56 protein-coding genes and 3 pseudogenes (1 of these 59 cut by a window edge) are annotated in these 53,811 nt (G+C 57.7%); 26 read left to right on the plus strand and 33 right to left on the minus strand.

Annotation, left to right across the window (positions count from 1 at the left end):
- Window positions 1-453 (plus strand): annotated as a pseudogene (locus G6N80_RS23600) (GGDEF domain-containing protein); its annotated part reaches 63 nt to the left of the window's first position; the annotation flags it as partial.
- A 186-nt stretch (window positions 454-639) separates the two neighbouring features.
- Window positions 640-1,193, plus strand: a pseudogene (locus tag G6N80_RS22710) (recombinase family protein).
- Window positions 1,194-1,265: 72 nt separating this feature from the next.
- Here G6N80_RS22710 and G6N80_RS22715 read toward each other — a convergent pair.
- Together G6N80_RS22715 and G6N80_RS22720 are read right to left on the minus strand one after the other, a co-directional pair.
- Window positions 1,266-2,534, minus strand: a complete 1,269-nt coding sequence (locus G6N80_RS22715) for an ATP-binding domain-containing protein (RefSeq protein ID WP_165137538.1) — start codon at window positions 2,532-2,534, stop codon at window positions 1,266-1,268.
- The gene (locus tag G6N80_RS22720; RefSeq protein WP_165137541.1) at window positions 2,531-4,345 is read right to left on the minus strand and encodes an ATP-dependent nuclease; all 1,815 of its coding nucleotides are present in this window, start codon (window positions 4,343-4,345) and stop codon (window positions 2,531-2,533) included. The genes G6N80_RS22715 and G6N80_RS22720 overlap by 4 nt, the downstream gene beginning before the upstream one ends.
- Before the next feature lie 352 nt (window positions 4,346-4,697).
- On the opposite strand from G6N80_RS22720, the gene G6N80_RS22725 reads away from it, so the two are divergent.
- Window positions 4,698-4,979, plus strand: a complete 282-nt coding sequence (locus G6N80_RS22725) for a hypothetical protein (RefSeq protein ID WP_165137544.1) — start codon at window positions 4,698-4,700, stop codon at window positions 4,977-4,979.
- A 26-nt stretch (window positions 4,980-5,005) separates the two neighbouring features.
- Here the strand turns inward: G6N80_RS22725 and G6N80_RS22730 are convergent, their stop codons facing one another.
- Genes G6N80_RS22730 through G6N80_RS22755 form a run of 6 tightly spaced genes read right to left on the minus strand, consistent with a single transcriptional unit; the run spans window position 5,006 to window position 8,274 of the window.
- A complete protein-coding gene (locus G6N80_RS22730) occupies window positions 5,006-5,428 on the minus strand; it encodes a hypothetical protein (protein ID WP_165137547.1) in 423 nt (140 codons plus the stop codon).
- 9 nt (window positions 5,429-5,437) lie between these two features.
- Complete coding sequence (locus G6N80_RS22735) at window positions 5,438-6,025, minus strand: hypothetical protein (protein WP_165137550.1); 588 nt, start codon at window positions 6,023-6,025, stop codon at window positions 5,438-5,440.
- Between the two features lies 1 nt (window position 6,026).
- Complete coding sequence (locus G6N80_RS22740; RefSeq protein WP_037093738.1) at window positions 6,027-6,431, minus strand: hypothetical protein; 405 nt, start codon at window positions 6,429-6,431, stop codon at window positions 6,027-6,029.
- On the minus strand, window positions 6,432-7,136 hold the full coding sequence (locus G6N80_RS22745; RefSeq protein ID WP_165137553.1) for a thermonuclease family protein: 705 nt from the start codon (window positions 7,134-7,136) through the stop codon (window positions 6,432-6,434).
- Entirely contained in the window at window positions 7,133-7,669 is a 537-nt protein-coding gene (locus G6N80_RS22750; RefSeq protein WP_102022194.1) for a thermonuclease family protein, read from the minus strand. Before G6N80_RS22750 ends, G6N80_RS22745 begins: the two co-directional genes overlap by 4 nt.
- Window positions 7,666-8,274 (minus strand): hypothetical protein, encoded by a 609-nt coding sequence (locus G6N80_RS22755; protein ID WP_107341978.1) that lies wholly within the window; start codon window positions 8,272-8,274, stop codon window positions 7,666-7,668. Before G6N80_RS22755 ends, G6N80_RS22750 begins: the two co-directional genes overlap by 4 nt.
- A gap of 159 nt (window positions 8,275-8,433) precedes the next feature.
- Between G6N80_RS22755 and G6N80_RS22760 the strand changes: the two genes are divergently transcribed.
- From G6N80_RS22760 to G6N80_RS22820, 13 genes are read left to right on the plus strand one after another with little or no spacing between them, the layout of a single operon-like run.
- The gene (locus G6N80_RS22760) at window positions 8,434-9,408 is read left to right on the plus strand and encodes a lytic transglycosylase domain-containing protein (protein ID WP_165137556.1); all 975 of its coding nucleotides are present in this window, start codon (window positions 8,434-8,436) and stop codon (window positions 9,406-9,408) included.
- Window positions 9,409-9,418: 10 nt separating this feature from the next.
- Window positions 9,419-9,766: a TrbC/VirB2 family type IV secretion system protein gene (locus tag G6N80_RS22765; protein ID WP_037093745.1), complete on the plus strand. Its 348-nt coding sequence runs from the start codon at window positions 9,419-9,421 to the stop codon at window positions 9,764-9,766.
- Window positions 9,766-10,065: a VirB3 family type IV secretion system protein gene (locus tag G6N80_RS22770; protein WP_081950740.1), complete on the plus strand. Its 300-nt coding sequence runs from the start codon at window positions 9,766-9,768 to the stop codon at window positions 10,063-10,065. Before G6N80_RS22765 ends, G6N80_RS22770 begins: the two co-directional genes overlap by 1 nt.
- Window positions 10,066-10,068: 3 nt before the next feature.
- Window positions 10,069-12,528 carry a VirB4 family type IV secretion/conjugal transfer ATPase gene (locus G6N80_RS22775; protein WP_165137559.1) on the plus strand — a complete coding sequence of 820 codons (2,460 nt, stop codon included), beginning with the start codon at window positions 10,069-10,071 and terminating at the stop codon, window positions 12,526-12,528.
- On the plus strand, window positions 12,525-13,616 hold the full coding sequence (locus G6N80_RS22780) for a lytic transglycosylase domain-containing protein (RefSeq protein ID WP_165137562.1): 1,092 nt from the start codon (window positions 12,525-12,527) through the stop codon (window positions 13,614-13,616). The genes G6N80_RS22775 and G6N80_RS22780 overlap by 4 nt, the downstream gene beginning before the upstream one ends.
- 14 nt (window positions 13,617-13,630) lie before the next feature.
- Window positions 13,631-14,329 (plus strand): type IV secretion system protein, encoded by a 699-nt coding sequence (locus G6N80_RS22785; RefSeq protein ID WP_165137565.1) that lies wholly within the window; start codon window positions 13,631-13,633, stop codon window positions 14,327-14,329.
- Window positions 14,330-14,339: 10 nt separating this feature from the next.
- On the plus strand, window positions 14,340-14,558 hold the full coding sequence (locus G6N80_RS22790) for a hypothetical protein (protein ID WP_246251533.1): 219 nt from the start codon (window positions 14,340-14,342) through the stop codon (window positions 14,556-14,558).
- Window positions 14,559-14,562: 4 nt separating this feature from the next.
- Window positions 14,563-15,591: a TrbL/VirB6 family protein gene (locus G6N80_RS22795; RefSeq protein WP_165137568.1), complete on the plus strand. Its 1,029-nt coding sequence runs from the start codon at window positions 14,563-14,565 to the stop codon at window positions 15,589-15,591.
- A 33-nt stretch (window positions 15,592-15,624) separates the two neighbouring features.
- Window positions 15,625-16,317 (plus strand): VirB8 family type IV secretion system protein, encoded by a 693-nt coding sequence (locus G6N80_RS22800; protein ID WP_165137571.1) that lies wholly within the window; start codon window positions 15,625-15,627, stop codon window positions 16,315-16,317.
- On the plus strand, window positions 16,314-17,126 hold the full coding sequence (gene virB9, locus G6N80_RS22805; RefSeq protein ID WP_165137574.1) for a P-type conjugative transfer protein VirB9: 813 nt from the start codon (window positions 16,314-16,316) through the stop codon (window positions 17,124-17,126). The genes G6N80_RS22800 and virB9 overlap by 4 nt, the downstream gene beginning before the upstream one ends.
- Window positions 17,126-18,337: a type IV secretion system protein VirB10 gene (virB10, locus tag G6N80_RS22810; protein WP_037093760.1), complete on the plus strand. Its 1,212-nt coding sequence runs from the start codon at window positions 17,126-17,128 to the stop codon at window positions 18,335-18,337. Before virB9 ends, virB10 begins: the two co-directional genes overlap by 1 nt.
- The gene (gene virB11 / locus G6N80_RS22815) at window positions 18,318-19,340 is read left to right on the plus strand and encodes a P-type DNA transfer ATPase VirB11 (RefSeq protein ID WP_165137577.1); all 1,023 of its coding nucleotides are present in this window, start codon (window positions 18,318-18,320) and stop codon (window positions 19,338-19,340) included. The genes virB10 and virB11 overlap by 20 nt, the downstream gene beginning before the upstream one ends.
- Window positions 19,337-21,424 (plus strand): type IV secretory system conjugative DNA transfer family protein, encoded by a 2,088-nt coding sequence (locus tag G6N80_RS22820; protein WP_165137580.1) that lies wholly within the window; start codon window positions 19,337-19,339, stop codon window positions 21,422-21,424. The genes virB11 and G6N80_RS22820 overlap by 4 nt, the downstream gene beginning before the upstream one ends.
- A gap of 7 nt (window positions 21,425-21,431) precedes the next feature.
- Here G6N80_RS22820 and G6N80_RS22825 read toward each other — a convergent pair whose 3' ends face one another.
- From G6N80_RS22825 to G6N80_RS22835, 3 genes are read right to left on the minus strand one after another with little or no spacing between them, the layout of a single operon-like run.
- Window positions 21,432-21,644, minus strand: coding sequence for a hypothetical protein (locus G6N80_RS22825; RefSeq protein WP_052642558.1), 213 nt, complete (start codon window positions 21,642-21,644; stop codon window positions 21,432-21,434).
- 6 nt (window positions 21,645-21,650) lie between these two features.
- Window positions 21,651-24,134, minus strand: a complete 2,484-nt coding sequence (locus G6N80_RS22830) for a relaxase/mobilization nuclease domain-containing protein (protein WP_165137583.1) — start codon at window positions 24,132-24,134, stop codon at window positions 21,651-21,653.
- Window positions 24,135-24,137: 3 nt separating this feature from the next.
- A complete protein-coding gene (locus tag G6N80_RS22835) occupies window positions 24,138-24,539 on the minus strand; it encodes a DUF6290 family protein (RefSeq protein ID WP_165137586.1) in 402 nt (133 codons plus the stop codon).
- A 547-nt stretch (window positions 24,540-25,086) separates the two neighbouring features.
- On the opposite strand from G6N80_RS22835, the gene G6N80_RS22840 reads away from it, so the two are divergent.
- The 4 genes from G6N80_RS22840 (at window position 25,087) to G6N80_RS22855 (ending at window position 27,432) form a co-directional block, all read left to right on the plus strand.
- Window positions 25,087-25,791, plus strand: coding sequence for a ParA family protein (locus G6N80_RS22840; protein ID WP_137137013.1), 705 nt, complete (start codon window positions 25,087-25,089; stop codon window positions 25,789-25,791).
- A 1-nt stretch (window position 25,792) separates the two neighbouring features.
- On the plus strand, window positions 25,793-26,239 hold the full coding sequence (locus G6N80_RS23420) for a hypothetical protein (RefSeq protein ID WP_246251534.1): 447 nt from the start codon (window positions 25,793-25,795) through the stop codon (window positions 26,237-26,239).
- Window positions 26,236-26,640: a hypothetical protein gene (locus G6N80_RS22850; protein ID WP_165137589.1), complete on the plus strand. Its 405-nt coding sequence runs from the start codon at window positions 26,236-26,238 to the stop codon at window positions 26,638-26,640. Before G6N80_RS23420 ends, G6N80_RS22850 begins: the two co-directional genes overlap by 4 nt.
- A 249-nt stretch (window positions 26,641-26,889) precedes the next feature.
- On the plus strand, window positions 26,890-27,432 hold the full coding sequence (locus G6N80_RS22855) for a helix-turn-helix domain-containing protein (RefSeq protein ID WP_245408071.1): 543 nt from the start codon (window positions 26,890-26,892) through the stop codon (window positions 27,430-27,432).
- Between the two features lie 49 nt (window positions 27,433-27,481).
- On the opposite strand, the gene repC (G6N80_RS22860) is transcribed toward G6N80_RS22855, so the two are convergent.
- The 11 genes from repC (G6N80_RS22860) to G6N80_RS22910 form a co-directional block, all read right to left on the minus strand.
- Window positions 27,482-28,720, minus strand: a complete 1,239-nt coding sequence (gene repC, locus G6N80_RS22860; RefSeq protein ID WP_165137592.1) for a plasmid replication protein RepC — start codon at window positions 28,718-28,720, stop codon at window positions 27,482-27,484.
- 191 nt (window positions 28,721-28,911) lie between these two features.
- Complete coding sequence (repB, locus tag G6N80_RS22865) at window positions 28,912-29,925, minus strand: plasmid partitioning protein RepB (RefSeq protein WP_165137595.1); 1,014 nt, start codon at window positions 29,923-29,925, stop codon at window positions 28,912-28,914.
- Complete coding sequence (repA, locus tag G6N80_RS22870) at window positions 29,922-31,136, minus strand: plasmid partitioning protein RepA (protein WP_165137598.1); 1,215 nt, start codon at window positions 31,134-31,136, stop codon at window positions 29,922-29,924. Before repA ends, repB begins: the two co-directional genes overlap by 4 nt.
- 180 nt (window positions 31,137-31,316) lie before the next feature.
- Entirely contained in the window at window positions 31,317-32,186 is an 870-nt protein-coding gene (locus G6N80_RS22875; protein WP_165137601.1) for an ArdC family protein, read from the minus strand.
- Window positions 32,187-32,406: 220 nt separating this feature from the next.
- A complete protein-coding gene (locus G6N80_RS22880; RefSeq protein WP_246251535.1) occupies window positions 32,407-33,471 on the minus strand; it encodes a Fic/DOC family protein in 1,065 nt (354 codons plus the stop codon).
- Window positions 33,472-33,536: 65 nt separating this feature from the next.
- Window positions 33,537-33,743, minus strand: a complete 207-nt coding sequence (locus G6N80_RS22885) for an antitoxin VbhA family protein (protein WP_037093580.1) — start codon at window positions 33,741-33,743, stop codon at window positions 33,537-33,539.
- A gap of 118 nt (window positions 33,744-33,861) precedes the next feature.
- On the minus strand, window positions 33,862-34,194 hold the full coding sequence (locus G6N80_RS22890) for a DUF736 family protein (protein WP_165137607.1): 333 nt from the start codon (window positions 34,192-34,194) through the stop codon (window positions 33,862-33,864).
- A gap of 395 nt (window positions 34,195-34,589) precedes the next feature.
- Window positions 34,590-35,093: a thermonuclease family protein gene (locus G6N80_RS22895; RefSeq protein WP_425503950.1), complete on the minus strand. Its 504-nt coding sequence runs from the start codon at window positions 35,091-35,093 to the stop codon at window positions 34,590-34,592.
- Entirely contained in the window at window positions 35,093-36,331 is a 1,239-nt protein-coding gene (gene repC / locus G6N80_RS22900) for a plasmid replication protein RepC (RefSeq protein WP_246251536.1), read from the minus strand. The genes G6N80_RS22895 and repC (G6N80_RS22900) overlap by 1 nt, the downstream gene beginning before the upstream one ends.
- A gap of 616 nt (window positions 36,332-36,947) precedes the next feature.
- Complete coding sequence (locus G6N80_RS22905; protein ID WP_165137613.1) at window positions 36,948-37,127, minus strand: hypothetical protein; 180 nt, start codon at window positions 37,125-37,127, stop codon at window positions 36,948-36,950.
- Window positions 37,128-37,195: 68 nt separating this feature from the next.
- Window positions 37,196-39,124: a ParB/RepB/Spo0J family partition protein gene (locus G6N80_RS22910; RefSeq protein WP_165137616.1), complete on the minus strand. Its 1,929-nt coding sequence runs from the start codon at window positions 39,122-39,124 to the stop codon at window positions 37,196-37,198.
- A 1,010-nt stretch (window positions 39,125-40,134) separates the two neighbouring features.
- Here G6N80_RS22910 and G6N80_RS22915 point away from each other — a divergent pair.
- Window positions 40,135-41,109, plus strand: a complete 975-nt coding sequence (locus G6N80_RS22915) for a DUF2971 domain-containing protein (protein ID WP_165137618.1) — start codon at window positions 40,135-40,137, stop codon at window positions 41,107-41,109.
- A gap of 246 nt (window positions 41,110-41,355) precedes the next feature.
- On the opposite strand, the gene G6N80_RS22920 is transcribed toward G6N80_RS22915, so the two are convergent.
- From G6N80_RS22920 to G6N80_RS22960, 9 genes are all read right to left on the minus strand, one after another.
- Complete coding sequence (locus tag G6N80_RS22920) at window positions 41,356-41,607, minus strand: hypothetical protein (protein ID WP_165137621.1); 252 nt, start codon at window positions 41,605-41,607, stop codon at window positions 41,356-41,358.
- A gap of 97 nt (window positions 41,608-41,704) precedes the next feature.
- Window positions 41,705-41,902, minus strand: coding sequence for a hypothetical protein (locus tag G6N80_RS22925; RefSeq protein WP_052642493.1), 198 nt, complete (start codon window positions 41,900-41,902; stop codon window positions 41,705-41,707).
- Between the two features lie 465 nt (window positions 41,903-42,367).
- Window positions 42,368-43,384 carry an alpha/beta fold hydrolase gene (locus G6N80_RS22930; protein ID WP_165137624.1) on the minus strand — a complete coding sequence of 339 codons (1,017 nt, stop codon included), beginning with the start codon at window positions 43,382-43,384 and terminating at the stop codon, window positions 42,368-42,370.
- Window positions 43,374-44,990, minus strand: coding sequence for an RcgA family putative transporter (locus G6N80_RS22935; RefSeq protein WP_165137627.1), 1,617 nt, complete (start codon window positions 44,988-44,990; stop codon window positions 43,374-43,376). The genes G6N80_RS22930 and G6N80_RS22935 overlap by 11 nt, the downstream gene beginning before the upstream one ends.
- Window positions 44,991-45,635: 645 nt before the next feature.
- Window positions 45,636-45,941: a hypothetical protein gene (locus G6N80_RS22940; RefSeq protein WP_165137630.1), complete on the minus strand. Its 306-nt coding sequence runs from the start codon at window positions 45,939-45,941 to the stop codon at window positions 45,636-45,638.
- Window positions 45,942-45,987: 46 nt separating this feature from the next.
- The gene (locus G6N80_RS22945; protein ID WP_037094735.1) at window positions 45,988-46,224 is read right to left on the minus strand and encodes a hypothetical protein; all 237 of its coding nucleotides are present in this window, start codon (window positions 46,222-46,224) and stop codon (window positions 45,988-45,990) included.
- Between the two features lie 10 nt (window positions 46,225-46,234).
- Window positions 46,235-46,681 (minus strand): hypothetical protein, encoded by a 447-nt coding sequence (locus G6N80_RS22950; protein ID WP_165137633.1) that lies wholly within the window; start codon window positions 46,679-46,681, stop codon window positions 46,235-46,237.
- Between the two features lie 28 nt (window positions 46,682-46,709).
- Window positions 46,710-47,708 carry a hypothetical protein gene (locus tag G6N80_RS22955; RefSeq protein WP_246251537.1) on the minus strand — a complete coding sequence of 333 codons (999 nt, stop codon included), beginning with the start codon at window positions 47,706-47,708 and terminating at the stop codon, window positions 46,710-46,712.
- A complete protein-coding gene (locus tag G6N80_RS22960; protein ID WP_165137636.1) occupies window positions 47,705-48,160 on the minus strand; it encodes a DUF3846 domain-containing protein in 456 nt (151 codons plus the stop codon). Before G6N80_RS22960 ends, G6N80_RS22955 begins: the two co-directional genes overlap by 4 nt.
- 723 nt (window positions 48,161-48,883) lie before the next feature.
- Here G6N80_RS22960 and G6N80_RS22965 point away from each other — a divergent pair.
- The gene (locus G6N80_RS22965; RefSeq protein WP_165137639.1) at window positions 48,884-49,402 is read left to right on the plus strand and encodes a helix-turn-helix domain-containing protein; all 519 of its coding nucleotides are present in this window, start codon (window positions 48,884-48,886) and stop codon (window positions 49,400-49,402) included.
- 339 nt (window positions 49,403-49,741) lie between these two features.
- Window positions 49,742-50,137 carry a hypothetical protein gene (locus G6N80_RS22970; RefSeq protein ID WP_165137642.1) on the plus strand — a complete coding sequence of 132 codons (396 nt, stop codon included), beginning with the start codon at window positions 49,742-49,744 and terminating at the stop codon, window positions 50,135-50,137.
- A gap of 158 nt (window positions 50,138-50,295) precedes the next feature.
- Here G6N80_RS22970 and G6N80_RS23425 read toward each other — a convergent pair whose 3' ends face one another.
- Window positions 50,296-50,478 carry a hypothetical protein gene (locus tag G6N80_RS23425; RefSeq protein WP_246251538.1) on the minus strand — a complete coding sequence of 61 codons (183 nt, stop codon included), beginning with the start codon at window positions 50,476-50,478 and terminating at the stop codon, window positions 50,296-50,298.
- 212 nt (window positions 50,479-50,690) lie between these two features.
- Here G6N80_RS23425 and G6N80_RS23430 point away from each other — a divergent pair.
- The 3 genes and pseudogenes from G6N80_RS23430 to G6N80_RS22985 form a co-directional block, all read left to right on the plus strand.
- Window positions 50,691-50,846, plus strand: a pseudogene (locus tag G6N80_RS23430) (LexA family protein); the annotation flags it as partial.
- A gap of 49 nt (window positions 50,847-50,895) precedes the next feature.
- Window positions 50,896-51,054, plus strand: coding sequence for a S24 family peptidase (locus tag G6N80_RS23435; protein ID WP_246251545.1), 159 nt, complete (start codon window positions 50,896-50,898; stop codon window positions 51,052-51,054).
- Complete coding sequence (locus G6N80_RS22985; RefSeq protein ID WP_165137645.1) at window positions 51,051-52,322, plus strand: Y-family DNA polymerase; 1,272 nt, start codon at window positions 51,051-51,053, stop codon at window positions 52,320-52,322. The genes G6N80_RS23435 and G6N80_RS22985 overlap by 4 nt, the downstream gene beginning before the upstream one ends.
- Window positions 52,323-52,609: 287 nt before the next feature.
- Here G6N80_RS22985 and G6N80_RS22990 read toward each other — a convergent pair whose 3' ends face one another.
- Window positions 52,610-53,803, minus strand: coding sequence for an enolase C-terminal domain-like protein (locus tag G6N80_RS22990; protein ID WP_165137648.1), 1,194 nt, complete (start codon window positions 53,801-53,803; stop codon window positions 52,610-52,612).
- Window positions 53,804-53,811: the final 8 nt, after the last annotated feature.

Consider the following 53,811-nt stretch of genomic DNA (forward strand, 5'->3'; position numbering starts at 1 on the left):
ACCAAGGGTGCTAATCGCCAGGCAAGAGATGTCGGTCTTTTGATGATTGACGTCGATCACTTCAAGGCCTTCAACGATACATATGGTCATCCTGCCGGAGATCAGTGTCTAAGACGAGTTGCGGAGACCATCGCGTCCCTGATTGGGACCTCCTCTGGCGCGATGTTAGCACGGTACGGCGGCGAGGAGTTTGCCGTGATTTTGCCAGGCATGAGCGCAACAGAGACTATTGAAGTGGCGCAGTGGATCTGCCGCGCCCTGCGTGACCTCGCCATCGATCATGTTGGCAGCGACAAGGGAGTGGTAACCGCCAGCGTCGGCGCAACAACTTGGCTTGAGACTTCGACACGCGATGTCGGACAGTTCTTGCGTCGTGCCGACCAAGCCCTCTACGAAGCAAAATCGGCGGGTCGAAGCTGCGTCAGAGGCCTGAACCGTCCACGCGCTGCATGAGCCTGACCTGCAACGAGCCCCGAGCTACTCATCTGTTCATAAATGCTTGCGAAACATCGCACCTGCTTTGCCAAGGTATACCTGCTGAGACAATGCCCGTGAGACGCAAACTAGTGTATCATTTGGGTTTATTTTGCAGATATGAGACGCTACCCAAAGAAGGTCAAGAACCTAATGAGACGTTTCATGGCAATTTACGGGTATGCGCGGGTCAGCACCATCGATCAGGATCTAGCGATTCAAGAGGCGGCTTTGAAGGCGGCCGGGTGCACGGTCATCCGGGCCGAAAAGAAATCCGGATTGAGCAAGCATGATCGGAAGGAGCTTAACACGCTTCTTGAATTTATGCGCGACGGCGACAGCCTGGTTGTGACGCGGGTCGATCGGCTGGCGCGCTCAGTCGGGGATCTGCAGGACATCGTACGGCTGCTCAAGCAAAAGGGGTGACGCTGAAGGCGACGGAACAGCCGATCGACACCAGCTCGGCGGCCGGCAAAGCTTTCCTTGATATGCTCGGGGTGTTTGCTGAGTTCGAGACGAACCTTCGTAGAGAACGACAGATGGAAGGCATCGCTGCAGCAAAGAGCAGAGGAGTCTACAAAGGCAGGAAGCCCCATGTTGATATTGCTGAGATCCGCCGGCTTAAATCCGACGGGATGGGACCAACAGAGATTGCAAAGACGCTGAACATCGGCCGGGCGAGCGTGTATCGTGCCCTCAGAGAAACTGCAGCCTCGTAGGACAAGCTCGGAGACGGGTTCAACGTTCCGTCATCTGCGCTCTCGCCAAGGCAGCCAAACTGCTTCCAGCGTTCAGGCGAACGGCGCGGCGGCGAGAATATCCTGCCCCTGGACGATGACATTACACCATCGCTTTGCCCGGGTGATCGCATTGTAGAGCAGGCGACGCTTGTGTTCAGCGTCGCCGCCTACCTGATAGGGCCAGATGATCACGACGCCCTCGAACTCCCTGTTCTTGGCTTGCTGCACCGTCATCGCCGTCAGTTGATGTGACGCGCCGCCACCATGCTGCCGTCGTAGCGAGACCTGCCGTGCAATCACGGCCTCGATCTCTGCACGGGTGAAATCTGTCCTTCCGCAGGCGTGGATCTGGTTTTCGATCCACGACAAGGCTGCACGCACGGGTACATTTCGCGGCATAGCCCGCAGCGCTGCGCAGGCTACCGCCGCCGGAACCTCGGCCGCAAGATCAAGACCTGCGATAATGGCCTGCGCCTCGTCGCGGTCGTTGCCCTCCCAATGAACGGTGTAAGGCCCGTTGTTACGTTTGCCACACGGGCCCTCAGCCAGCCGAGCGACAACTGACGTTGCGAAGCCCCCTTGGAGCGCCGGCGTGATTACCGCAACATCGCCGCCCTGCCGCCAGGCGATAGCATTGGCGAGAAACGTCGCGGCTAGCGGCACGCTGACGCCAGGCGGCAGCAACTTGAACCCAACACCGTTCACCGGTGCATTTCCAGCGCGAACGGCGGCCGCTGCAGCTAGCAGACCCGCGGCATTCGTGCGACGTACCTGCACCAATCTTTCCGGTTCTGCGTCCTCTTGCAGCCATGCGACCAGTGGGTTCGGGCGGAGCGCCTGATCCAAGCACTGAAACTCGTCCGCGGCAATCAGCGCATGGACGGCCCCCGCGACCGCCTTGAGCATGCGCAGACGCTCCGGCTTGAGATCCTGACCTTCATCGACCAGCACAATAGGGAAACTCGCCGCGACCCAACCGCAAACTTGAGACTGCTCCAGCAGCAATCCGGCTGCGTCGCAGACTCGATCAAAATCGCCTTCGGTTGCAGGGGCGATGGCGAGCGCGCCTGCCAGTCCCCGCCACCGGCGATAGATGTGCCACGCAAAGGCGTCGATCGTACAACACTCCACGCGTCCGCGAAGGTTGGCGACCGAACGAAGCCGCTCGGATAGGCGCCGCCGCGACCCGTGCATGAAGGTGAGCGCGAGAACACGTTGCCCGTCCTCTAACGGGTGGGTCTCAAGTCGTTCAGCCAGCATGGCCATCAGCCGATGTGTCTTTCCGCAGCCGGCTCCCCCTTCGACAGCTTGAATGGTCACGGCGCGAAGACCTTGATGGTCGGATAGTGTGGATCCGCCACGAACAGCGGATTATCGTTACCCTGAGCCACCTCAGTGATAGCGTTGAGAAGCAATCGCGCTCGAGCGCAACATGCTTCGTTTGCGCCGATCGCCCCCGCGACCGCTTCGTAGCTCGAACTGTCCTTCTTGAGTCCGCCTGTCGCTCGCACATCGTCCTTGAGGCGCGCGACGAGATCACCGACATTTGCGGGAGGGTTATCAATAGAGATAGTCGAGAGACAGGCAGCCGCGTCGGCATCGATGATCCAGCCGATCACGTCCTCGAGCATCTGACCGTCGGCCCATCGCAAAATGACCCCCGAATTCGGAGCGCCCGCTACGGCGAGAGCATTTGCATAACCCATGCCTTCTTGGTCGCCATCAACCAGCGCGACCACGCGAGGGTGAAGCGGAGACATCGCCGCCACCGTTCGCACCACAGATCCGTCGTGGGTCGGTATCACGCCGACGAAGGCGTCGAACCGGCATTCATCGGCCGCAGCCCAGCTCTGATGAAGGTCAACGGCTCGGACGAGCAGACCCAGCCATTCATAATCGGTTCTCCCCTCGGGGATCAGAACGAAGTCGTGCATGATCGCCGCGATTGTCTCGACGCGATTCACCTGGAACAGCTTGCGGACACTATTAGGCGTGTCAGCTGACAAGGCCGATTGCAGAAGCGGCACTGAAGTTAGAACGCCACCTTCGTTGCGCAACACCGCGACGCCGCTTGGGTCTGCCAGCGCAGCAACCATCGGTGAGTGGGTCGATACCAAGGTCTGACGTGATAGAGACTGGATCCGATGTACCAGCCTACGCTGCAACGCCGGTGGGACATGCAATTCGGGCTCTTCCAACGCCATCCAAAAGTTCTCGTCAACTTCGACCCGCAGCCGCCCGAACTGCAACAGCAACAACAGATGCTGCAGTGACAGGAGTCCGCTGCCATGCCGCTTCGCGGGGAGCGGTAGGTCGGCCCCGTTATGGGCGTAGTGCGAGACAACGGATTCGAGCAGCCCGTCAGAATCAGTGGGGGTCACCCGCAAATGCAAGGTCGGGTTCGTCCGAAAGAAGCCACTGAGCTCTTGATTGAGCCGTTCGACGATTGGAGAGAGCCTTTCGTCCTCTTCTAGCGTCGCTTGTGGGTTACGCAAACGGTCGCGCTCGGCGAGGACCGACTCAGAAGGCTGGCCGCCGCCCGCCGCTACTACGCGGCGGAATAGCTCTGAGCCAAACGTCACGGTCCGGTCCCACGTCCGCGCCGCCGGCACGAAAAAGAAGCCAAGTTCCCGGATCAATCGGGCGGGAAGCGGGGTCGCTGTTTCATCGTCAAACACGTCGCCGACACTGTCGTCATCGTGAAAATACCGCAGCGTTTCTACCTCAAGTGAAGGCCTATGAAACCGCGCCGAAAAGGCAATCTGGCAGGCGAGCTTCCAAGCGGGACTATTACGTGCGGGATGCACTGCGCCGGTAGCCGCGTCCCACCATTTAACGATGCCCCTATCGTCCCGGAACCAGTCTGGATGCTGGGCCGGATCATCTTCGTGGAACCCGATCACCGTTGCGATCAATCGAATCCGATCTGCTGGCTGCGGATTGCTGCCGTGAAAGTCATGCTCGGTTAAAGTGCGGATCATCCGGTCGCGGCCGAACAAGAGAGCCAGCGCCTCGATAACCGTAGTCTTGCCGCAGTTATTCGCGCCGACAAGCACTGTGTGCGGCGAGAAGCGGATTGAGCCGTTCCGCACGCCCCGGAAATTCTCGATCTTTAAGCTAGCTATCTGCATGGCACCCCCCATCCAGTGCAAAGGTATCGGACGCGCATCAAGCTGTCAGCAACACATCGGACCAAAAGACGACTTAAATCAACGCACTGAGAGGGGAGAAAGGCGCTCTGCCCTCTCTCCCCCACAAGCACTAAACCGGTCTCCCCATGCTTCGGCCTGCGGCCTGCAGCACCGGCCGCATTTCACTGAAATCCGTCTCGGCCCTCCGGGTGGGTGATCCCCCTCCGGTTTAGCGCTTGTCCCCCTCTCTCCAGCTGTTCCGCACGAGCTCGGGAGCAGGAGCGGGGCTCCTGCCCTCCCTTCGATTTCGGGAGGTCAAGCAGTGATCGCTTGCGCTTGTGGAGAGGGAAAGATGACCGAAAAGCTTGAGCTGCAACCCAACGAGCCATTGTCCGTGAAGGTCGAACGTCACCGGGCCGTGTACCTGGCGGCCGTCAACGGCGAGGGCGGCGCTGACATGGATCAAGAAGCGAAGGCACGTATGGAAATCATCAGGCACGCGCCGTCAGATCAGGATGAGAGAGATCAGAAGCTACTTTACGTAGCGGGGTACCTAATTGCCTCTAAGGGGAGCCTAAACCCTGAGGAAATGGAGCTTCTTCTTTCAGGCTCCATCTCACTATCGGGGCATTGATGATCAACGGGCATCTGGCCCTGAAATTAGTAGTTGGTGGCAACCCATTCGCCGGATGCAGACTTGGCAAATCCAATGACGCGATCGAGAGGAGCTGCGTTCGGATTCCTCTTGATGGCCGCAACGCATGATACGCCTGGACCGCTGGCGTTCTCGTCACACTCTCCCAAAGCACGGGTTACATCGGCTTCACCGCGGCCGGTCCTCAGAGGATTGCGGGCATAAGCCTTGCGGTATGCGGCTAGAGCTTCCTCTTCTGTCGGTATTTCAAGCACAGGGGCCGGAGGTTCGGGAATTAATGAGGGATTGGCTGCGATAAGGGCCGCGATCTCCGCATCAGTAGGGGCCCGAACAACCGGCTCTGGCTCCGGCATGATGAGATAAGTACCTCCAGCACCGGCGAGAATGCCGATACCTGCGGCTGCTACGATGAGAATGTTGCTGTTCATGTCATCCACTCAGTCATTCAGGTTGAACCAAGCGCGCTGCTTGACGCCCTTATCGTTCGGAATGTCGAAATAATAAGGATCCGCGCGGCGAGGGCGGGGTTGAGTGATCTGCACTATGCAGCCATTGTCTCGGTTGAAAAGATCATTGTCGTTGTTCTGGTTGATCTGCCGGATCGTGACACCCTTGCGCTCGTTTTCGCGCTTGTCACCAAATTGGGTACGGAAGGCGGCACGGTTGCTGCACTGGTTGACGGTCTTCGTGCACTGATCCTTGTCGTCTCGGCCCAAGAACGGCCGATCCCCATCGGTGCGGGAGGAAACGGCGGTCATGCCGGCAGGGCATTCCTCGTAAGGTTCATAGCCCGGTTTTCCGGCTTTTGCTTCATGGCAGATCGGCCAGGAGAAGCCGGGCTTCGCCATAGCTGATATAAGCCTTTTCATCGGGGGAACGCAGTAGGGAACGCCATGCCATGACGGGCTTTGTGAGGCTGCGCACAAGAGGATCTGGCAACCCCATGAGGCATCCTCGGCCTTGGCAGATGCTGGAGAGATGGCAAGAGCCGCGAGACCGGCTGCGGCAAAAAACACTGGTTTCATATCAGGTGTCCCTCTTGATCAATGCTGCTGAAATTGCCGGCTCGGAAAAAGGTCTTTCGAGCGGAGTCCTGTGCTGGATGCGTTCGCCTGCGGCGTAGATGACGGCCGAGATCAGCGCGAAGCACGCAAACCAGGAAATGCCGATGCGATAGAGCAGTGGCTGATTGGGAATGTCCCGAGAAACCGCGGCGAAGGCTAGGAGCCCGACCAGATAGCTGTCGAAGGACAAGTGACGCTTGTCGTGGAAAGCCAGCGACAGGATGAGAAGGAAGGCCGCTAGTAGCGCGTGGATCCACCAGAGTCTCTGCGCCGGGATTATGAGGGCGATCGAGAGGGAGATGGCAAGCAGCAAGCCAGCCAAGGGATCCGTTGCGAGAGAGGTCGCAATATGTGCGAGGTCTGGCAACTATCGGTCTGTCCTCTTCGGCTTGTTTCGCGCATCAGCAAAAGGAGGAGAGATCTCGCTTTTCCTCTCGGCCAATAGATTGAAGTCGGCGATCGGATGCCGATCTAGCGTCTTGTCGACGGCTTTCCGGCGCCATTCGTTCATGTCCAACACGTAGGTTCCCCACATCCCATACCGGGCGGCCATCGCGTTGGTCTGATAAGCGTAATATTGGGCGTTGATGTAAGGGGAATCGAGACGAGCCCAACCGACGCGCAGCATTTCGGCGGCGAGATCCACACCGTTAGTCGTGCATTGTGCGACGGGTATCCCATCGTTCGCGTAGGCCAGACCGACGCAAGTCGTGGGTCTGTTTCCGACAGTCCTTTTCAGCCAGGCCTTGGCGAAGGGACCGCATGGAACGGGGGTAGGGGCCTGTTGCTTGTCCCGGTTGGTCCACTTTGGGTTCAAAGCCCATTGAGGAAGCTCACAGGTGTCGATGCCAGCCAACCTCACTTTATAGCCATTGCCAAGCGTGCCGAACCGTAGCGTGCGGCCGTCAAGAACGGTTACCGGGCCTTTGAACGTCGGCAACCGAACAGCAGCAGCAACTGGAGGCGCAGCCTGACCGCGTAGGGCGTGCCAGTTCTGATCGATCGGATCGGCGGCAAACGCCGGCTGGGCCAAAGAACTTGCGGCGACAAAAAGGAAAAGGCGGCTTCTCATGGCTGGGCGCTCCTCGATCGCTGGTTCGCCTCACGACTAAGCAGGATGGAAGGATGCTGAACGTCGGAGAATTGCCAAAGGCCGGCCTTCTTTTGCTGAGCAAGCTGCTCGGCTATGGCGTAGGGGGCATGATAAGGGAGACCATCGGTCTTCAAGGCAGCGAATGCATAGCCGCTTGTCACCATGATCTGCGCGAGGTCGAGCCTTTGACTGCCAACCGTGGCGTAACAAACGACATATGAGATGCCGTTAAGCTTTGCCACGGGGGCACAGATCGGTTTGGTGTCCTTGATGTAGGCAGCCAACATCGCAAGCGATGCCTCGCCGCAATCCTTCTTGTTGCCCTGACCATCCGTGTAGGCAGTGCCGCGCAAGCAGGACTGGATGCCATAGAGACGAAACCGTTCTCCGTTCGAGATCCAGGTGTCCCCCGTTTCCAGGGTGATGCCGGGAGCAAGATCGAAGTACCCTTCAGGTGCGGCATTGGCTGCAAAGGGCAGTAGAGTCGCGACGAGTGCAGCAGCAAGCTTCATTGCGCCTTCACCCGAGGATCTGCCCACATGCCGTAGGAACCCTTCTGGCCGATTTCCTGAGCCTCCGTGAGATCAGGACGTTCGAATGAACCATCAGCTTTCTTAGTCAGGCGAACCGCTCCTAACGACAGAAGCTGCTCCTCAAGATTATCAACCGTGTCCATTGCTCCAGGATAGTTATAGTAGCCGTAGCAAGTGACATCCTGAACGGGGGCAGTCTGCTCGCTGATGAAGGCCCTGCAGAACAGAACCTTGGGGCTCTGCAGCATCGTTTGCAGCTGCTGCGTACCAAACTCCTCGCAAGTCCCGGAATAGTCCTCTGCGCGATTGACCAGATCGCCGCTGCAGGGCTGAACGCCATACAGATGCAACGTTGTCGCTTCATCGACGCGAAACTCAGTCGCCGAGATAGCCTTGAAGCCATTGGCAGTGGCGTACCCTTTGCGATCAGCGACTTTGCCGGTCCCGTCGTAATACTCGACGACAAGAACCGTCTTGCCCGGCGCCGCCAGTGACCTGATGTAGTCCTTGTTCACCGCAGGAGCGGCAAGCGCTTGTGTTGCCAATGCGCAACTTAGAAGCGCGGGAATGATGGCCTGTTTCATATTCTAGCCTTAACCATCCGTAGTGCGATTGTTGACCCTGCAAAATAGGGTTTAACACCGATCAGAAAACTTGTAAGAGTGCATCAAATCGGTATCATAGGTGCATTAACTCTAGTCGGTTTTCATGGCAATCACAACACCGTTTGACGGGCGGGTGCGATGGATAAAAACACTGTCTATGCAGGGTATCTAGGCCCGCGAACCCTGACTAGCGCAGCATTATCCGTGCTGCTCGCGGCCAATACTGCTGCGTCACAAGACTTAGCCACAACAGGGCGTATTTCCAGCGATTACAACGATTCTGTGACAATCAATGAGGAATCTCTTGTCACGAACTTCGAAGATCGCTGGAGCGGTGTCGAGACATCGGAGAAGGAATTTGTCCTTGGTGCAAACGGTGTTGTCACGAAGGGCGGAGCTGAAGTATTGGGCGCAACGGCGTCGAAAGACGCGGGCGCCAAAGGGCATCACATTGATGCGTCCGTCAGCGCATATTTTGATGTCTCGGAGCGTGCCACCGGCCGCATTGAGCCTGTCCAAACTCCCACTCTAGATACTACATCTAGTGATACCCCCCAAAATCTAGGGGCAGGAACTCCCGTTGAAGAGTGCGGGCCGTCGCCCCTGTCACCTGACGAGATTAAAGCGTTAGTTGCATCCACTGCGCGCCGATACAGCGTCGATGAGGGCTTTGCGGTTGCGATTGCCAGGGCCGAAAGCCGCTTCGATGAGATCCGCAATTCACCGAAAGGCGCACGCGGACCTATGCAGCTTATCCCCGAAACGGCGGCTCGCTTCGGTGTTCAGGACATTTGCGATCCCGCTCAAAACATCGAGGGCGGGATGAAGTACCTCCGCTTCCTGCTCGATGAGTTTCAGAACCCGCTTCTGGTCGCGGCCGCTTACAACAGCGGGGAGGGGCGCATCTACGAATATGGCGGCGTTCCGCCATTCCAAGAAACCGTCGGCTATGTCGCAAAGGTCGTGAATTTCCAGCTTGGCCTACCGATGCCAACCGGCAAACGGAAGGCGAGCGGGATCGTCCGAGACATGGCGGCAAAGAACACCAGCGATGCCGGAGTCATCGCTGTGGAGAAGACCGGCAAGTTCGTCGGCGGCGTGATGCATTTTTAAGGAGAGAACTATGAAGAACGTCGTTTCCCGGCATTCCGGGGCATTGAAGGCAGTAGCCGTCATTGGCTTGGTGGCAGCCCTGCAGGTTGCAGGCGCTGATCAAGCGCTTGCACAGGCTGGCGGTGGCGGCGGCGGTGCATTCGCCCCCCTTCAGACAGCCGTACAGATGATCGTTGACTTCATCACCGGCCCCTTCGGACGTCTGATGGCAATCATCGCCGTGATTGGCCTCGGCTTCCTTGCCTTTGCCGGCAGGCTTTCGTGGTTCACGGCCGGAGCCGTCGTCATTGGCATCGGTCTCGTGTTCGGCGCCCCTGCCATCGTTGACCAGATGATTTCGTCGGTAGGCGGCGGCTGATGAGCGATTTTCAGGACGAGAAGCCAGCTTTGACGCCGTTGGTGATCGGCTTGACCCGTTCTCCGACGCTATGGGGCGTGCCCTACATGGCGGTCGTCCTGATCATCGGCGTGACAATCATTGGGTGGCTGGTGACGAACCATTTGGCGGCACTGCTGATCGCGCCAGCCGCCTACCTTGTCCTTTTCTCGCTTTGTGCCTGGGACAGCAAGATTCTCGACGTCCTGCAGGTCACGTCCCGCAAGACGCCAAGGACCCCCAACAAGCGCTTTTGGGGCACCAACTCATACGGACCATAGTAGATGCTGAAAGTCGTCAAGGAAGAGCTTGGGTTTGGGAAGGTCGCCGGCAACGAGCGGCCTATGTCCGTTCACATCCCCTATATGCGGCATGTGTCTGACACGGTCATCGGGCTCGAGAATGGAACCCTGATCAGCGTCATCAAGCTTGATGGACTGTTCTTCCAGACGGAGGACCAGGCCGAATTGAACATGCGTTCTGTTGTGCAGAACACCATGATCCGAGCACTAGGTTCGAGCCGCTATTCTCTTTGGTCGACTGTAATCCGTCGTGAGGTCGAGACCGAAATCGGCGGTTCGTTCGATTCCTCCTTCTGCGAGATCCTGAACGATCGCTATATGGACCAACTTCGCAAGAAGCGGATGTTCACGAACGAAATTTACCTGACGATCGTGCGTTCGGGCATGAAAGGGGCGCTTGGCCTCGGCGACTCGCTGAAGCGGATCTTTGAACGCTCGAACAAGGAGGCCAGGGCCCAAGCGACCCGTGAAGACGTGACCGACCTCGAAGAGCTGGTTGGGAACATCGTGAAAGAGTTGCACAAGTACGGCGCAAAGCCGCTTGGCATCACGTATCGCAAGAAATCAGACGATACCGCGAAAAAGGACATCGATGGAGAAGACGCTAAGGGCGATCCGTATTCGGAGCCCTGCGAGTTCTTCAACACGATCCTGACCTGCGGTGTGCCGCGAAAGATGCGGCTTCCGCGCATGGGAATTCGCAACTACGTCGGCACTTCACGGCTTCACTTTTCAAAGCGGACGATGCAGGCACAAGCGGCGGTGGAAGAAGATAGCCGCTATGCCGCTCTACTCTCAATCAAAGAATATCCTCCATTCACTGGTCCCGGCATGTTGGATGGGTTGCTGCAGGTGAACCACGAGTTCATCCTGACGCAGTCCTTCACCCTTGCAGACAAACCGATCGCACAAGAGCGGATCAGCCGCCTTCAACGCCAAATCAAGGCCTCCGACGAAGCGGGTAGTTCGGTCGAATCCGACATCGACTATGCTTTGAACAGCCTCCTCAATCAGGAGGCTGTATTCGGCTTCCATCATTTTTCGCTTCTGTGCATTTCGCGGGACCTCGAGGGATTAAGCCGTTGCGTGTCGGAACTTGGCGCTTGCCTCACCGACATGAATATCAACTGGCTCCGGGAAGACCTCAATCTTGAGGCGGCGTTCTGGGCGCAGCTGCCTGGAAACCGCTCCTACATCTCCCGCATCGCCATGCTGTCGAGCGCCAACTTCTCCGGCCTTTCCTCGATGCATAATTTCGCGACTGGACAAGCGGATCGCACCCATTGGGGCCTGCCGATCACCATTCTGGAAACGACCTCACAAACCCCCTACTGGTTCAACTTCCACCGCCGGGATATCGGGCACTTCACGGTGACTGGTCCGACAGGATCCGGCAAGACCGTAGGTTTGACCTTCCTGCTGGCTCAGGCGATGCGGGTTTCACCCACGCCTCGCGCCGTGTTCTTCGACAAGGACCGGGGGGCTGAGATCTTCGTCAGGGCGATCGGCGGAGCCTACGAAGTTTTGTCTCCGGGAACGCCCACGGGCTTTAACCCGCTGCAACTGGAAAACACCGGCGAGAACCGGGAATTTCTGGTCCGTCTGCTCAAGGCCATGCTGCGCGGCGATCGTCGCACCGACTTCACGCAAGAGGACGAGGACACGCTGGAAAAGGCAATCGTCCGGATCATGCAGGAGCCGGCAACTCAGCGGAACCTCCCGAATCTTGCCGGCCTCTTGATGGGGCGGTCCAAGGCCGATGCCAACGATCTGTACTCGCGGCTTCGCCCTTGGATCGAAGGCGAAAAAGCCTGGCTGTTCAACGCGCCCCATGACGTCCTTTCCTTCTCGGGTCACAGCGTCTTTGGCTTTGATATGACCAACATCCTCGGAAACGAGGAGCTAAGAACCCCTGCGCTGATGTATCTTTACCATCGGCTGGACGAGCTGCTGGACGGTAACCCCGTCATGTTCTTCATGGATGAAGGCTGGCAGCTACTGATGGATGACACTTTCAGCGCCTTCATCGTCGACAAGATGAAGACGATCCGAAAGCTCAACGGCATCGTGGGCTTTGGTACGCAGTCGGCTGCTGACATTACCAAATCCAAAGCGTCGCACACGCTCATTGAGCAATCGGCGACCAACATCCACTTCCCGAACCCACGGGCTGACGAAGAGAGCTACATCAAGCGCTTCGGCCTGACGGTGAAGGAGTTCAAGTTCATCAAGAACACGCCTCCTGAAAAGAGAACCTTCCTGATTAAGCATGGCAACGACTCTGTCATTGCGCGTCTCGATCTGTCGACAATGCCGGATCTCGTGAAGGTGCTTTCAGGACGCAAGGAGACGATCGAGGAGTGCGCGGCACTTCGCGAGCAGTACGGAGACGAACCCGAAAACTGGTTGGCGAAATTCTGCGGATGGGAGAAGGCCGAATGAGGAACAGTCGGACTCTAACGCTGATGGTTGCAGCCTTGGCTTGTGGAACAGCGCCCCCCGCCTCCTCGCAGGTTCCTGTTACGGATGGCGCCCTCACTTCAACAGATGCGGTGCGCAATGAAACGACGAAGCAGATCGAAGAAACAGACAGTCGCCGGCACTCCGTGAGCAAGAGCGTCACCTGCTCGATGTACCGGCCGGGGCGCGGAGGTGACGCCCCCTCGGCAGCACAAGCCAATCCGGAGATTGTCGGGCTCGTGAAGCGAGTGGCGCGTGAGGAAGGGGTAGACGAAACCCTCTTCATGTCTCTCGTCTACCAGGAGAGCCGGTTCAATCCCTGCGCAAAGTCGTCTGTCGGCGCCATGGGCTTGTCGCAGCTGATGCCGGGCACAGCCAAGGATCTTGGCGTGAACCCTCACGATATCGAGGATAACCTCCGCGGCGGCGCACGCTACCTGAAGCAGCAGCTCCGTACCTTCAACGGCAATACCAACCTCGCCCTAGCGGCATACAACGCGGGGCCAGGCAACGTTCGAAAGTATGGCGGCATCCCTCCGTTCAAGGAGACGCAGGGGTATGTAGCCGCGATCAAAGGCAAGTGGATGCCTCAGTTCGGAGGCTCCGATGTGTCGAACATCCCCGAAAACTTCGGCGGAGGCACGTCGGGCTATTCAGGTGCGAGAGACGCAACGATCAACTCAATGGCAACCAGCCAGTCGATTTCCGAAAACAGCGGGAACGTCGCGTCATGGCTTCAGCAACTCGGCCAGATGGAAAGCGGCACGATCCAAGACAGCTGGGACCACAATTCCGGCGCACGCAACGCGAACCTCGAGATGATGAACCAGGTCATCCGCCTCGGAACAACGATGGCGGAGCTTATGAATTCTCAAAATGCACTCGATCTGGGAGGGCTCTCGGGGTCTTCGCGGTCCAGCGACTACAAGCAAGACGAGAAGGAAGACGATCGCGAGGTAGCTGACCTCTGCGACAAGGAACTGCAGCTTGAGTGGAATCCGGAGGAACAGGCCTGCGTTCGAAAACTCGAACCAGAGGCTGACATGAAGCTGATGTTGAGCGCCGAATGACAAGGAGAACGGCCATGAAAAGAGCATTTCTGACTGCGTTTTCGCTAGCGATGGCGTCTACTGCGCATGCACAGGTTCCCGTGATCGACAGCGCCAACCTGAAGATTGCAACGGAAACCTCTCAGACGACCGACCAGATCCTGGATACCAACAAGGAGGTTCTGAAGACGGTAGAAGAGACGCTTAAAGCCGTCACGGGGGATCGCGGGAGCGTTTCAAATCCCATGCAGAACCTCGCCGTTAGTCAAGGGTTCAGCGTTTCTCAGATGCCGTCACTCGACAGCCTGATGCAGGGCGGAGTCCCGAACTTCGGCAGCATGGGCGGTGACATCGGACAGATTGCCACCACCTTCATCAACTGTCTTCAGCTAGTAAAGAACTTGTCTGGCAAGGCGGACAGCACGTTCTCCGGCGACAAGTCCTACGAAGAGATGATGAAGACCGTCCTTGGAGTTGCTGCCCTAGTCACCGGCTCGCAACAGGCCGTTCAGTCGCGAACACAGGCATTCCAGCAGGCAGGTCAGCAGATCGGCCAGGCCGAAGACATCAAAGGGTCCATCGATCAGAACACGCAGCTGCAGGTTCAAACCGGCCTGACGATCAACGAAATGATTGGCGTGATGAATGGGGCGGTCGGCTCCCTGCAGGCTCAAAACCAGCGCCGCCTTGTCGACATCTCCAATACCAAGAAGGCGCTGACCTACGGTGACTAAGACATTTCGAGTGAAAGGCTTTGTGCTCCTCTCCGTTCTGGTTGCTGCCGGCGTAACTGGCTGCGCCGGTGCTCCGAAAGAGAAGACTGCACCATGCAAGAGGCCGGCAAACCTCACATCCTACGCCGAGGATCCGCGACAGGAATGTGGCCCAATGACCAGCGTGAATGGCAACCCATCGGAAGCGCTGGCGGCGATCGACGCTTTCGCTGCAAGCGGAGAGCAGTGACCCCATGAACTTTCTAGGCGGCCTGCTTGAGGCTCTTGAAGATGCAGGGCGGAATTTCTCCCAACGGGCTTATGAAGTCGTTGGCGACGAGATCATGCCCTTGCTGACGATCATGCTTATTGCCTACGTCGCCTATTACGGACTTCAACTCGTCATGGGGACCGCGCGAGTGAGCGTCGGCGAGATCGTCGGCCGGGTCGTGCGGATGATGCTTATCGTCGCCTTCATTGATCAGTGGGGCAACTTCCAACTCTTCTTTTACGACTGGCTGAACAACACGCCGGAAAACGTGGGGCGGGCGCTCCTGACGGCTAGCAGTACCGGGATAACTGAGCCGACAGACGGCCTCTCCATGATTTGGGAGACGGCGAATGAGGCAGCAGCAGCATTCGCGGAGCAGTCAGGCTACTTCGCCATTCTCCCGGGCCTTGTAGGGTTTCTGATCATGCTGGCGGTTGGGCTGTTCATTGCCGTTGCGCTTGCCATCCTCGTGCTTGCGAAGGTGATGATGTGGGTGCTGCTTGGCACTGCACCGATCTTTATCGCCTGCCTATTGTTTGATTCCACACGCCAGTACGGAATGGCTTGGTTCCAGCAGGTTTTGACGTACGCGATCATTCCGCTCTTCGTTTACGTCGTCGCCGCCTTTCTCATCACGACCATGGACGCTGAACTGCAGAAGGTCGCAGCGGCAGCATCCGCGAACGAGATCCAGCTAGACGATATCTCGGCTTTCGTCCTGATCTGTGCGGCTGGCGCTTTTGTCCTCTTCAACATTCAAACTCTCGCCCAGGGAATTACCGGGGGCGTGGCAACGGGCGTTGGGCAGATCGCTCGATCGGTTGGCTACGCAACCGGTGTTGCACTGCCGGCAAGAGCTTTGACCGCGACACGTTCTGTAGCGGGCAGGGCTGGAGAATTAGGAATGGCCGCACGCGCCAGAACCCATGCCGGCATGAGGGAAAACATCCAAAACGCCGGTGCAGCAGAAGCGATGCAAAACAGAATTACCAACAACAGTCTGCCCAACTAGGCAACTGGTGGCGGGAATTAAGGGCTAGGATACATGGCAGAGAATAACGATGCTCTCCGGAGCTATTTTCAGGATGGGGACCGTTGGGAACAAGAGATCGTCAAAAAGGCCAAACGGTCCAAGGCGTTCGCTTGGCTGATTACGCTGATCTTCGGCGGCATCACGATCCTGTCGCTCTCCGCATTGGTGATGCTCGTGCCCCTCAAGAGCTTCGAGCCGTACATTGTCGAGGTCGACAAGAACACTGGCTATATTGAGGTCAAGACAGGGCTGACCCGAACATCGAACATCACCGATCAGCAGGCGGTCACTCAGGCGAATGTCGTCCGTTACATTCGATCCCGCGAGGGCTATGATCCTTTTGCCATCGAGCAAAACTTTGGAATTGCAGCTTTGCTCTCCACCGACGACGCAGCGCGCGACCTCCAAGCCCAATGGAGTGCCGCGAACCCTGACAATCCAGCTCGCCGGCTCGGCAAAAATAAGTCGATCACCGTCGACATAAAGTCTGTCACCTTCCCCAACACGACAACGGCGCTCGTCCGGTTCTCGACGCATGAGCGCTCTGATTCAGACGTCATCACGCGCCATTTCATCTCTATCGTTCGCTATCGCTACACGGATACGCCTGAGCGCAACGAATGGCGCTTCGAAAACCCGTTGGGCTTCCAGGTTTATGACTACCGCCGTGATCAGGAAACGGTGACCTCGGGAGGCCAGCAGTGAAATATGGCTTCCTACTGGCGGCGTCGATCGCTTCTCTCACGATGACTCACGCCTATGCGGCGCAACAGCCCCGCCCCGGCAGTCTGGATGCGCGTGTGACCAGTGTCGTCTATCAGCCGAACAACGTCGTGAAGGTATCTGCGACCTACGGCATCTCAACGATGATCATCTTCGACGAAGATGAGAAGTTTGAGACGATCTCGCTTGGTGACACCGACAGTTGGCAGGTTGCCCCGTCCGAAAAGGGCAACATCCTTTTCGTCAAGCCGATAGCCAAGGACGTTTCCACAAACATGAACGTGGTGACCTCAAAGAGGATCTACTTCCTTGAGCTCAACGACTATGCACCGGAAGCAGGGAAAAAGGTCTTCGGCATTCGCTTCGTTTATCCGGAGAAGAACCTGAACGAGTCTCTGCGGAAGGAGGCTGAGTTTCGGGCAGCTAACCCGAACATTTCGAGCATCGACAAAGCGAACGTCAATATTGACTATTCTTTCTCGGGCGACGCGGCGCTGAAGCCGACAATGGTCTTCGATGACGGAAAGAAGACCTTTTTCAAGTTCGGCCGAGGGACCGTGCCGGCCATTTTTGCCGTTCAATCCGATTTCTCCGAGACCCTGCGAAACTTCCGCAAGGAAGGCGAATACATCGTCGTTGACGGCGTAGCCACGCAATACACGCTCCGGGACGGAAACCAGTGGACGTGCATTTTCAACCTCCGCAAGCCGGACTTTGCAGCACCTGATCCTGACATCATGGCTCCGAAACCGGATCCTGATGCCAGCAAACGCAGGAGGAGCGGCAACTAATGAAGCGCAGCCCTGAACTCGACGCAATGGCGGCGGCCGACGAGGCCGAAATCAGCAATCGAAACGTGAAGCGCAATCAAACGGTCGGCATGGCCGCCCTTTTGCTGGCTGGCGTCTTCGCCGCGTACCTGGTGCTCGCCACGTCCGGAGAAAGCCCGCCTGAAAGCCCGCAAAGTGAGGAGGAGTTCCGTACCACGACCTTCCGGCCGCCCGGTTTCGTGCGCGATGGAGAACCCACTCCCCCACCACCCGAACAGCCTGTCTTGGAACTTCCACCTCCGCCTCCTCCGCCGCCAGCTCCGCCGGTGGACGTCACTGAATTCAACGTGCCTCCCCCGCCCGAAGTCGCTCAACCGGCGAGCGCCCCCCCGCCCGCCGAAGAGGTGTTTCCGGAGCGATTTCGGTCAAAGCTAATCACGCTTGACCAGAACCTGGGAGGATCCGCGAATGGTTCGCTCGATGGCTCGAACAGCGGCACGCCTTTGACCGTCGCTGGCGAGGATCGCAACAGCCAGTACCTGTCCTCAGCGAGTGCGATCGGTGACCGTTCCGCCAAAGCCCGGCAGATTGAGCGCATCGACGCCATGATCCCAGAGGGCACGCTGATCCCCGGCATCTTGGAAACGGCGATCGTCAGCGACCTTCCGGGCCAGGTCCGGGCCATCACATCCAAGGATGTCTACTCCTTCGATGGGCGGCGTGTCCTGATCCCAACAGGAACACGCCTGATCGGGGAATATCAGTCCGAAGTTACGCGGGGGCAGAAGCGGGTCTTTGTTGTGTGGACGAGGCTGATCCGGGATGACGGCGTGTCGGTGCGCTTGAACTCCATCGGCACGGACAGCCTCGGGCGATCAGGCCTGACGGGTCATGTCGACAACAAGTTCCGTGAGCGCTTTGGCGCATCAATCTTGCTGTCGATCGTCGGAGGCGGTGCAAGCTATCTAACCGGATATGGTAGCGACTCCAGCTCCGGAAACGATGACGCCGAAAGAGGTGCTGAATTGGCGCGAGAAACGATCGCGCAGACCTTCAGCGACATGGCGAACACGGTCCTTGCCGAAAACTTGAGGATCCCGCCAACGATCAGCGTACCGCAAGGCGAGCGGATCTTTGTCTATGTTCGCCAGGACCTCGATTTCAGCGCCATGTACGACGATCCTGTCACGGAAGCGATGAAGGAGATCAAACGTGAACGTTATGGTAGGTAACACGACCGCTCATGATCCTCATTATTTCCTGAACCGGTCTCTGGAGCCCATCAGGCAATTTCTCGATGACCCGAAGGTGGTTGAGATTGTGGTGAACCGGCCAGGCCAAGTCTATGTTGAGCGCTTCGGTGCTGATCACATGGAGCATCATGAAATCCATGCTCTGACTGCACGCGAGATCGAGAACATTGGCGAGCGGGCTGCCGCAGCGACAAAGCAGTTCCTCAACGCCGCTAATCCGATCCTTAGCGCAGCACTGCCGACCGGCGAACGTATCCAGGTCGTCTTGCCGCCCGCGGCACCCGACGGTGGGTCGATCACGATCCGTAAGCAGGTTGTGCAGAATTTCTCTCTGCAAGACTACCGTGACAACGGCTCTCTCGACAAAGTCTCGGTTGCTGTCGGGGGCCTAAGCGACGTGGATCGAGAGCTGATCGCCTATCTACGCGCAGAGAAGATCTACGACTTCATCCATACGGCCATCACGAAGCGGGTTTCGATCCTGATCAGTGGCGGCACGTCGTCGGGAAAAACCACGTTTCTGAACGCTTGCCTCAGCTCTGTAGACCTGAATGAGCGAATCCTGACGCTTGAAGACACTCGTGAGCTATTCCCACCACAGAAGAACGCGGTCCACCTGATCGCCTCCAAGGGTGGGCAAGGCACCGCAAACGTGACGATTCAAAACCTTCTTGAATCGGCGCTTCGAATGCGGCCGGATCGCCTCTTTGTTGGCGAGATTCGTGGAGCTGAGGCCTTTTCATTCCTTCGCGCCATCAACACAGGGCATCCGGGCAGCATGTCGACAGTACACGCCGATACGCCGCTCGGCGCCTATGAACAGCTTGCCATGATGATGCAGCAGTCCGGCATGTCCGCCGGCTACTCCAAGCAGGATCTGATGTCCTACATCCAAATGGTCATTCCGATCGTGATCCAACTCCGGCGCGAAGGCGGCAAGCGCGGGGTTTCCGAAATCTACTTCGCACGGGATGCATCATGAGTAAGGGGCTACAGGCCTTCTATCTGTTCTTCTGCCTGTTGATCGCATTTGCAGTCTGGATGCTGGCATACGGGGCGGGGCTTCAGCTCTTCTACGGTGACGGAAGGATCCTCGAGGCGACAATCACCTCAAACCCATTCGCGCCAATTCAGCAGTTCTGGGCCTATAGCTCCTCCCCTTCCCTTCAAAAGGTCGCGCTCGGCTCCGTACTGCCCGCGCTGCTCGTATCAGGCCTGATTGCTTACCTTGGGCTCAAACCTACCAGCAATCCATTGGGGGATGCTGCCTTTCAGGATCTTGCAACCCTTCGGCGCGGGAAGTGGTTTGGCAGACGAGGTCACATATTCGGTCGCATCGGGAGCAACGTCCTCCGCGCGTATGACGATCGCCACCACCTCATTATTGGCCCGACGCGATCCGGTAAGGGCGCGGGCTACGTCATCCCCAACGCTCTCATGCACGAAGGCTCCATGATCGTCACGGATCTGAAGGGCGAGGTCTACAAGGCAACCGCGGGCTATCGGAAGCGCAACGGCAGCCAGGTCTTCCTGTTCGCGCCGGGTTCCGAGACGACCAACAGCTATAATCCCTTGGATTTTGTTCGTCCGGAGCGAGGCAATCGCACGACTGACATTCAAAATATTGCCAGCATTCTTGTACCGGAAAACACCGAATCCGAGAATTCAGTTTGGCAGGCCACAGCTCAACAGGTTCTCGCCGGTGCCATCAGCTATGTTCTCGAAAGCCCCTTCTATAAAGGGCGCAGGAACCTCGGCGAGATCAACTCCTTCTTCAACAGCGGGACCGATCTGCAAGCCTTGATGAAGTACATCAAGGAGAAGGAGCCATACCTGTCGAAGTTCACGATGGAGAGCTTCAATTCCTACCTGTCTCTCTCCGATCGGGCCGCGGCCTCGGCACTGCTTGATATCCAGAAGGCGATGAGGCCGTTCAAGAACGAACGCGTTGTGGCCGCAACGAACATGACCGACATGGACCTTCGATCCATGAAGCGTCGCCCCATCACGATTTACCTTGCCCCGAACATTACCGACATCACGCTTCTTAGACCGCTGCTGACGCTATTCGTTCAACAGGTGATGGACATACTTACCCTTGAGCATGATCCCAACTCCGTGCCGGTCTATTTCCTGCTGGATGAGTTTCGCCAGCTGAAGCGCATGGACGAGATCATGACGAAGCTGCCCTATGTGGCCGGCTATAAGATCAAGCTCGCCTTCATCATCCAGGACCTGAAGAACCTGGATGAGATCTATGGTGAGACGTCCCGACATTCGCTCCTTGGCAACTGCGGCTATCAGCTCATCCTTGGTGCCAATGACCAGGCCACGGCAGAGTATGCTTCCCGGGCGCTTGGCAAGAGAACCATCCGATATCAGTCTGAATCGCGCACTATCGAGCTTATGGGCCTCCCGCGACGAACAAGGGTCGAGCAAATTCGCGATCGGGACCTGATGATGCCGCAGGAAGTGCGCCAGATGCCCGAAAACAAGATGATCTTGCTGGTGGAGGGTCAGCGGCCAATCTTTGGAGACAAGCTGCGCTTCTTTAAGACGCAGCCCTTCAAGGAGGCGGAAGCCTATTCTCAGACGCATATACCGACCGTTCCAACTGTCGATTACCTGCCACCTAAACCTGTTCCAGCGACCACGCCAGCCTATGCCAATGCAGGCCAGGAACAGGCTGATGAAGCGGAAGCGATAATGCCTGCGACTGAGGCGCAAGCGAAGGAGCCGCGGGCGCCTGTCCAGGAGGAGGCTCCGAAAGAGCCAGCGCCCTCCACCTCGCCCGCTCGCGTCGTGAATCCATCCGCCTTGGCCAACAAGAAAGTCGGCGCCGGGGGCACTCTGGAACCTTCAAAGGCAGCTGTGCCCGCTCCCGAAAAGCGCACGACACCTGTCTCAGAGAACGACATCGAAAAAGCGCACAATGAACGGATTAGTCGCCTTAGGGAGGTCGTCGAACGGGAAGCCGAAGGCAAATCACCGCGCAAGAGGAAGAGCTTGGAAGAGCTATTCGCAGCGACCGTTCCTGATCCAATCATGGAACAGGCCGGCCGCTAATTCCGGTTCAGAAGGGCCAGAAGCTGGCTGCGTACTGACCCGCCTCTGTTAGCCAAGCCACAGAAGCATGATACCAGCCGATCACGGTCCCGTAGACCTTGATCAGGATCGCGAGGATCCCAACGGAGACCATACCCCACACCATCATCTTGCCGACGATGTCGGCAGACTTGGGGTCGTTTACTTCCACCAGGTAGGTGTTCTGATTACCGTCCTGCATGACAATTTAGCGATCACGGTCGTCCCGATTACGCTCCCTCTGTTCAACCTGTTCACGCTCCAACTCCTCGAGACGAGGAATGTGCTGTTGCGCGGGATCAGTCCGAGTGGTCTCGCCGCCCTGCTTGGCCGCTTCCCTGTCTCTGTTTACAAGATCTTGCTGCCTCTGAGTAGCGTCCACCGTCTCAGCGAGCTGGTGAGCCTCACGCTCCGCTTGCCCGATCAGACGTTCCTCTTCCAGATCCACCCTGTGATCGCGTTGGCGATCGTCGGCAGTATCCGCTGTTATCGGCTGCTTGTTTGACTTGTTTTCGTCCCCACGCTCTTCATTGCGTTCAATGGTCTCGATCTCCGCGCGCAGTTCCGGATCTTCGTTGGCAACATCCCGGAGATAGCTGTTTCCAGTAGCGGCGAGTTGAGCTGCATGATGAAGCGAAGCCTCAAGGCCCTTCTCATACTGCTCCCGGTTTTCGTCTCCGAGCTCACCGGCTTCGATATGGGCGAGGCCGGAGCGATAGTGTTCCACATTTGCCATCGCATCGCGACCTACCTCAACGACAGCCTCTCCATGCTTGGCAACAGCTGCCTCCCACTGGGAGTTAGCATTCGTCTGCTCTTGCACCTCAGATGCCGTTATTTCCGGCGCGGCACGACTTTCTCTGGAGACGTCGCCAGCAGCGTTTCGACCATCCTGCTCATCAAGCCCACGCTCCTTCATTTCGAGCATCTGCCTGCGCAGATCGACGATCTCGCGAGCGAGGGAGGAAACCTCCTCGAAGCCTGACCGGTCCTCTGGACCAGCGCTGCGCTGAAGGTTGAATAGAGCCGTTTCAACCGTCTTTTCGTACGCTTCGAACTCTGGGCGTGTCTGCTCGCGCATGTCCTTTGCCTCCGACAACATGTCTCTGATTGCTACCATATTGGCACGGTAATCACGGCCAAAATCCGCATGAATGACCGAACCAGCAGGCGGTTGATCCGTTTGGACAAGGCCGTTTTCCAGATAGGAGCGATGCTGAGCGGCGTAGGCCGCAACCACTGTGTCGCTGGCGTTGACTGCAATCTTCTGCCAAGTCTCCTGCGCTTTTAGGATGTACTGGCGGCTTCTCTGGCTCGTCGCCACCACGCGCCGACCAGCTCGCTTTGCGTCATATCGCGCCTGTGCCGGATCGCTGGTGCCGACATGCTCGGTTCGACCGTTATGTTTGACGGCGCGAACCTGATTACGCGTGAAGGCTGGCGGCGTAGCAAACTCGCGACGATCGGTCATTTCCATATTGATGCCGTGGTCACGCGCCTTCTCGGCCATGACCTCCCGCCATTGCCGGAAGGTGGCCGGAGTCGTCTCGATCCGGTCGCCCGACTCCGAACGCATGGTAACGATGGCATGGGCATGAACATGCGGCCGCTTGCCCCCCTCCCCTGCTTCTTTCGGATCGTTCTCCGGATCGTGCATAGCGAAAACGTACCGATGGCCCGCAAACTGCTCAGCCAGGAAGTCGCGAACAGCTCCTTCGAACGCGGCCGCATCCGTGCCGGCACGCGCCGACATGATCACGTGCATCACGTCACGGCTCTTGCGGCTGTGCAGCTCATCCCGCCATTCCTTTTGCACCAGGTCGCCCGCAGCCTTGTCATCTGCGATCGAACGTCCCTGATCGTCTCGAACGTCGTTGCGCTGCGCGATCAGGTCTCGCAACTTGGCAGCGCCATATTCCACGCCGTTGCCATAGCCTGTGAACGAGAAAGCTGCGGGGGCCTCGTTCGCAACGGCGCTGGCGTTAAAACGCTCCTGAACGATCGCAGCCGACTTCGCGTCCGCCGTCAGCCGCTCGCCCTGCCCGCTGCGCAACACAACATAGCCCTCGACCTTCAGCGATCCATCGTTTCGGGTTTCGACAGAGTAAGCGTAGCGTCGATCACCAAAGCCACTGCTGAGAATGTCCCGCACCTGCTCATGCGGGTTCGAGCCGCCGGAAACGCTCACCTCGACGCTAAACGCGCCGATATCGCGGCTCTCGGTCCTGTTTTGGAAAAGGTGATCCCAATCACCACGGAGACGCGCCAGCTCCTCACGGCCACGCAACGTCTCGCCGTTCTCGTTCTCAACCTTCAGCTCCCCCCCTCTGGAAACATAGTTGAGCATCGAGCCGACGCGGGCGCCACCACCGTAGGAAGCCAGTTTGACAACTGCTGGCTGGCTCCCTTTGGCAACGCTCGCAAGACGAACGTCCATTGATCGCATAGCACCCGAACCGGCAGCCAGTGACCGAGACCCGGATGTGGCATTCAACATCGAGGCCGAAGGCACACCACCTCTACCGGCTCCGGATCCGCCTTTCGACATCACAGCCTGGTGCTGGAGATTTTTCAGCCTCTTCTTAAGCTCTTCCTCGACAGCACTCCCTCGGCCGCCCAGCGTCATGTCGTGCAAGAGCGCCGCGCGTCTCTGCTCCCACTCGCTTGTGAACGTGCCGAGAAAAAGCTCCACGGCCTACACCTCGCCTCGGCGCTCATGCCCCGCACGGCGCGAAAGCGTCCGCAGCTCACTCATCACAGCCGCCTGAATCCGCTGGACGTTGCCAAGATTGATGTCCAGCTCGGAAGGGTGGACACCTTTGCCCGCATTCAGGGAGCGGGCTACCTGATTCAAATTGATGCCGATCATCCGCATGTCTTCGAGCAATGCGGCCATGATCAACCTGTCTTCCGCAGTCAGAATTGGGCGAACACCAGCACCCTCGAGGAGCAGCGAACGGAAAAAAGCAGACACACTCATACCGGCCGACTTGGCCGCTTCTTCGATAGCCGAATGCTCAGCATCGCTGACACGGACGTTGATGAGACGCCCCTTGCGTTGCTCGGGCGTCGGTACTTCGATCGTGTCTTCGCTCATCAATCAATCAAGCCTGTTCGGAGCCTGGCGACCCTCATCGTGGGCTTGTCCCACGATTGCGGTGCAAAATGTAAAACATTTTTGCGTATCCTGCCACTCTAAATCTAAAGACCTATCTCATAATTTCAACCTAATTTCACCTCTCGACTGGCTTCGCTTCGCTCGCACTCTTTCCGTTGGAACGCTCACCAGGGCTCACCGCCGAAACCGCCTCTGAAGGCCTTTATCTGTCCCTCGTACTCAGGCGAAAGGGACGCTTCGCTCTTCGCCCTTGGCACCCTCCGTGCGAGCGCCAAGTGAGGCCTCACGCGGCTCCGGGGTTCACCACTCGACCCAGACACTTGTAAAAACCACACGACCAACTCGTGTGACTTGATAGATGTCCTAAAGCGTGCGTTCACACGCATGTTTTGATCTTAACCTGTGTGTGTTCACATGCTAGGTTTGCTTCGATGTGAAGATCTTAACGACGATACTGATGTGCCGATTGAACCCATGTCGGATCGCTAGGGGGGCGGGGGAACCATAGTCTTGAAAGGATCGTGTAATGGCAATCTGCATATCGCTGGTAAGCGGTAAGGGTGGAGCGGGCAAGACAACCGCCGTAATCCTGGTCGCTGGTGAATATGCGCTTCATGGTAAGCAAGTGCTCTTGGTCGATGCGGATGGCCGGCAAAACCTAAATGAGTGGTGGTCGCGTTCCGAGGCTAAAGACAACAGGCCAGACGGCATTGAGCTTCGCACGGCGGTAACCAACGCATCACTTCAGCATATTCTGGAGAACGAAACCGCCAGGTTTGACGTCGTGTTAATAGACTCCCCCGGTCAAGACACCGTACTGCGAGACACGATCATCGCCGGCTCGGACATCGTTATGACCCCGATCCAGCCAAACCAAGACGAGATCCTTGCTGCCGGCCAGGCAGCAATGGACGTGGCTGACACCTGCGATCGTACCGGGCGAAACATTCCACATCTCAACTTCAGAACCCGGATTACTCTCCCGGGTCGTTCACTGGAAGCCTACCGCCTGATCCGCCCCTTCATCGCAAACTTGCAGGAACAGGGATATGATTCATACCTCCTGGACACTGAGCTTTATGAGCGAAACCCATACCGCGACATCAGACTTGGATATGGGACACTGCAAATGCTGGAGCTGAGCGACTCAGTCAAAAAGGCCCGGAGCGAGGTCATGACCTTGATGCAAGAAATTGAACGTTTCCTGCCGAACGAGCAGAAGAGGTCGTAAGATGGCTAAAGGCACTTCCAGCATATCTGATTTTCCCGTGGCACCGCGACGGTCGCGGGGGAATGTACCCAATCCAATGTCGCAGCCGGCTATAGACAACGAAGCAGAAAACGCGGTCGCCAGCCATCAACCGGACGAGGCCGCTGTCGAAGAAGCTCCTGCTCAGGTACAAGCCGTTCAGGTGCCCCCAAGATCAAGTTTGATTTTGCCCTCACCGGAGGCTCGCCGGGAGAGAGCGACGAACAAGTCGTTGGAGCGTGAGGCGTCCAGAATACGACTGCAGGAGCTCAAGCAGAACAAGGCGCGCGAGAGCAAGCACTTCGTCAATTGCCCTCTTGATTACGACACCAAGAAACGCTTGGAGCGCGCAGCCTCTGAAAACGACCTAAAAATGACGGTGATCGTCAAGGCCGCAATCGACCAGTTCCTGAAGGATAATGGTTATTGATCCTCGACCTTCGATTTCTGGCCGGGGTGGCCGTAGGCACCACCCTTGGCTTCTTGATCAACCCTGAAGCAGCGGAGAAGGCAGGGATCGACATTCAGTCCATAAAGAGGACTATGCCTGTTATTGGTTCTTCTCCAGCCGAGCCGGTCAAACAAGCTGATTGGCCAACCAACGAACACGCGAAACGGGAGCTGTTCCGGTTTGCGATGTGGGACTTTGAGACATTTGGGCCGAAGTCTGAGATTTTGATCACAAGGTGCATCAGCATCGACCAGCTTTCATTGGCATGCGAAATGCGCGTGAAGCTGAGCTGGATCTCCGAAGAAAGAACGGTCGAAGGCGTTTTTCAATCCAGCGCCCACAGCTGGAACCTGATCGCTGCGAACTGGATCTTGAGGTGATGGACAACGCGCCCTGAGTTGCGAATTTTATATCGAGGAGATCAGCATCCTGGCATTCATTCCCCCCACTTTTGTTAGGGCTTTGTAACTGGCGCCCAGGATGACAGTGCCTTAATGGCACGTTATGGTGCGTGATATCTGCCACAGGCGGATTTGGGGACTGAGGGAATACCGACTGTGCGGAATCTATCCGACTATATCAAATCAAGGGAACTGGTTGAGACTACAGATCCAGATTTCCAGAGACCCTTGTACCGCAAGGAGGGATTCGACGGCATAGTCAGCTTCGGCGAGATCGACGCAAAACTTTCCGCATTCCTACTCGACGAACGCGCGAAAACTGGTCTGACCCAGAGTGATTTCGCGACCCTGGCTGGTCTCGCTCGAGTGGTCTACAGCCGCTACGAACTGAACATTTCGCGGCTGACCGTCTCTCGAATGATTCACCTTTCCGAGCTCCTTGGGTTCCTGCCGATGCAGATGATTCATGCCGCAGCACCTCATCTCTACGGTAAAAATCCTGAAGAGGCCGATGATCGGGTTGAACTCTTCAGACTCATTCATGACCTCCCGCATGACACCATACGCAGTTTGATCGGTATAGTTGGCCAACTGACGCCTAAGGATGTTCTTGAAGCTCGGCAAAAAGCGGAAGCGGAGGCCGAAGCAAAAGCTGAGGCCGAACGCCAACGACTGACTAGAAAGGCGGCGAGAGTCAGCAGGAAAGGCCGTCCCCCTGGCCGGCCACCAGGTCGAAAATCATCCAAGGTCGATACCCCGACAGACGATTGAAGAACGGAAAGGGCCGTCAAGTGATGGCCATTTAGGAACGCGTCGTCCCTCACCCCGTTTTCCGATCGCTGTTCGCATTTGCACGCATCAGCGACATCAGCATGGGTCCCAGCCCGAACTCTCCTGCCCTCGCTCGGCGCGTGAGATCGCGGAGATATCCACCTGCCGAATTGATATGCCCTGCCCTCTCCAAGATTGCAGCCATGGCAACCGCCGCGTTCTCCGGCCCCATCACCTCGCAAGCCTCCTGGTAAGCCGACGGGCTAACACCAAGCATTGATCGTACCACCACCGCAGCTCCCATCAGCTCGCGCCAATGGGAGATCGTGCCGCCGGGCCCGTAGTCCGAAATCTGCGGGCAGGCTTTCAGGACCATCGACAGCGGGAACGCCTTCATCTGTTCAGGCTTTGCCAACGGCTGAGCAACCGCTTTGGGTGCTACTTCCAGCTCGACGGCTGCGCCCTGCTCTTTTCCAGAGCTAGGTTCAAGTTCATAGATGGATTCGGGTTTTGAATTCTGTATGTGGCAGCCATTTTGAACAGCATTGCCGTCCATATTTTGAGAATCTAGCTGATTTTCCAGAAGGTTGAGGATTTCGGCGCGCAAAAGCTGCATCTCGTCGAGGATTGCGTCCACCTGGTGAAGGCCAGGATTGCGGGGAAGTCGGCTGACAATGCCGACATACATGTCTTCGATGGCTTCCCAGTCGCCGTCTGCCCCCTCCTCCATCGCTGCTGAAATCAGCTTGCGCACATCGCGCCGGCAGATAGTCAGGGCCTCTTTGGCTCGCCTGAACTGCAGGCGTTCGGCAGCGACTTCCTGTGCCAGAATTGCAAGTTCCGCAGCACGAGCCAAAAGTGGAGAAAGATCGAACCCAAAGGCTTGCTCGATATCGCCACCCTTGTCCCGGTGAGCGTAGCGCTTCCCGTTCGGACTATCCTTGCGCTGGATGAGCCCGGCTTCGACCAGGGCAGCCAAATGGCGCCGCAAGGTCGTTCCAGAGATGCCGTGCGCTCTGACAGAAAGCTGGGCGTTCGAAGGGAAGACCACCAATCCGCTATCGCAGTTGAGCTCGCTCTCTGGATAAAACGTCAGCAATGCGTCCAGCACAGTCAGCGCCCTGTCCTGGAGGCCGAGGCGTTCACGGGCCTCACAGGCGTCGCGAAACACCTTCCATTTTTCGACCGGGCGGTTTGGTTTTGTCTCGGACGTCTGGAGCTGCCTCTTTACAAGAGCAAGCACAGCCGGCCGCCGCCCAAAGGGCGTCGTCACATTTCCCGTCTGCATATTCCTTCACCTTTCTTCAGGCAAAAGAAATCCGCTCACCAAAACGATGCCAAAGACTCTTGACTGGGATTCATGGAAATGCGATTCTCGATCTTGCTAGGAATTGAGAGAGGCTTCCATGACGGAAACGTTTTGGGGGCCTTTTTCTTTTGTCGCGGTCTCTCCTCTTGACCAATTAACGAGTGTCTCGATCACACCTCTTGGTGAGTTGGATCGGACTGATTGTTGTATTCGCTTAGGAGGTCAGGCATTCGGTCCGCCAGCCAGCGCGCGAAAGCGCGTTCCTGCTTCGGGATTGAGACCGTAGTTCCAGCCGAATTACTCTTCATGCGGCCAAAAACTCGGTCACCCACGGCGAAGTCAACAATCTCTTCAGCTGGTTCCGCAGTCACTTTGTCGGCTGCAGCACTTGCAGCTCGCATCGCTTGGGCAATACGGCTGGAGCTGTCAGCGCCTCGAAACTCGACCGTGTCGATTATCTTGCGAACACGTGCTGCGCTGCTCGGATCTTTCAGCAACTCGGCAAATGCGGTCCATTTCGGGCGACCAACTCCTTTTGCTCTGCCGATCGCAAGAATGATGTCTTCGGGAACCGCCTCCGTCACTCGAAACAGATGCGATATTGCCGCTTCTGAAGCTCCCAAGATTGGGCACATGGCGCGATGGGAAAGGCCAGCACTTTTGAGCTGTACTGCCCACATTGCCTGCTCGATCCAGGTCAAGTTTTCCCGAACACCATTCTCAAGCGATTGCTCTTCAATCAATTGCCGATCGGAAAGCTCTCGAACATACGCTCGAATCTTTATGGTCTCCGGGCGATCCGCTTCTGCCATTATGGCCTTGATCGCCGCCCATCGACGGTAACCGTAGGCAAGCTGGTAATGATCCGGTTTCGTCGGATGCGGCCGAACGAGAACCGGAATTTTTTGGCCTTCGCTTGCGATGGAAACCTTAAGCGCCTCGAGCTCTTTGGCCGCATCTTCGTCGTTGCCAAAGCGATCTCTATAGGGGGAGCGGTCGATACGGTCAGGATCGAGTGAAATGACACTATCTTCGGTGAGCTGTGTCAGTGCTCGACCCACATTGGAAATGACCGGTGAAGAGTGCCGCCGCGCCAGCGAGGGCTTGTCAGACGCGTCCGACACCACAGTAGATTCTGTCCGGTTTTCGGCGGCCGCCATTCGCTGAAGGATGCTTTTCTTCATGTGCTACGCCCCCAAACTTTGTGAACGAGGTCGAGGATTTCGGAGTTAACTCGATCAGCGCTCTCAATTGCACGCTTCAACGCTTCACGACCGACCTCGCCCGACTCGAGCTCGTATAGGGTCTTCTTCGCTACCGCTGCACCGGCGATTGCCGTCGATTCGAGCGCCTCCGCAACCAGTACATCATCACCAAACAATCGGCGCATGACTCCAGACATGTACTTCTGAGGCCCGTCATTCGGGTTCACGCGGGTGAGCAGGAAACGGAAAAAGTCATGCTCAAATTTTGCTCCAAACTGCCCCAGCACCTCCGATAGATCGGAGATCATGATCAGGAACTGATTGCACGATGCAACGTCGAGCATCGCCGGGTGAACGGTAATGATTAAGGACGTTGCTGCGTAAAGAGCGGCGAGCGTTGAGTATCCAAGGGACGGTGGGGTGTCGATGATAACGATATCGTATCGATCATCGACGCGGGCCAGGGCACTGCTTAACCGCTCGAAAAACAAACCCAAGTCATCTCTGGTTTTCGAGGTCAGATAGGACGGGGTATCAAACTCAAAGTCCATTAGCTCCAGATTGCCAGGAACTAGATCGACACCCGGGAAATAGGTTGGCCGGATCACTTCAGCGAGCGGCCGCCTCTCATTGTCATATCGAATGGCTGCATAGGCTGTTTGATTCTCGCCGAGATCGAACTCGGGCTGAATACCAAATAGCGCAGTCATCGATGCTTGCGGATCAAGATCCAGACACAGGACCCGATAACCCTGAAGCCCTAGAAAATGTGCAAGATGGATAGAAGTGGTTGTCTTGGAACTACCACCTTTAAAATTCGCCGTAGCAATTATCTGAAGCTTTTCCCCTTTGCGACGATGCGGAAGCAGCTCGCCAGCTTCGTCCGGACGAAGTTCGGCCAGGAATGCCCTCAGTTCCTTGACCTGTTCTATCGTGTAGGTTCGCCTGTTGTTTTCTGCACGCTCGGGCAAAGGCCCCTTCCCTTCCAGCGTCAACTGGCGAAGAGTACTTTCCGGAACCTTGAGTAGCCTCACTAGGTCAAGGGTTGAGAATGTCCGACCAAATGTTTTCTGCGCAGAGGGTGGATAAACAGCCTCACGCATATCGTTCAGCTCCGCAGAGAGTTTCGAGGTGTAGACCCCGATCTTCGACGCAGTGTCTCTGACGCTCTGAGAAGCTGGCTGCAACATTCAATCCTCTTGACGGTTCTGACCACTTTACGAGATCATTTCCGTCAGGGATGCCAGACTGACTCCGATTCTTCAAGGCGTTTTTCGTTAACAAGAAGTTAACGCATCAAGGATGCCCGACTTTACAGTTGTAAAGTTTTGGGTCGATGCGCATGAGGCCCGACAGTTATGCCAGGGGCCCTACCCTTTAGAAGAGCTGAACTGTCGCAGATAGTCAGCGACTGCCTGAGCCTTTGCGGCGGCAGTGATGACTGCACGTGAATCCTGCTTGAGCACCTTGAGCCAGTTTTCAACGTAAGTCGCGGTGTTATCTCGCGGATCATGCTCGATGCCAAGATCGGCGCAGACGAACGCGGCTGAGATCTCGGCAACAAGCTCCTCCATGGCGTAGGCCTCACTGCCGAACCGCCCACTCAGATCACGACCCAAACGTGCCTTTGCACCACTCCAATGAGAAATTTCATGAAGAATAGTGCTGTAAAGGTGAACCTCGCTGAGGAACCGCCCCCGATCCGGAATCAGAATGTCATCGAGACCAGGGCGATAACAAGCCTGCTTGCCGCCGTAGGTGATCTTCGCGCCAGTGCGATCTATGAAGGATTCGACGTTGTCGAGAACTGGAACGGCATCCATTGGCACATCATCGGCCGGGCTCTTGAAGCGGTCAGGCAGGTTATCGATCTGCTCGACGTTGAAGACAGCGTAGCCCTTGAGATAGGGGACTGCGCGATCGTCCGCCTCCTGATCCTTCGGCGTGAAGGTGCCGTACTTGACGACGAGGGTTCCTTGTTCGCCCTTGCGGACCTGGGCGCCAAGCTCCTGAGCCTGCCGGTAAGTCATCCATGTGTTTTCGTCGTAGCCGGCGAGTTGCCCGGAGAGCCACAGCATGACCACGTTGATGCCGCGATAGGCTTCGCCGGAGGCACGCAGCGGCGTAGCCGACCTGCGAACATTTCCGCGCCATGGCCGAATCCAAGGCTTGGTGCCGGCCTCGAGCTGCTGGATGATGGTGTCGGTGATCCGCTGGTAGGTGTCCTTTACGCTCTGCATTGCCGTCTCCTGTTCGTTGGTTGACGGCAAAGATCCGAAGATAGCGAAACGAGCCCATGCACCCGTAGGGCCGCAACGGAGTGTAGGACCGCGCAAGCGGTTCAATGGGTGAGGGGCTATCGTAGTTTGTCCGTCAAACCATCCAACGAACAGGAGAGGGCGCTGAGCGTAGGCACCCCGACCGACGACACGGCCCTCAATGCAGCGTCAGGGCCGCAGATCAGCGCTCTCGGTCGTCTTGGTCGCGGTTTCGCTGGCGATCGGCAAGCTGCTGCGCTTCGATAGCCTTAAGCTCGGCATTGATGTGCTGCGACTTAGGCTCTTGGGCCTTTTGCTGACCTGGCTGCGAATGGGCATCTTGGACCTGTTCCGGCCGACCCAGAGTCTTGAAATCAGATCGAGCGGTGAACTTAACTTCCTCGTCGTCAGGAGGCATCCGCTCGGGGAGATCAGCACGGTCTACGGCCACAATCCCCTTTTCGGTTACGAGGCTCGCTACGCGATTGTCATGGCCGAGAACCTGGCCTTCGATCACTTCGCCCGGGCGGGCCGTGCGGATATTATGCTCGAACGGTTTCTCGCCAGCCTGCTCAAGATCGGACATGGCACTGCGGATCGCCTCGCGGCGGTTAGGATCCATTGCATCCTGGATGAGGTGCTTCATAGCAGGACTGGACGGATCATTCGTGGTCTCAATGGATGCCTCGATCATGCGAGGCTTGGTGATGACACTCAGATCGATGTCATGCCCATAGGTGCGGCCCAATGAGACCACCAGAGCTTCGTTTGCCCTTCCATTGCCTTCGCGAAAGGCATGAACATAGTTCAACTCAGATAGGACGTGAGCGGCCTTCTCGGCGAACTGCTCAGGTGTAGCGGCTCGCAAGCCCTGAACGTCTCTAGCAGGCCTCAGCGCCTCGTTGAGGCCCATTTCGATGCGCGAGCCGGGGAGGAAAGTCGTATCGCCCTTCGAAAGCCCGCCTACCGGCTCTACCCGATGCCCATCGACGACAGGACTTTCATTGCGCGTATGTCCTGCCCATTCATAGATATCTTGAAAGATGTAGCCGTGCAAAGCCTTCAGATGCGCTGCATCGTGATTCCCGGTCGGGCCTTTTCCCTCAGCCAGCTCCGTTTGCCTCAAAGCCGTAAAAGCGTATTCGGCCTCACGTAGCGCCGAATGGCTCCTGATATCCAGCTTGTTCTTCAGAACATCCCTGAAATCCTTATCCTCTGAAGTGTTTGGATAGGTGTAGGAGCCTTTGGCTTCATCATCGCGGGCCAAGCGAAACCTCATGCAAAAAAGCCGCATGAGACCACAGGCGGCCGCGAGAAACATCTAAGTGATGATTAAGCCCGCTTGAAGCGGGCCAACAACTCTTGGCGCATTTCCTCGGAAGTGATATCTCCCGCAACGTAACGGCCGTTTGCTTCTTCCAAAACCGGATCGCCAGTGTAACCCTGCCGCATATTGGCAGCACGAGCCTGATCGACGGCTTTCTGTCGGGCTGCAACAGCTTCCGGAGAGCGATCGGGGCGAGGGGCATGAACGTTCATTGGCAGAGCCTCCAGTTACTATTCAACTTAGCACAAAAAGAGCCGAATATCCAGCGAATGCGGGGTAAGCGGCTCTTTATGGTGGGAGCCCGATCAGAGATCGGGCCTCCCAGAGCGATCAATCGCGGGGTTCCCATTCGATGATGGCCTGCAGTGCCAGATCATCTTGGCCGGGGTAGCGGCCCAAGTTGGCGTTGAAACCGAGGCGCTTGATGGAGAGGGTGTAGTACGGCTTCCCTTCTCCGTTGGTCTTCTTCCAGATGCCGCCAACTTCGATGTCGTGGCCGCGAGGTGACTTGGCATAGACGCGATGCGTTGGAGCCTTATCGTTGGTGGAGTCGAACGGTGTAACCTTGATGTCCAGGTCCCGGTCGATTGTGGAGATGAGGCCGGTTCCTTTGGCGTTGTCGATGTCGTCTTTGTCGAACTGGATGAAGTTGGTCATGCTCATGTTAATCACTCCTCTATGGTGGTTGCGATGATCGTTCATAAGGCACGGCGAAAAGCGGTGCGCACCGTAGGCCGGAGCGCAGCGAAGGAGGCTGGACGGGGACAAATTTTGTTTCGCGAGGAAGCCGAAGGCGGGGAAAATTTGGAGACGAACGGCTTTGCGCCAACCGCGTCGCCGTGCGAACGGGCATCAAGAGCAACCACTTTGGAGGTGTGGGGCCTGAGCGCTTGCAGCAATACGTCACCTCGACAAATGGGACATCGGCACAGGTCAAGGGCGGGATTGTGCTGACTGCAGCCGAACCAGCAGCCTGAAACAAGAGGCTGGGGTAACCAAGAGTTCCTCCAAAACATGAGATCTCGCCATCTGTTGCCCATATCAGCGCCGCCAGTCGTTCAGTTGCCGGAATGGCTGCGGCGATAGGAGGAGGGTGATTCAACCTGAGCGCCCCACAAGCCTTGGCCTCGCTGTCGGGCTCTTGCCTCGGCGCGGCGATACTGGTCCAGATCGATCGGGTGAGATCTTGGCAGATAACGCAACAGGAGGCTGGCTTGGCCCGCCTTCACCATTTCAAGGCCAATATCCGAGTTGTCGATGAAGCACTGGCCGACAAGGCGCTTGTACTGGTCTCGATCGACTTCAACGCAGCGGACATGCTTGCCATCGATCATGCGGGCGAGGAAGCGACGTGCCTCAATCCCGCAATTCCATATCACACAGTTTTTGGAGCCGGTCTGATCCCGCTCACAGGCGTCTATGGCCGCGATACGGATCCTCTGTTGGCGAATGCTGAAGGTGTCACCGTCGATCACTCGCGCCCGGCCTGAATAGTCGGCCGCCGCAGAAGACGCGGTGAACAAAAGCGCGGCCAGCGCGGCTCCAACCAAGCGATTTCCTATCACGAGTGTGCCTCCATCGAGTTGCGGGCTGCCAGCCCAAATACGGAGCGGTTCAGATGAAGGTCTCCGCTCGCGGCGCGGTCGGTCATGGCCCGCAAATACCCGCCCGGCGAACCGATCTCGGCCCGCGTGTATTTCTCAAACGTCAGAGCGATAGCAACAGCGGCCGCCTGCTGCCCCATTCGCTCCACGGCCCGCTGGCGCGCGTCCTCAGACACACCGGCGATGCGGCAAAGTTTGGGAGCGATCCGGTCCAGGTCCGCCCAACTACGCGGGGGCTGGTAGCCATACTCGGAAAGGCTTGGCGTAGCCCGCCACACATCTTCCAGCGCCACAAGTGAAGGCCGCACTTGCAGTTGCCTATTGCTTTGGCGCGAACCGCTCCCCAGGCTTTCTTCAAAAGCCCCTTTGCTGGCGGAGCCAGCCTTTAGCGAACTGACTTGTTCGGCGTTAGCCGAACGCCGTTCATTATTACGAGGTTCAAAAGGATTGGGGGTTGTAATCTGTATGTGCATGTCGTTTTCGACATTCGTGCATGTCATATTTGCATCTATGTCAGAAGCTTGCGGGATCCGATTCACGTTGCGCAATCGGTCGGCAAGCCACTCCAAAAGCATTGTTGCCTTCCGGAGGACTTGGGCCGGTGCGTACCTGGCTGATCCGATGAAGGCAGCGACCTTCTCAACACGGGACCCGATCCGCCCGAGAATGACTTCCCCTCGATCGGTGGAGGACGCCAGAGCATATCTCGCGGCACGCAGAGCGTCCCGGAAGCGACGCGCCGCGCTGTCGCGAACTCGAATCTCTTCCCGCTTCTGGCGCACCAGCTGATCAAGTTCAGGGTGCCGAGCGATCAGGACACGCAGATCAATGCCGCAGGCGTCGGCAATATCTCCTTCGCCATCACGGATCGGGTAACGCTTGAAATTCGCACTGTCCTGCATGGTGACAAGGCCGAGGTCGTACAATCGGGAGAGAATCCGGCTTACGCGCCCTGGCGACTTGTTGATGTCATAGCCGAGCTGTCGGTTCGACTTGTAGACGATCGGCCGGCCTCCTTTGTCGAAGGCGTCTGCCTTGACGGTCGTGATGATTGCTTCCAGCAACGCATATTCTGCGGTCGTAATCATCCCGATTGTCATCAGGTTTTTTGCAAGTACCGCAAGCTGCCCGCGCGTCACCGTTCCGATTTCCGTTGACTGCGCCAGTCGCCGGAATTCGGCTCGCTCCTTCGTCATTCTGCGACCTGCCGGCCGCTTGTGTTGTGTGGGTTCCCCCATCGTCCGTCTCCTGTCAGAGGCCAGACAAAGCTCCGCCGTTCACCGAAAAGGTGTTTTGATTATTGACATCGGAGGGGAGGTCTGCGAGAACGATCTTGCTTATATCTTCGAACTGCAGACCGCTTCCGGATCTTTCGGGAGCGGTTTTTCTTTTCTGGGCCGGGTGCGATCTCCAAAAAACTGTTAAAATGCGCGAGTCGGAATCGGTTTAGGTTCCGCCCGATTGCGATTAGTAACCTGAGATACCGAATTGATGCAAGTTGTCACATTTCCGCGCTGCTGCGCCAGTTCAGCGAATATCGCCTAAATATCAAATTTTTAACGTGATTTTCTTCGTCTTTCACCTCTTCGCCCCTAAAATTACAACGTTTCCAGACTAGGATTCACCCCCGTTATTGTTGGGGAAACCTAAGCGGGCGGGGAGGAGAGTTTGAGAGGAGGGGGCGAGGGCCTCCTCTCAACAAGCGGCCTGATCTGCCGTCCCCCGATACCTTTCTGCCTCCCAGGCACCTGCGAAAGCGCCCGCGTTGGCTCGATGCCAAGGCGAGCGCTAAGGTGCGATCTTGAAGCAAGCTCAGCCGCGCTGAAAAGCATCCTCAAGGAAGGTCGGCGGTAGATCGAACGCTTTCAGCGCTGTATCGAGTGCTTTCTGCACATCATCCCAATCAACATGCTCCGGGTCGCTCAGGTAGGCGTTAATCAGCTGACAGCAGCTTTCGGCGGCAAGGGTCGGATCAGGTTCTGAACCAAGCATGGCTTATCCTCTAGAATAGGGGAGCCGGTCACGCTGGAGGACGTGACCGGGGACTAGTAGCAGCGGGATTATTCCGCTGCCATCGGGCACGAGTGTTCGTTCTTTTCCTCTGAGGTTTCAGTCTCACCCTCTGCATTGGGGTCTGACGAGATCCGAAGGTGAGGCGGAAGCCAACCGCTGTCCTTGATGGACTTGGCGGCATACTCCGCAGCCTCGCCCTTCTTCATGTTGCCGACACCAGCGGCGAAATCCTCGCCGCGCACCTCGGCAACAACGGCTTGAATGGTCGGCCTGTTGACGTGGCTGAAATAGCTTTCCGCCGTACTCTCAAGCCAGTCACGCATGTCCACGTTCAATGCGCGGCCCATCTGGTCGGCATGTGCCAGCGCTTGGCTGCGACTGCTGAACTTCTTCTCGACCGCATTGACGGAATGGGCGGCGGCATAGGCTAGAAGCTGCAACAACTCGCTTTGCGATTGATCCATCAGCCATTCCCAAAGGTCAGCAGGATCGCCGGGGAGCCGGTGCCCATAGTTTTCCTCAAGGCTTCCCCACGCCTCGAGGGCCTTGTTCTCGGCTGGACGCTTCATCGAACCGTCCAGCACTTCATGAGTGACAGAGATTTCAAGCGCGCTCTGGTGGCCGGGAATGCCCCATGCCGTGCGATACTGCACCTTGAGCAACAACGCGTGGACGACCGCCACAAGCGCGATGTCGGGATTGTTCGCCAGTTCGACGCGAAGTGCCGCGGTCTTCTGAGCGGTCAGGTCTTCAATCAATGCGGCTGAATGGGTCAGCCCCTTAGATTTCGAAGCGCCATCAGCCTCCTCGGTCGCCCCGCCTTGCTTCCCTTCCGTGGCATCGGCCTTCTTCTTGTCCTCGTGGCGGACAAAGCCTCTCAGCACCGACAACTTGCCCCAATGGTCGATTGTGACGATTGCCCCTGCCATTGCGAGGTCTTCGCTGCGATAGGCTTCTTCGCGTTTCTGCAGGACGGCAATTTCCTGCTCGACGGCGGACAAGGCGGCCTCTGCACCTTCATCCTCCTGATCCGCATCGATCTGCGCCGCCAGTTCGTCATAACGCTCAGTCAGTGCGTCAAGCTTGGCTTGATCCTCGTCGCTTAGGTCCAAGCGCTGCGGGTAAACCCGGGCCATCTGATAGATGTTATCCGGCTGCTGAGCGCACCACTCGACCCATTTCCAGCCTTCGGCCTTCACGGCTTCCGCCTCGACCTCCAACTTCTCGGCAACCAGCTTTTCAAGCAAGCCGCTATCGCATGCAAAGCCTCCTCCCTGCTCGGCAAACAGGTCGCGGCGCACTGGACCGCCAGCCGCCTCATAAACCTCTAAACCGCCGATCAGCGCGAGCCGCTTGTCGCTTGCAGGGACTTCATCCACGGCGAGACGGCGCTTGATTGTGTTGGCGCTGCGATCCCATGAGGGGAGGGCATTCCAAACCTCTTCCTGTCGAGCGTGATCGTCGGTGATGGTGAAGGCGGCAAGCTGCTCAAAGGTCATATCCTCGGCGCGGAACGCCCCGAACGGGACAGGGGAAACTTTCGCCAGCGCAAGACGGCGATTGACGATGATTTCGGTTGTCCCGAACCGGGCGGCGATGTCCTTGATGGACTTGCCCTCATCGAACAACGTTCTGAATGCCTCGAACTGGTCGGCGGGGTGCATCGACTCCCGCATCACGTTCTCGGTCAGGCTTAATTCCGTGGCGTCACCCGCCTCCCGGACGATGACATTCACAGCGTAGTCAGCCGTGATCTCGCCCCGTTCGGCCAGAAGATTGAGGGCTGCAAGGCGGCGACCGCCAGCGGTTACGAGGTATCTCCCCTTGGATGTCTTGCGCACCACAAGGTTTTGAATGACGCCATTTGCGAGAATGGACGCCGACAGGCTCTCGATGCTCTCCTTGGTGTAGGTCTTGCGGACGTTCTTCGGGTCTGCGTCCAGCTTGTTCAGTGCTACCGCGATGATGTCGCTCATGATCTGTTGCTCCAATTTTCCCGTTTCCCTTGGGAGCAAGCCCCGCTAGTGGGCGAAGCCTCTGCCTTCGTTCTCGAAGGATGTGCCCCCACATCCGGCGGAACGAAGGGGGAGGGCTTCAGCCCGCTCCCGTTAGGACGCCGATCGGGTCATGGGGCGGGAGAAAGGAAAAACGGAAGGTTTGCCGGCCTGACGGCGAAAGCCGTTTTTCCTGGCGAGCGACAGCGCTTGCGCGCTTGCCCATTGGCGCGATCGGCGACCTATCGTAAGAGCGGTATAGGGCAGGGTAGAAGGGCGGCCGATCCTGGCCGCTCCTTTCGTATGCGAACCGGCGACGCCGGTTCTCCGTCTTCTGATCCAGGTTATAACAAGATGGATCTGCCCGCTACGCTCCGAGTGATGAGCGCTCCGCTCCTCGGGCAGCTCTCCATTTCAACTTGATTCAACCTTTCGATAGCGGCAGCCGCCGTCCGCTCGGATCGATCGGCGCCAGTCCGAGATCCGAGGAAGATATTGAAGAACATCGGAGCTTTCAGCATAGCGCCGCCCCTCCTTCAGGGGCGGGAAAGCGGGAATTCTCGACACGGTTTTGACGGATAAAGGGAAGCCGCAGGAGGCTTAGCATAGCGCCGCGAAGCGGAAGCCGGGACCGACTTCCCCCGGCAAAACCGTTCCGTGCTTCTACAGCCTGAGCGTTGCGTTCATGGTGTAGTGGGCGATCTGAAACAGCCGCTCAACAGTCGCAGCCAGGCTTCAGTTCATCTGGGACAGCTCACATCTGGCCGTTTCGCGCCAACTGCGGACGTAGGCGCACGCGTTGATGAAGGACTTGTATCGACCCCAAAGCGGGCATAGAGTTAAGTCCTGCAAGGCCCGTAACCGGACGATGGCCTCGCGACATGCAGCTAGGAGCGGGAACCCAGAGAGCTTTGCCCCTTTGTCCGATGGACTGAGACAGCACGTTCCCATAGTATCGTCGCTTTGGCGTTGCTATGCTATTGGGGGCAAGCGTGGAACTCTGGCAAAAACAGCTCATACGCGCGTTGTTTCACTATTCGCCGGAACACATGGACATCGAGCGGGCATTCTTAGTCAAACATTCCCACGTTCCCGCTCGTCTGTACAAGTACCGCCAGTTCACCGAGTACCACTTGGACGCATTGAAAAAGGACGTCCTGTGGCTGTCCTCACCGGATAGGTTGAACGATCCCTATGAGGCCCAAGTCTCGTTTGACGTGGACCGCTTCAAAGTGGAGGATCAGTCCGTCGACCATTTCTTGACAGAAGCCAGGAGAGCTCGACATGCGATCGAAGCAGGTGAGGATTGGCGCCCAACTGAGCCTTCACGACCTATCAACGCTGGTGATTGGCGCCGCCAGACGGTTTCCACCATCCTCCAGTCGTCCGACCTCCCAGAGAAGGAGGCATTTGCGTCGATCGTGGAAGAATGGAGCAAGGAGCAAGCACAAGCTCACGTCCGGTCCATGAGCCAACAGTTTCGGAAGGGCTTCAGCGTCTTGTCGCTCTCGGCTACGGCGAACAATAAATTACTTTGGGCTCATTACTCGAATTCGCACAAGGGCTTTGCCATCGAGTACGATTTTGCTTCTCTACCGTACGGTGACCTGCGAAGCAGGCTTTGTTTTCCCGTATTCTACACCAAGAAGCTGAGGGACGCGACGAGGTACCTCGCCAAGCCCGGCAAACCATTCAACAACCTATTTGGCCAGTACATGTGCCTCGTGAAGCAGGACGACTGGGCCTATGAGAAGGAATGGCGGATTGTTCAGGCCATCGGCCCGGAACACGCAAACTTTGAAATGCGCATGCCGAAGCCGACTGCAGTCATCTTGGGCTCGCAAGTATCGCCCTCCGATGAAGAGACGATGCGCCAATTGTGCAAGGAGCGCTCAGTTACCCTGAAGCGTATGGTGCAAAAACCGGGTACCTTCCAGCTGGAACCCGTGCAGGCAGCTCTCGACTAGATCGGCTACTTACTCAGCCCCGCAACCGGAACCGGGCCGGCAGCAAGCCACCCCATCTCAGACATGTGTAGCTCGGTTCTGGAATGACCGCTTCGGGCCAAAGGCTGACTTCGCACGTTAGAGTGTCATTTCACCCTCAGCCTGAACCTACCCCAACCTCTTCTGACGTAAGATAAGGCGCCGCTGCGAAGAGGACGACTGAGACCCCGCGACCCAGAACAGCCGCGCCACCTGTTCGATCCCTGCCTAACCGGCAAGATTGGGCGGGGGCATGTTTCTTCGCAGAGCACCGAGAAGCAGGTCTAGATCCCGATTGGCAGCCGCCGCCAGCATGAGGTTGTCCGCAACCTCTGTAATGGCGGAGAGGACTTCCGTCTCCTCCCAACCTCGGCACATGGCATCCTCTACCAGGTCCTGCAAAACAGTCTCCACCGCCATCTGACACGCGATGTAGCGGCTTTCGTCCTTTTCGGGTGGCGCTTTTGGAAAGTCTGTCATCTTCCAGCAAATATGCTTCCTGCTGGCGCTTGCAAGGCCGCGGGTTCGGGATCACGACGGATAGGCCGCACCCTGCAGGGCAGGGTGCGGCTGTAACTCACTGAGGCTTGTTGTCGTTTCCGGCCTTACTGTTGAGCTCGACTTGATAGCTGAACTCGACCTTGGCGATGAGCGGAAGCATCACGGCGATAGAGAACCGAAGTTGGCCCTTATGGGACAACTTCGCGATTTGCCGGTTGATGAACTGGCGAAGGCGACGGCCGGTTTTCTGGCAGAAGGTTACGAGCGTTTTCATTAGAGGTTCCTCCTTAGTGGTTGTGCGTAATCGCGAAGCTCGAATACGGCTGGAACCGCCGAGTGCATCGCGTAGCGATCGCAATGGAGCGAAGCGGAGAGGAGAACCCTTTAGGGTTGCACGCCAAGGCGGGGCCTGACGTATCGTGCGCAGCATTAGATTACGTACGGACACTAAGGAGCGGCCTGAAAACGCGGCCTTCGTAGCCCCGGCCGTCGTCTTTGCCTTCGACCGGCAAATCGTGATCCGGCCGCCAGGTCGGATCTCCATCGCTGTGATGCTGTAGCGGTGGTTGAGCTCGCGTCGATGCTCCTAGCCGGAAACGACAACAAGCCTCAGTGAGCCGTCCCGCTTGCGGGGCGCGTCCGTCGTGAGGGGGAAGGGGAGTTTGAGGGGAGGGGCCGAAGGGGGCTCCCCTCATTGCGGTTGGGTGCCGCTCGACGCGGCGCTCAAGCGCTCCTAAGCCTAGGCGGCCTCGCGCTTACGCAACAAAAACCGCTTCAGGCTCCATCCGGCTCCCAAGATGTAGGGTGGCCGTCCAAGAGAGTAGTGCCCGCAATTCAGCCGCAGCACGCCCACTCTGGCTCCGGCATTCTGCAGCCGCCCTAGCAGGCGTTCTGACAGGTCCGGCAAAACAACCGTGTCCCTCGATGCTAGGACGACATGAAGTTCGAGGCCTGGCCGCGCCAGCCTGTCTGCATGGTTTTCAAGATTGAGTGATGCCCACGCTCGTTGCAGCTGAGCAAGCGTAAGATGCGGCTCGAGGCTCTTCCGGATCGATCGGGTTGCGCGCCCAGTCCAAACCATTTCGGCGAGGCTTCCTGCCGTGAGGAAGAGCGACGCCCGAGAAACGGCGGTTTCATGCGCCGCGACCAGTCCGGCTATCCAGGAACCAAGACTCATCCCGAGGACGGAAACATCCCGATACCCCTCGCGCTTCAGCCAGCGGATAAGCTTGCGCCCGTCCCATACAGCCTGTCTGACGGCCTGCACCGTTCGGCCGAGATTGGCGCTGAGCATGTAATCGGCATAGAGCGAGCCCGGGCGCTTGCGCTCCAAGTGGTAAGGCATGGCGATCTCGATGACTGTGACCCCTTGCCAGGAGAGGAACCCGGCAATCTGCCGGTTCCGACTTTCGGCGTTCCAGTGATGGAAGATCACCACCGCCTGATCGCGTTTTCCGCTCTCCGTGATCCTGGCCCACACGATGTTGTTTTCAGCAACATCGGTTGAAACGTCCGAAGGGAACGTCAGCCAGCCATCCCGCAGCTCAAAGCTATGATCGCTCGCATCAGGCAGCTCAAAAAAGCCCGGATCAACGGCGGACTTTTCCGCGAGAACGCAAAACCCCTCTAGCGTTTCAGCCGCCCCCATGCCGGGAAATGCACGATCGGCGTCCAGAATGAAGTCCGTGATCTTCTTGGCCTCTTCGCCGCGCTGTGCGCGACCCTCGTCCCAACGATCCAGCCAATTATGAAACATGGCTGTCGCCTCTTATCTCACGGGCACGCCAAGCTGACTCAAATGCCGGATCGAATAGACCATAGGTCGCAATGAGCGCGGTAACGATCAGCAAAACAGAGAAACCATCGAACGCGTCGATCAACATGTATGAGACGAAAAGCAAACCGATCACCGCAGACATCTTCCACAGGGGAGAACGGAGCCGCCGATCATCCCCCAAGCGGATTGCTCCATACACAAAGACGCTGCAGGTCGAAAGCACGACGAGCAAGCTGCTGTAGTGTGTGGGCATGATGTAATCGAAGGTCCTATCTCCATCGTCGTAATCTGCCAGCGCAGCCCAGACATCGCGGACCAGCCATGTCACGAAATCCGGGCCCTGCGATGCAAGATAGGCACTTTGTGCCTTCATGCAGATGGCAGCAAGGACGACGAGCGCGGAACATCTGAAGACCCCGCGCATGATCCGCAGACCGATTTCACTGGTGTCCGGCCAGGCTCTCTGCTCGCCAAGGAGTTCAGCTACGCGTTTAAGCTTCCATAGATCATGGATGATCGTATGCAGCACGATCAGGCCAGCGAACAGCAGGTAGAAGCTTGTGGACATGTAGAGATAGGCAAGGGCGGTAAATACGATTGCCGCCGGCGTCGATAGGATATCCGGCCTGATGATACCGATCGTCCCCCAGCTTGGGGCAAAATCCTGCGCTTGCTCAAGCAGAGGGATAAGCTGCACGCCGATCCATTGCACCACGCCCGCGAATAATATGCAGATCAGGAAAACTGCCCAATAGGTCTGTGAGTTGGCCTGCAAATGTATCGTCCAGGCGTCGCTGCTTCTTACACGATCAGCCTCCGCCAGCAGCCTGAGGCGGCCATCATGCTTCCAGAAACCCAGAAGCTCGATGACGACGGCGAAAAACAGTGGAAACAGCACCATGAACAGGAAGGTCCAGTTCGGTGCCCAGAGGAAGCCAACCTGCTTCTCGATACCATCCGAGCGCACATAGGTGATGCTGTGGATCCCCAAAATGTAAGAGAGGAATCCGAGGGCGGACGAACCGGCGAAGATCCAGGCCGGCAAGTTCAGATGTGATCCATGCGAGAAAATCGCCTCGGTCTTGACTGCCAAACCCCTTGGCCGCTCCGCTGGCATGGTTTGAAGGTCCACCGAGACGACGGGCGTTAGAGGAACCTGGTTTTTTTCTGGCGCTGACGTGTCAGGCACACGCAGGGCAGTCGCAGTCGAGCCACCGGTCTTCTTTTGATCTCGCCGCCTGGCGGTCAGGCGCGCTTGGGCCGAGCTGAGCTCATTCAGCCAATCATTCGTCGCCTCGCGATCGTCGCAACCGAAGATGCGTGCCAGCCAGCGAATGTTGGCCGGGCTGATGCCTTTGTCATTCTCCTGAAACCAGAGCTGGACGGTGCGAAGATCCACTCCGACACGGTTGGCGTCGATCTTTGAGATGGCATCCGCCAGTAGCTCCGGCGTCCACGGGCCTTGGGGAAAACCGTCTTCACCCAAGGGGCGTCCGGCACCCGCAGCAGCCATTTTCTTGAACAGTTCCTTGAAATCGCTTCCATCCGCCGGCGGTGGAACAAAAATCTTACCGTTTTTTTCCAATGACTTACAGCCCAAGATTTCGTCTTGTTTCGTATCCTATCGTGCGTTGTGGACGATTTGATGGTCTGAGACGATCCCCAATGCAACTAGATCGGTGAGGCATCCGCCATGCTACTGTCGTCATCCAGTTCGCGTTCGTCCCGTGAAGTAATTGCCGCTCGATGCACCAAAACGGCTCCGGCATTGTCCACGTCCAGGAGAGTGGTAACGGAGATCGCAGCTGGTGCGACAGGAGAAAAACCCTCGCTTCATGAGCTGATCGATCAGCATTCAGCGGCTGTTCAAGGGGGAAAAAAGGCGAAGGCGAGCCGCCAGGCAATCATCAATTATGAGCCAAAAGGCGACGGTGAAGCATATCTGAAGCTGACCTATCTGGCCGGTTATCTGATCGCGACCAGAAGCTCATTATCGATCCAAGAGCTGAAGTCGATTTCTGAGAACTCTGGCGCTCGTGGACGCCCCTGACGTTCCGATCCCGGCCTCGCTTCAGCGGCAGCAATCGGGCGGGAGGGGAGCCGAGGGGAGGGGCATGGGCTCCCTTCGGGCGGACCGCAGCCCGCTCGATGCGGCCAGGTTCGCAACTGCCAAAATGGCTACGGGGCCAGTTCTTCCGAACCAGCCCCGCAACAAAGCATCCAACAATTGTCAGCGTACCAATCCTAGCCGCTCGCCAAGGCTTGGCGGCGTCGGCGTTCCCGCTTCCTTTGTCATGGCGACGATGGCCTTCTGTGACAGCCCTTCGATCTCATAGCCAAAACGGCGCGCGCTCTCGATGATCGATTCTAGGCTTGGGTGCTGCTCAAGATGCGTCCCGAACCATAGGGCACATTCGTCGGTTTCCTCATCGGGAAACGCCTGCAGAAAGAAGGTGCGCAACGGCGGGTCATAGCCGATTACGGCGTTCTCGTCGGTCTCTTCGTCGGTTTTCACGGTCACGGTGTAGCGGCTCAATGGTGTCCCTCCTGATGTCGGGCCGCACCGAGATGCGGCCCAGGTCCTATTTGAACAGCGGCATTGACCGCTTGTTGGTCAGGCTGGCGCGGTCGGTCTCAAAGCGGTAGCCGTCCCAATCCTTCCACGCTTCCCAACCTGTCGCAGTGGCGCGTCCATACCAGACGCGCACGCTGACCTTACTGTTTCCCAAGTCCTCGACAACCTCAACCGTGTGGCTCCCTCCTAAACCGGAGGGCGTGTCGAAGACCTCAACGCTTCGGCGCTGGCCGTTGCTTTTCATGCTTCGCCTCCTACAGCCGGAAATGGGCAACCAAGCCCTGATTGGCTCGGTGGCTTGCCAGTGCATAGGCGCACGCCTGCGCCAGAAGGTCGGGATTCGCTGTCATGCCCGACTTCGCGCGTCCCTTGATATCGGCTTTTAAGTCGTCATCGCTGGTCCCAACGTGCATGTTTCCGACAATCCAGCGCAATTGCGCATAGGGGATCTCGTCAACGCGCCGAACAGGTAGGGCCGAAATCAGGCCCTTGCGCTGACTGGCTGCCTCTCCGGCCTCACTTGCCTCCTTCTTGGTCGGGAAATAGGCTTTCACCAGTTGCCGGCGCTGCGCGTCGGCGGCGCTCATGAAAGCGTTCGAGCCGTCTTCTTGGGTGTATAGGCTCCAGTCGGCGGCACTGCCGCCGAACATGGCGTCTCCTCGGCCGGAAAACTCCATGACTGTAAAAATTTGCTCATTCATGTGGGGATCCTCTGTTTTCCGGGGCTGATCAAGCGGCGCTGTCGCCGCTGATCGATTTCAAGACGCACTTGGCCGCATAGCGTCCGGCCTCGTTCAAGTTGCGCTGCCACGCTCCTTGCGATGGGGACCAGCGGAACCCGTGAGATTTCAGGGTGCGCCGCGTCTGTTCGTCCGGCTTGCCGGGAAACAGCAACTGAATGCGGGCCATGTCGGCATTTTCCTTGACCGTGACGGCTCCTGCCTCCGTCTCGACGTCCTCGGCGCGGTCGCCGCGCTTCTTCATCGCAGCAAGCGAAGCGAGGCGGGTTTGCATGCGGCGCAGTTCGGCGCGGGTGTTGGTGGTGGAAAAGCCGCGTCGGTTCTGCCACGGGGCAAGGGTAACGCCACGCGATGCCCTCTCCTCGTCCATGCCGGTTTCTGCCACCACACGGGCCAGAATGTCGGCTTCGCTCGCCTGATCCTTCTCCATCCGACGAATGATGACATTCGCTCGTTTCATCCGGTCGATGGACAGCGCTAGGTCTTCGATCTGCGAGGCGATGCGCTGCATGGCGGCCGGATCGCCGGAGCGGATCGGCTCGTCATCGGTCCCGTGCGGAAACGCCTTGCGCTTCACTGCCTTTTTCACAGTCGCGATATGGGCCGAGACGTCAGCACGGCGGGCGTCTGATACTCGCATCCGCTTTTCATTGCGGGCGATGGGAAAGCGGGCAGGTTCGGTGATAAACCAGTTCATGCAACGGCCTTCCGCTGCCCAATACTTGCGGGTGATCTCGACATGACGGCGGGCAAAGGCCTCTAATTCAGCGTCCGGCAGGGGCAGTTTTGCTTGCTCCCACAGCTCCACCATGTAAGCGGCAAAGCCGTTCAGGCGCTCTGCCAGCCCTTCCAGTTCGGAAAGGGTGCGCCGCTCCGGAAAATGAGTAAGGGCATGGAAGCTATGTTCGATGTCCTTCGCCGTGATGGTCGCGGCAAAGGTTCCGGCGAGAATGGACAGGGTGCGGTCCTCGACAACAGCGATGATCATCGGACTACCCCCGCCATGACGGTTGGGTGAGTGCGGGTGATACGGGTCTGGAACCCGATCAAGGCGCCGCCCAGAATGACCCCATTGGGGGAATGCTCGTCTGCCTTGGCAAAGACCGGATCAAGAACCGGCTTGCAGAAGTTCAGGCGGGCCGCTGCTTCCTCAATGCTGATCTGCGGCGGTAGGACATGCGCGCCGTCCAGGCTGGCAAGAACGATCTTTCCAGCCAATGGCTGCGGGTAGCCGTCAAAGACGGTGAAGGCGGTCAAGCGGTCCCGCAAACCCTCCTCATCGACAATAAGAACGTGGTTCGTGTCGAATGGCACCACCTCGACAAGCTGGCATCCAATCAGCCCGTAGGTCTGAGAGAATGCGCTAGATGCTGCGACCTCTGCGGCTTGAATGGTCCCAGCTTCCGGGTCCAGCAGGTAAACGGTTGCGGTTGTGGTCATAGTTCTCACCCTTTCTCCAATGCCGCGAAGCGGTCTTCTCGTGCCCCTCGAGGGCGGGAGCCCCGCTCCTGTTCCCGAGTTCGCGCGGAGCAGCGGGGGAGAGGGTGGCAAGGGGATAAAAACGGAGGGGGTTCGCCCGCCCGAGGCAAAGCCGAAAGGGCGTCGTGTCAGCGGCGCTCCTGCACAAAGCGCTGCCCCAAGGCTGCGCGAAGGAAGGACGGGGAGACCGTTTTTTCCCCTTGTGAGGGAGAGGGGGCAGCGCTCCTCTTTCCCTCATCAAAGAAACAGACAGGACGCCTCCGGCGGCACTGCTTTATCCTGGCCTAGGCCGGCAAACCGCTGATGCTGATTACTGTGAAGAGCAGTAGGGGAGGGGAAAGGCCGCCCCGATACGAGGCAGGGCGGCCTCCGTAGGCACGCGACAAGAAAGGGCTAGAGACTTGCCACGACCTGACTTGATCAACAGCCAATATGGGTCGATCGGGCGAGGCTGTAAATGTTCCGAACGGATTTTGCCTGCGATGAAACTGATTTGAGGCGAAGCCGCAGCGCAACCGATCGTCACCCGAATGGGCGGAGACAGTGTCTGCTGGCTCCGTGCCGAAGGCATAGAGCGGGGTCGCAAAGCGATGCGCCAAAGCAGCTATCCAGGGTAGACTTTCGAGGCACCATCTTTAATTGTCCAGGAGGAACAACGATGAAATTCCAGTGTGGTTGGTGGCAATGGCAGGTTTCGGACTCGAGCAGTGGGTAAGCTATCTCGGACTTGAACGCGTTGTAGACCCAGACAAAGATCATCCGGTTTATCGCAAGCCGCTCGACGGAAAGATCATCGATCTCAGGCAACTGGATCTGCTTGTCGCGCAAAGGCTGCGTGACCTGCGAACCGACAGACAACTTGCGCAAGCCAAAGTGGCCATGCTGCTAGGGGTGAAGGAGGCAACCTACGCCCGCTACGAAAACGCCTCATCCTTGATGACCGTCGGACGCCTGCTCCACGTTTTCGAAGTCCTGAATATCACCCCGGAAGAGTTCTTCGATCCTCTCGTCAACGAACAGCCCTCTCACTCCAAAGCCGACTCACGCGAAGCCCTGAGAGACCAGCTGATGGAGGAAACGGGCGACCACCTGAAAAAGCTCGACGATACGACCTTGAAGATGGTGCATGATCTTGTGCTTGCCATGGAGCCCCGGACGATCGATAAGCAGAAAGGGAATGGCGCGGCGAAAGCCGCGCCATAACTTGCACTCAATGGGTTGGCTCTGGTTTCCACCGCGCGCCGGCCGCCATTGGCGAATAGCCGGCGCTCATGCGGCGTCCTTCCCCCCTTCTGGCGAAGGCACCGCTCGGATCGATCGGCGCCAGTCCGAGATCCGAGAAGGACAATGAAGAACATCGGAGCTTTCAGCCTAGCGCCGCTCCTCCTTCAGGGGCGGGAAAGCGGGAATTCTCGACACGGTTTTGACGGAAGAAGGGAAGCCGCAGGAGGCTTAGCATAGCGCCGCGAAGCGGAAGCCGGGACCGACTTCCCCCGCCAAAACCGTTCAGTTAGATTCGACAGTGATAGGAAAGGTGATCCCATGACCAATGCTTTTGACCAGGCACTGCAAAAAGCAACCGGCGGCTACCCAGTCGATACGCTGATCGTAACCAAAAGCGAGGATGGCGAACCCGAAGTGTCCATGTTCGTCCTCGATGCGGACAATCAGCTGCTTCACGTTTCCTATGACCCAGAGGGCGGTATCATATTCAAAACCGCTCAACAGGACGAGCTGCTATTCTCGCGCCTGCTCTTAGAGCTGATCGCAAAAATGCAGGTTCTCGCTGACCGTAAATGGAGACAGATCCAACGCTATTGGGTAGAGGACAAGGCGACGTGGGAAGGGTTTGAGCATCTTTTGGACGCTCCGAACGCGCCGGAGGTGATTGGCTTCAACGATCCTGTCGTCAGGAAAGGCAGCGACCGGATTCAGTGAAGCGAAGGCGCTGGCTCCTGCAGCAGCTTCACCATCTGCCTTATAACCGTTCGCAGCTTCCTCCAGTCGCGTAGATCGCCTTCATTCACGCGCTCCTGGACTGCGGTTAGGATCCATCCGACACAGGCGATATCGTCTGCAGCGCGATACTCGTCCGATCAATGGAAGCAAGCGATGATGCGAGGACGCGCGCCTTCCTCAGTCTTCGGAATCTTTGAGACCAGGTCCTCCGCTTCTCGATAGGCCCTTGCCACACGCTTGAGATCGTCCGGCCCGGCTTGGGTAATCATGCCGACGGTCCACCTCAGGGTATTTGAAAGGTGCTCCACTTCGTCAGTCATGGTGATCCTCGTCCTCTCCACTGTGACAGCGCCCCGAAAAGCTACCACCTTGCCGGCACTCGCGTTAGCTGCAGATTAGGATCGCGTAATCTTCTATCTTGATTTTTGACGCCCCATGTGTTCCCTTTTTGTTCCTTTCGCTACCAGTCGTGAAAGGATCGAATTGAATGCTCGCCGGCCTGAAAATCGAGGCAGAAGTCTATGTGCCTCTCATGCTCCACGGATTATGCGCCGGCTTTCCATCTCCCGCTGATGACTACATTGAGGAATCAATCGACCTCACACGGCTTCTGATCCGCAATCCGCCAGCGACGTTTCTGTGGAAGGTCGACGGCAATTCGATGCGGGATGCTGGGATCTTCCATGGGGATTTGATCGTGGTCGATCGCAGCGTGCGACCCGTTGACGGAGACATCGTTGTCGTTGAAGCGGCTGCGCATGACGGGCGGCCGTCCGCGGCTGATGTTCGAGAATTCGGATATGCCGCTGTTCGACCTTCCGGAGGTCGCGGAAGTCGAGATCTGGGGTGTCGCCCTGTGCAACGTTCATTGGCTGCGAGCGAGGAAGCAGGGATGACTTCGTTCGCACTGATCGACGGCAACTCATTCTATTGCTCCTGCGAGCGCGTCTTTGACCCTGCCATCGCAAAGCGGCCGGTGATTGTTCTGTCCAACAACGACGGATGCGCCGTTGCCAGAACGGCGGAAGCCAAAGCCCTCGGGATCGGGATGGGCGAACCATACTTCAAGATCCGTGATCTCTGTCGCGATAACGGCGTGGCGGTCTACTCCAGCAATTACACCCTTTATGGCGACATGAGCGCCAGGCTGAATGCGATCTATCGGCAATGGTCTCCGGATGTTGAGGTCTATTCGATCGATGAGAGCTTTCTGGATATGACCGACATCAGGCCCGCCGATCGCGTTACTTTCGGACGCGATCTTCGGTCCACGGTTCAGCGATGGACCGGGATCCCGACATGTGTCGCCATTGGCCCGAGCAAGACACTGGCGAAGTTCGCAAACCACGTTGCAAAGAAGAACCCGGAGCTTGGCGCAGTCTGCGATCTGACAGATGCAGCCGTTCGGCAAAGCTGGCTCGATCGCGCCGCGGTGGGGGAGGTTTGGGGCGTTGGATCGGCATCAGAGCGAAAGCTATTCGGCCTGGGTATCGAAACAGCCGGCGACCTGGCTCGCGTTGATGCGCGGCTTGCCCGCAATCTCCTGAGCGTGGTGGGCGAGAGGACGGTTCTGGAGCTGCAGGGCATTTCATGCCTGCCGCTTGAAGACGTGCCGCCACAACGGAAGGGCTGCGCCGTAACCCGATCCTTTGGAACGCCGGTTACGGATCTGGCCGGAATGCTCGAGGCGGTCGCGGCCTATGCGATGAGGGCAGGAGAGAAGCTGCGCCGGCATGGTCTCGAGGCAACATATATGGCGGTCTTCATGCATACGTCGCGCTTCAATCAGAAGGACAAACCTCACTCGGCACAAACGACAGTCCATTTTCCCGAGGCTTCGAACGACACTTTTGACCTGATCCGGGCAGCTCAGAGCGGAGCGCGCAAGATCTTCAGGGACGGCTACCGCTACTCAAAGGCCGGCATCATCATGAATGATCTGGTGCGGGCGGCGTCACAGCCGCGGCCCCTGTTCGACGCGCGGGACCGTGACCAGTCGGAACGGCTGATGACGGCGCTGGATGCGGTTAATGGGAAATTTGGGCGTGGTTCGCTTGTCCCGGCCTCGACCGGCATCAAGCGTCACTGGCAAGCGAAGTTTGACCGCCGATCGCCGCGATACACAACCAATATAAAGGAGCTGCCAGTCGCGCTGGCAAGATGAGGCTATGAGTGAGATGCCGTCCTAATGGGGCGGCGCGTCGCTGATCAGCGCTTAGAAAGAAGCATCCTCTTCAGCAAGCTTCGGGTCAACGACCGCCGAAGGCGGCCTACCGGGCGTTGGGGAGCCAATTACGTTGCGCAGCAGCAAATTTGGGGGGACCGCGTATCATTGACGCGGGCCCTGTCGTGTCGGTGTAATTGGCTAATGTAGAGAGAAAATATAACTCTCCGTATGCCGGTACCAACAACGCCGGATGCCTCGTAGCCGATACATTTGACCCAGCGGTTTCAGCCGAGGCTGCTCTTGCTCTTCACCTTGTTTTCGTCGATCACCAACCCAAGTCCTGGCCGTTCATCAAGTGTGATCCTTCCACCAATCGGCCTGACAGGATCGACAAGGAAATGCTGCCATCCGACATTGAACTTCTCGAGGTTCTCGACTAGTGGGCACAGATCCGGCGGCTGTGACGCCACAACATGGGCACAGACCGCTATGCTTTCGCCATGCGGGATCACCGTCTTCCCGTAGGCGGAGGCAAGTGCGCAAATCGAGATCATCTCGGTGATGCCGCCGCACCACATCGGATCAGCCTGGACGATATCGAGTGCCTGTCTCTGGAAAATGTCGAGAAAGCCCCAGCGCGTATATTCGTGCTCACCGCCTGCAATGCGAACCGGCGAACGCCGTGTCAGCTCCGCCATCTGGTCGAGCATATCGGGAAGGACCGGCTCTTCGATCCAATAGGGGTTGAAGCGTTTGGCTTCCGCAGTAAATTCCAGCGTATAGGGCACGGACCAGCTGTTCCATGCATCAAGCATGATGTTGCATTCCTCGCCGGCTCCAGACCGTGCAGCCTCCAGCATTGCAAGGTTTTTCTTGAGACCTACCCGGCCATCGCCGGGACCGTGGCGGAAGAACCATTTCTGTCCGAAGTAGCCCTGTTCGGCAAAGCGGCGAGATTGCTGTTCGACGAATTCCGGCTGAACGGGATAGGCGAGAGCAGAGACATAGGCCGGGATATGGGTCCGCGTCGGGCCTCCCAGCAGGCGGTAGAGTGGCTGGCCCATCACCTTGCCTTTAAGATCCCAGAGCGCGCAGTCGATCGCAGAGATTGCCAGCATCGGCGTACCCTTGCGGCCGTGGATCGCCGCCCGGTAGAGCACATCCCAGATCATGTTGGTGGCGAGCGGGTCGAGGCCAACGATGAGGCTTTTCATCTGCAAGGCAAGAATTGCAGGCGCAAGCCCTATCGGGCCAAACAGGCCGGAAACGCCCTCATCGGTATCCACGTAGAGAAAACGTCCGGCAATGCGCAGTTTACCCGTCTCGATCTCATGCGGAAGATTATCCTCCCGGCCCCATTCCTTGATGCGGAAACTTTCGTAGATATCGGTCGGCCGGACTTGGCGATCGCCGTAATAAGGCCCGTCGTGATCGCATTCGCCTTGGTAAACGACACAGCGCAGATCAGTGATACGCATTCAATCTT

It is taken from the genome of Rhizobium rhizoryzae, assembly GCF_011046895.1.
In the GTDB taxonomy this organism is placed as follows: domain Bacteria; phylum Pseudomonadota; class Alphaproteobacteria; order Rhizobiales; family Rhizobiaceae; genus Neorhizobium; species Neorhizobium rhizoryzae.

Excerpts from the sequence above, each read along its gene's own strand:
- G6N80_RS22720 (WP_165137541.1), bottom strand. The coding sequence starts at position 4,345 with ATGCAGATAGCTAGCTTAAAGATCGAGAATTTCCGGGGCGTGCGGAAC.
- G6N80_RS22725 (WP_165137544.1), top strand. The coding sequence starts at position 4,698 with ATGACCGAAAAGCTTGAGCTGCAACCCAACGAGCCATTGTCCGTGAAG.
- G6N80_RS22730 (WP_165137547.1), bottom strand. The coding sequence starts at position 5,428 with ATGAACAGCAACATTCTCATCGTAGCAGCCGCAGGTATCGGCATTCTC.
- G6N80_RS22735 (WP_165137550.1), bottom strand. The coding sequence starts at position 6,025 with ATGAAACCAGTGTTTTTTGCCGCAGCCGGTCTCGCGGCTCTTGCCATC.
- G6N80_RS22745 (WP_165137553.1), bottom strand. The coding sequence starts at position 7,136 with ATGAGAAGCCGCCTTTTCCTTTTTGTCGCCGCAAGTTCTTTGGCCCAG.
- G6N80_RS22750 (WP_102022194.1), bottom strand. The coding sequence starts at position 7,669 with ATGAAGCTTGCTGCTGCACTCGTCGCGACTCTACTGCCCTTTGCAGCC.
- G6N80_RS22755 (WP_107341978.1), bottom strand. The coding sequence starts at position 8,274 with ATGAAACAGGCCATCATTCCCGCGCTTCTAAGTTGCGCATTGGCAACA.
- G6N80_RS22760 (WP_165137556.1), top strand. The coding sequence starts at position 8,434 with ATGGATAAAAACACTGTCTATGCAGGGTATCTAGGCCCGCGAACCCTG.
- G6N80_RS22765 (WP_037093745.1), top strand. The coding sequence starts at position 9,419 with ATGAAGAACGTCGTTTCCCGGCATTCCGGGGCATTGAAGGCAGTAGCC.
- G6N80_RS22770 (WP_081950740.1), top strand. The coding sequence starts at position 9,766 with ATGAGCGATTTTCAGGACGAGAAGCCAGCTTTGACGCCGTTGGTGATC.
- G6N80_RS22775 (WP_165137559.1), top strand. The coding sequence starts at position 10,069 with ATGCTGAAAGTCGTCAAGGAAGAGCTTGGGTTTGGGAAGGTCGCCGGC.
- G6N80_RS22780 (WP_165137562.1), top strand. The coding sequence starts at position 12,525 with ATGAGGAACAGTCGGACTCTAACGCTGATGGTTGCAGCCTTGGCTTGT.
- G6N80_RS22785 (WP_165137565.1), top strand. The coding sequence starts at position 13,631 with ATGAAAAGAGCATTTCTGACTGCGTTTTCGCTAGCGATGGCGTCTACT.
- G6N80_RS22795 (WP_165137568.1), top strand. The coding sequence starts at position 14,563 with ATGAACTTTCTAGGCGGCCTGCTTGAGGCTCTTGAAGATGCAGGGCGG.
- G6N80_RS22800 (WP_165137571.1), top strand. The coding sequence starts at position 15,625 with ATGGCAGAGAATAACGATGCTCTCCGGAGCTATTTTCAGGATGGGGAC.
- virB10 (WP_037093760.1), top strand. The coding sequence starts at position 17,126 with ATGAAGCGCAGCCCTGAACTCGACGCAATGGCGGCGGCCGACGAGGCC.
- G6N80_RS22820 (WP_165137580.1), top strand. The coding sequence starts at position 19,337 with ATGAGTAAGGGGCTACAGGCCTTCTATCTGTTCTTCTGCCTGTTGATC.
- G6N80_RS22825 (WP_052642558.1), bottom strand. The coding sequence starts at position 21,644 with ATGCAGGACGGTAATCAGAACACCTACCTGGTGGAAGTAAACGACCCC.
- G6N80_RS22835 (WP_165137586.1), bottom strand. The coding sequence starts at position 24,539 with ATGAGCGAAGACACGATCGAAGTACCGACGCCCGAGCAACGCAAGGGG.
- G6N80_RS22840 (WP_137137013.1), top strand. The coding sequence starts at position 25,087 with ATGGCAATCTGCATATCGCTGGTAAGCGGTAAGGGTGGAGCGGGCAAG.
- G6N80_RS23420 (WP_246251534.1), top strand. The coding sequence starts at position 25,793 with ATGGCTAAAGGCACTTCCAGCATATCTGATTTTCCCGTGGCACCGCGA.
- repC (WP_165137592.1), bottom strand. The coding sequence starts at position 28,720 with ATGCAGACGGGAAATGTGACGACGCCCTTTGGGCGGCGGCCGGCTGTG.
- repB (WP_165137595.1), bottom strand. The coding sequence starts at position 29,925 with ATGAAGAAAAGCATCCTTCAGCGAATGGCGGCCGCCGAAAACCGGACA.
- repA (WP_165137598.1), bottom strand. The coding sequence starts at position 31,136 with ATGTTGCAGCCAGCTTCTCAGAGCGTCAGAGACACTGCGTCGAAGATC.
- G6N80_RS22875 (WP_165137601.1), bottom strand. The coding sequence starts at position 32,186 with ATGCAGAGCGTAAAGGACACCTACCAGCGGATCACCGACACCATCATC.
- G6N80_RS22885 (WP_037093580.1), bottom strand. The coding sequence starts at position 33,743 with ATGAACGTTCATGCCCCTCGCCCCGATCGCTCTCCGGAAGCTGTTGCA.
- G6N80_RS22890 (WP_165137607.1), bottom strand. The coding sequence starts at position 34,194 with ATGAGCATGACCAACTTCATCCAGTTCGACAAAGACGACATCGACAAC.
- repC (WP_246251536.1), bottom strand. The coding sequence starts at position 36,331 with ATGACGAAGGAGCGAGCCGAATTCCGGCGACTGGCGCAGTCAACGGAA.
- G6N80_RS22905 (WP_165137613.1), bottom strand. The coding sequence starts at position 37,127 with ATGCTTGGTTCAGAACCTGATCCGACCCTTGCCGCCGAAAGCTGCTGT.
- G6N80_RS22910 (WP_165137616.1), bottom strand. The coding sequence starts at position 39,124 with ATGAGCGACATCATCGCGGTAGCACTGAACAAGCTGGACGCAGACCCG.
- G6N80_RS22920 (WP_165137621.1), bottom strand. The coding sequence starts at position 41,607 with ATGACAGACTTTCCAAAAGCGCCACCCGAAAAGGACGAAAGCCGCTAC.
- G6N80_RS22925 (WP_052642493.1), bottom strand. The coding sequence starts at position 41,902 with ATGAAAACGCTCGTAACCTTCTGCCAGAAAACCGGCCGTCGCCTTCGC.
- G6N80_RS22930 (WP_165137624.1), bottom strand. The coding sequence starts at position 43,384 with ATGTTTCATAATTGGCTGGATCGTTGGGACGAGGGTCGCGCACAGCGC.
- G6N80_RS22945 (WP_037094735.1), bottom strand. The coding sequence starts at position 46,224 with ATGAAAAGCAACGGCCAGCGCCGAAGCGTTGAGGTCTTCGACACGCCC.
- G6N80_RS22950 (WP_165137633.1), bottom strand. The coding sequence starts at position 46,681 with ATGAATGAGCAAATTTTTACAGTCATGGAGTTTTCCGGCCGAGGAGAC.
- G6N80_RS22955 (WP_246251537.1), bottom strand. The coding sequence starts at position 47,708 with ATGATCATCGCTGTTGTCGAGGACCGCACCCTGTCCATTCTCGCCGGA.
- G6N80_RS22960 (WP_165137636.1), bottom strand. The coding sequence starts at position 48,160 with ATGACCACAACCGCAACCGTTTACCTGCTGGACCCGGAAGCTGGGACC.
- G6N80_RS22965 (WP_165137639.1), top strand. The coding sequence starts at position 48,884 with ATGGCAGGTTTCGGACTCGAGCAGTGGGTAAGCTATCTCGGACTTGAA.
- G6N80_RS22970 (WP_165137642.1), top strand. The coding sequence starts at position 49,742 with ATGACCAATGCTTTTGACCAGGCACTGCAAAAAGCAACCGGCGGCTAC.
- G6N80_RS23425 (WP_246251538.1), bottom strand. The coding sequence starts at position 50,478 with ATGACTGACGAAGTGGAGCACCTTTCAAATACCCTGAGGTGGACCGTC.
- G6N80_RS22985 (WP_165137645.1), top strand. The coding sequence starts at position 51,051 with ATGACTTCGTTCGCACTGATCGACGGCAACTCATTCTATTGCTCCTGC.
- G6N80_RS22990 (WP_165137648.1), bottom strand. The coding sequence starts at position 53,803 with ATGCGTATCACTGATCTGCGCTGTGTCGTTTACCAAGGCGAATGCGAT.